This window comes from Amycolatopsis sp. NPDC051371 (genome assembly GCF_040682155.1).
Taxonomy (GTDB): domain Bacteria; phylum Actinomycetota; class Actinomycetes; order Mycobacteriales; family Pseudonocardiaceae; genus Amycolatopsis.
The window spans coordinates 5577-48421 of the sequence record NZ_JBFBAG010000070.1; the positions used below are offsets into that span (position 1 = coordinate 5577).

The following is a 42845-nucleotide window of genomic DNA, read 5'->3' on the forward strand; positions in this document are numbered from 1 at the left end:
GTGTGGTTGTTGAGATGTTAGAACACTGTTTCTCACTCACGACCGGCCGCGGCAGACCGTTCAGGCCAGGTCCGGGCCCTTCGAACGCAGGCCGTCGACCGTGGTCATCGCTTCCCGCAGCTCGCCCAGCCAGCTGTCCGCGTGCTCGCCCACCAGCCGCACCGCCCAGGCCAGCGCGTCCGAGCGGGAACGCGCCACTCCCGCGTCCACCAGCGTGTCCAGCACCAGCCGCTCCGGCTGGCGCAGCCGGGTCATCACCGGGGCCGAATGCGTCGTGAACAGCGCCGTCGTGCCGCCCAGCCGCGCGCCCCACGACACCTTGCGCTGGTAGCGGTGCTCCGCCTGGCGCGCGATCTCGATGCGCTCGTCGCGCGTCTCCTCGCGGTGGCGGCTGATCCGGCCCTCTTCGGCCGCCGCGCGGGCCGCGTCGTCCGCGTGCTCCTCCGTCAACGCCGGCAGCTCGCCCACCACGATGATCTCTTCGCGATCGACCGTGACCTCCGGTGCTCCGGTGAACCAGCCGTCGGGCAGGCGCCCGCCGAACCAGGCCGCCGCGTCGCCCGCCGAGGGCACTTCGGCCTGCTGCCAGCCTCCGCTGCCCTTCCAGCCCCCGCTGCCCTTCCAGCCTCGCCCCATGACTCCACCTCCGCAATTACATGATTACAACGCTACTGACGCTACGCCGAATACAGGTGAGAGAGCAGGGCGTTCACCCAGGGCGAATCAGAGCTGAGCGGACAACGCCTCGGCCGTCGTCACCGGCCGGTCGCAGACGTACCCCCGGCAGACGTAAGCCGCCGGCGACCCGTCGACCAGCGGACGGTCCGCCAACAGCGGGACGCCCGGCGCGTCCGGCTCGCCGGCCAGCACGATGCCGCCGCCGTGCACGCCCCGCGCCGCGGCCAGGCGCAACGCCGGATCCGCGCCGACCACCGCGACCTGCACCGGACCGGCCTGCAGCGCCTCCGCGACCGACAGCCAGTGCCCGGCGAACCGCGGCACCCGCCCGGCCAGCACGCCGACCCGCCGCAGGGCCTGCTCGGCGGCCTCGCGGTACCGCGCCGAATCGGCGTGGCCGGCCAGCGCCGACGCCGTCAGCAGCGCCCCGGCCAGCGCCGAAGCTCCCGCGGGGCTCGCGTTGTCGCCGGGGTCGGCCGGGCGCTGGACCAGCGCCTCGGCGTCGTCGGCGGTGTCGAAGTACGCACCCGGGACGTCCGGGGACGCGAAGTGCGCCAACGCCAGGTCGAGCAGCCGGGTCGCTTCGGTCAGCCACTTCGCGGAGCCGGTCGCCTGGTGCAGCGCCAGGAACCCGTCGGCGACGCAGGCGTAGTCCTCCAGCACGCCGGCGGACTCCCCGACGACGCCGTCGCGTGAACTGCGCCGCAACCGGCCGTCGACGACGTGCACGCGCAGCAGCAACTCGGCCGCGCCCACGGCCCACCCGATCCACTGTGGACGGTCCAGCGCGACCCCGGCCTCGGCCAGCGCCGTGATCGCGAGGCCGTTCCAGGACGCGATCACCTTGTCGTCCCGGCCGGGCTGCGGCCGCTTCGCCCGCGCCTCCAGGAGCCGGACGCGCATCGGTTCCGGCAGGTCACCGAACAGCCGCAACGTCGACGCGCCCTCCTCGAACGTCCCCTCCTCGGTGACGCCGAACAACGAAGCCGCGGAGTCGTCGCCGAGCACCTCACGCAGCTGCGACGGCGTCCAGACGTACGTCAGGCCTTCGACGCCGTTGGTGTCCGCGTCCAGCGAAGACGCGAAGCCACCCTCGGGCGTCCGCAGCTCCGAAGCGAGGAACTCCGCGGTCCCGGAGGCGACGCGCAACGCCGTCGCCGAGCCGGTGCGCCGCCACAGGTGGGCGTAGAACCGCAGGAGCAAAGCGTTGTCGTACAACATCTTTTCGAAGTGCGGCACGATCCACTCGGCGTCGACGGAGTACCGCGCGAAGCCGCCGGCGAGCTGGTCGTACAGGCCGCCACGAGCCATCGCCTCGGCCGTCTTGTCCACAAGGGACAGTGCGTCGGCCGAGCCGGTCCGCTCGTGGTGCCGCAGCAGGAACTCCAGCACCATCGACGGCGGGAACTTCGGCGCGCGGCCGAACCCGCCGTTGACGGGGTCCGCCTCCTGCCGCAGCTTTTCGACGGCACCGGCGAGCACGGCCTCGTCCACCACGGACTCCTGCAGCGGGCCGGTCTGCTCGGCGATGTGCGCGACGATCTGCTTGGCGCCGTCGAGCAGCTCGTCCGGCCGCTCCCGCCACGCCTCGGCGACGGCCGAGAGGAGCTGCCGGAACGACGGCATGCCCGGCCGCGGCGACGGCGGGTAGTAGGTGCCGCAGTGGAACGGCTCGCCGTCCGGGGTGAGGAAGCACGTCATCGGCCAGCCGCCCTGGCCGGTCATGGCCTGCGTGGCGGCCATGTACACGGCGTCGATGTCCGGCCGCTCCTCGCGGTCCACCTTGATGTTGACGAAGTGCGCGTTCATCACCGCTGCCGTCTCGGCGTCTTCGAACGACTCATGCGCCATGACGTGACACCAGTGGCACGCCGCGTAGCCCACGGAAAGCAGGATGGGCACGTTCCGCCGCCGCGCCTCGGCGAGCGCATCCGCCCCCCACTGCCACCAGTCGACCGGGTTGTCCGCGTGCTGGAGCAGGTACGGGCTGGTCGCATCGGCGAGGCGGTTCATGACTTCAGGGTCGCACCCGGGAAAACGGGGCGCGCGGTCACCGGGCCCTCGGCCACAATGACGCGGTGCTGCTGACGATCACGACGACCCGTACTCCCGCGACCGACCTGGGCTTCCTCCTGCACAAACACCCGGAGAAGGCCCAGTCGGTCGCGCTGTCGGCCGGGACCGCGCACGTCTTCTACCCGGAGGCGTCGCCGGAGCGGTGCACCGTCGCGCTGTTCGCCGAGATCGACCCGATCGAGCTCGTCCGCGGGGGCGGGACTTCGCTGACGCAGTACGTCAACGACCGGCCCTACGCCGGGGGCTCGTACCTCGCGGTCGCGCTGCGGGCGGCGTTCACGACGGCGCTCGCGGGCCGCTGCGCCGTGCGTCCGGAACTCGTCGACGAGCCCTTCGCCTTGGAGATCCGCGTGCCGTCGCTGTCCGCGCGCGGCGGCGCCGAAGTGGTGCACAAGCTGTTCGAGCCGCTCGGCTGGACCGTCACGGCGATACCGATCCCGCTCGACCCGCGATTCCCGGAGTGGGGCGACAGCCGCTATGTCGACTTGACGCTAACCGGCACCCACCGGGTGACCGACGCGCTGCGCCACCTCTACGTCCTGCTGCCCGCGCTCGACGGCGGCAAGCACTACTGGGTCGGCCAGGACGAGGCCGACAAGCTGCTGCGCGCCGGCGACGGCTGGCTCGCCGGGCACCCCGAGCGGACGCTCATCACGAACCGCTACCTCGACCGGCGCCGCCCGGTCGTGCGCTACGCGCTTTCGCGGCTGGCCGAGGCCGACGACGTCCCGGCGGAGGCCGAAGCGCTGGTCACCGAGCTGCCGGACAAGCCGGAGAGCCTCGCGTCGCAGCGTCACGGCAGCGTGCTCGCCGCGCTGCGGGCGGCCGGCGCGCGGCGCGTGCTCGACCTCGGCTGCGGGAGCGGCGCGCTGCTGCGCGTCCTCGAAAAGGACCGGTCGTTCACCGAGATCGTCGGCGTCGACGTCTCCGCCGGTGCGCTGGACGTCGCCGAGAAGCGGCTGAAGGACGGTTCCCGCGTCACGCTCCGGCAGTCCGCGCTCACCTACGCCGACCCGGCGCTGGCCGGGTACGACGCCGCCGTGCTCATGGAGGTCGTCGAACACGTCGACGAGGAGCGGCTCCCGGCCCTGGAACACGCGGTGTTCGGGGTCGCGGCGCCGCGCACGGTGCTCGTCACGACGCCCAACGCGGAGTACAACCGGCTGTTCGAGTTCCTGCCGATGGGGCATTTCCGGCACGCCGACCACCGGTTCGAATGGACGCGAGCCGAGTTCCGCGCCTGGGCGGACGGCGTCGCGACCCGGCGCGGCTACGACGTCCGGTACTTGCCGATCGGACCGGAGGACCAGGTATCAGGACCGCCGACCCAGCTGGCGGTCTTTTCGACCACCAAGGAGGTGGCCGCGTGAAGCTGACCGTTCCCGACATGTCCCTCGTGATAGCCCGCTAGTAGTACTTCGAAGATCGGCGGCTGAGCAGGGGCTTTCTGGCTGACAAGCCAGCGGACCCCCATCGCCGTGAGGCAGACGGGCACCCGCTCCACCTTTCCAGGTAGGAGCCTTCGATGCCCGAGCAGACCGCGGCCGCCGAGCCGCAGCACATCACCTCGTTCGACGACCCGCCGACGCCGGGTGACGAGTACCCGGCGCGCACCGTGTTCATCCGGGCGCACGCGCTGGTGGAAGGCCGCTGGCGTGACGTCGCCGTCATGCTGAGCACCTGGGCACCGGCCTACCGCAGCGGCCTGATCCAGAACTCGGTCGACGAGTGGGTGCCCGGCGTGATCTTCCCGCTGGAGATCGAGGCCGTCGACATCCTCGACGCGCCGGAGCTGCCGAGCGTCGCGCTCACCCACGCTGAGCGGCGAGCGTGGTGCGCCGCGCGGGACGAGGCATTGCAGCGCCAGATCGAAGCGGCAGAGTGATGCGCCGCTGGATTCGCCGCGCCCGGCGCTCGCTCCGTCGGCGCTTCTACCCCGCAGCGCTGCGCCGCGCGGATGAGCGGGTGGTGCTCGCCGCGCTCGACGCCATCGAAGCTGCGATGTGGCGCGAGCAAGCCGCCGAGTACCGGCGCCGGGCGATCGAAGCCATCTCGCTCGCCGAACCGCACGCCTGGCGCCCGAACTGCCCGTGCGTGGACTGCGACCCGGACGAGCAGTACGGCGGTGGCCGATGAAGCGCGCTGCGGCCATCGCCGCCGCCCTGCTGGCGCTCGTCACACTGCTGCCGCTGCGGGCAGTCGGAGCGCTGGCCGCCGGCCCTGCACCCTCGCCAAGCCGTCCCGCAGCCGCCGCGTGGACGCCGGTGCGCGATCTCGACGGCGCCGCCGGCGCACGTTGCGACACTGCGGAAGCAGCCGACGCCGCGCTGACCCGACTCGGCGAGTACCGCGTGGCTGTGGTCGTCGTGGGGCAGCCCGAAATAGACGCCGTCGTGCCGATGGGGTCGGCCGCGTACGCCGAACCGACGCCTGACGGTGATGGTCAGATCGTGCTGTCGAACCTGCCGGGCCAGGTTCCCTGCCGGTACGCATGGGCAACCGTCGCGCATGAGCTGGCGCACGTCTGGCAGTTCCGGTCCGGAGACACGGACTACACCCCCGAGGATGAGATCGTGGCCGACTGTGCGGGAGCGCTGACCGGATGGCCGGACTACGCGCCGTACCTCACCGCGAGGCATGCCCACGGTGGTCCGGTCGGCTGCTCGAGCGGCGAACTCGCCGAAGCTCGACAGCTGCGGCGGTGGGCACGGTGAGCGGCGTACGCACGTGGCGCCCACCTGATCCGGTGTGCTTGCTCGATATCCGTAACACGCGCGCCGGTCAGCGCGACCTGTGCCGAAACACCCCCGATACCGTTGGAGAATCGTCATGAAGCCCCGCACGTTCGTAGCCATCGCCGCCTTCGCAGTCGCTGTCGGCGCGCTGGTCCTGCTCGGGGTCACCGTGAACGCGACCGCAGCAGGCGGCCAGTCCGTCGCGTGCGGGAACGGATTCCACACCAACATGAGCCAGGCCGCACACGACTCGAACGTCAACGACCTGACGAACGCGATCGCGGCCGACCACGGCGCCAGCTGGCGGCTGTCCGACGGCACCGCCGGCTACCAGGCCGCGTGCGACAGCGCGTTGTCGACGCGGCGCGGCTTCGGATGGGGGCTGCTCGCGCTCGGCGCGGTCGTGTTCTTCGGCGCGCTGGTGGTGCAGCGCCCCGCGTCGTCCGGACGCCCGCCGACCGCGGCATAGCCGGTACCCTGGTGGTGCACCTCTTCGCGGAGGACGCCCCCGGGTAGCTCCCGGGGGCACGCGGAGAGGCCACTCCGCGAATGAGGGATGTTTCGTGCCCGACTCGAACGACCTCGGCCGCCGGGTCCGTGAACTTCGGTCCTGGCGAGGGCTGAGCATGCGAACGACCGCCGACCTTGCCGGCCTGTCCTATGGCTACCTCGGCAAACTGGAGCGTGGCGAGAAGCCTGTGAACAGCCGCCAGGTGCTCGAAGCGCTCGCCCTCGCGCTGCGGGTGGCACCTGACGAGCTGGCCGGTTCTGCCCCGGACGCAGCCGGCCATGTCCCTCCAGAGTCGCACGACGCGGCGAACGCACTCGCGAACCTCCTGAGCGACTGGTGGGTCGGTGAGGTTCCAGACGCCCCGGGCCGGCCACTGCCCGAAGTGCTGTCCGAGCTAATGGCCTTCCACGAGTCCCGTAACAGCACGGGGCCGTGGGGCGCGGGCGACTATCCGGCCCAAGTGGCGAAGCTGACGCCATTGATCCGCGACCTGCTAGCTGTCGCCGCCGACCCGGCCGCGGGGCGCGAGGCGCTCGCCCCGTTGCTCACGGCTTACCACGTGGCGGGCAGCATCGCGGCCCGTCTGCGGATCCCAGGCATGCCTTCCATGGCGGCCGACCGAATGCGCCAAGTGGCGGACAAACTCGACGATCCGGTGTGGCAAGCCGTGGCGTTGTGGGGCCGTGCGCACTTCATCTCTTCAACCAGCCGGCCGCGCCAGTATGAGCTCGCGGTGTCAGTCGCGGACTCGGCGCCGCCAGACCGGTTGGAAACCCGAGGCATGGCGAACTTGACCGCAGCGCTTGCTGCTGCTGCTCAAGGCCAGGAAGACGTGGCGGAAACACACCTGGCCGAGGCTGCTGCGATCGCCGACCGAATCGAGGCCGAGGTGTCTCCCTGGCCCGCAGGGATCATGCAGTTCGGGCGGACGAACACAGCCATCTTCCGCGTTTCGATCGGCGTTGAGCTGGGCCAGGGCGCGCGCGTCACCGAGATCGCTTCGGCGGTGCGCCCTGAAACCATTTCCAGCGGTCGGCAAGCGTCCTTCTGGACGGACTACGGCCGGGGTCTCATGGAGTCCCGCAAGCACCGCGACGCCGGGCTGACGGCGCTGCTCAAGGCCGAGAAGCTGGCGCCGGAACAGGTGCACCGCAACGTTTTCGTACGCGAGGCGGTGTCGGATGCCCTCGCGTCAGCTCGTCGTGACGCTGGCGGACGCGAGTTACGTGGTTTCGCCTGGCGCATGGGAGTTGCCCCAACCGGGTGATTCAACCCCGATGTGTCCTTGAGGGACACGAACGTCGCTGACCTGCTCTTAGCGTCGCTCGGGTGACGGCGCGTGATGGTGACCAACCCTCCCCCGACGAGGGCCGTGAAATTGGCCGGCGAACTCCAAACGCCCGGGCCGACAACGAACCCACCCGCTTCGCGCCGTTACGCCCCAACCAGTACGACGTGTTCTCCCGAGCGGCCGACGCCGGGAACGTGTGGGTCAGCGGCCTCGGCGTCGGCGCGGGTAGCGCGGACGTGAGCGTCGTAGATCCCGAGTGGTGCGGCGGCGCCGAACTCGCGCGGGCGTTGTTCTACGCCCACCTGGGGACCGGCGTGTACTCGGTCCTCAACGCCCGGTTGGTGCGCCGGTGACCGCGCTCGACGACCGGCCCTGCACCCCGGCTCCTCGGCCGATGGTCCGCCGGTGGGAGTGGCGCCTGTTCGACGCCGACGGGCGCGCGCATCTCTACCAGGTTGCCGAGCTCACACACCCGCGACTGGACCTGCTGCGGCCGTGGTGCCTGCTCGGCCCCGGCTACCCCCTCGAACACGACCGGCGCGAGCTCGGGCCGCGCGGTGTGCTCCCGCAGAGGGGCCAGGCATGTCCGGGGTGCGCAGCCTGCGAATGGGCATGCATCCCGCACCCACGGGCCGGCACTGAGCAGACCGGCAAGTTCGACGGCGACCTGTTCGAGGTGGTGACCCGCGATGCACGCGCGTGACCGCGACCGTTCCGACAGGCTGATGGACGCCGAGGCGATGGCCAAGGCCTACAGCGAGGGCGCCTCCATCGGCGCGATCGCCGAGGCCGCACAGCGGAGCTACTCATGGACGCGTCGGCTGCTTCTCGACGCGGGCGTCGAGCTGCGCGCCCGGTCCGTGCGGCCGTGCCCCATCGCACCCGAACAGCTCGCCGAGGAGTACGCCGCGGGCGCGAGCATCCTCACCCTCGCCGAACGGCACGATCTGTACTTCAAGCGGATTCGGGAACTGCTGCTCGACCACGGCGTGACGCTGCGTCCCTCGACGAGGGTGGACCGCGATGGACGCGCGTGACCGGACGCTGCTCGCCGGGCTTGCCAAGGTGAACACCGAGATCGGCACGGTGACACTGCAGCTGCTCACCCTCCAACCCGACGACACGGAGTACGCCGCCGGGCTCCGAGCCCTCGGCCGTGATCTGGTGCGGATCGGCGCCGAGCTTGCCGCCCGCGCGGGCGAACTCGATGGCCGGACGGCCGATCCCACCGAACTGCTCACGACGGCTGAACAACCTGACGTGCCGCCGTGAGCTCCCGGCCGGTGCGTCTGCCCCTCCCCTCGTGCGGCGCGCCGGCCGGGTTCCAGAGACGACGAAAAGCCCCACCCTCCGGCGTGGGAGGGTGGGGCTTCGTGGTGCTTCAGCGCTTGCGTGTCGTCTTCGCCTGGTCCGGCCCGCCGTCGTAGGCAGCCACGATTGCGGCCTCGGCGGGCATGTCCAGCGGGTCGGGCGGGTTGGCGCGGAAGTGCTCGACGATCCCAGCTTCGGCGGGCATGTCCGACGGCTTCTGCTCGCTCCACTCGGTGCTCATGCGCCACCGCCCAGCAGCGAGGCCGCGTGATCGGTGACCGCCTGGGCGATCCGCTGCGCGTCCTCGTCGCTGATCGAGTTCAGCTCGGAGACGTCAAGCCCGGCCACGGCCGAGGCGAGTGCTGAGGTGAGGGCGGGGAGCAGCTTCGCGGCGATCTCGTCGGCGCTCGCGCCCTGACTGCGCGCGAGCAGCGTGGTGACGCCGGCCCGGGTGACGGTGGCGTGGTCGTCGTCGTAGCGCAGCAGTGCCGAGAAGGGGACGAAGCGGCGCACGCCGGGCGTGATCGGTTCCACCTCGATCTGGTTGCTCATCAGCGCGTTCACGACCGCGCTGGCGTACTCGTTGGGATCGGGCATGTCGTCCTCCTGGTCATCGTCCACGCCGGGCCAGTGGTCCGCGACCACGGAGACGTCGACGCCTTGGTAGTCGAGTCGGTACTGAGCGGCGATCGCGCCGGCCGGGATCGTGGCCACGTTCGTCGCGGTGGCGATCCAGTAGAGCGGTGGCGCCACGCCCTGGTCGATGAACGCTTGCTTGACCAGCGGCCACGTCGAGCGATTGCAGTAGATCGTCGGGTAGGCGAACCCGGACCGGCGCCGCATCGCCGCCCAGCCGGGCGCCTGCGCGGGCGTGGCGTCACCCGGCTCGACGTCGAGCACGTGCCCGGCGTTGGTGCTGGCCTTCTTGACGATGGTCACGCGCTTGGCGTTCGGGAAGAGCGCCCAGTCCGAAGCCGACCACGGTTCGAGTTTGATCTTGTCGATGTAGCCGGCCACCAGCGCGGGCGACCTGTCGTGGTTCAGGATGTTGCGGGCGGTCACCGCGTCGTACATCGTGCGCATCAGGGCACCTCCGGCAGGTAGAGCGGTGGCGGGTCGGGGATCGCACCGCCGAGACGGCGCAACTGGTCCACCACCTGCTCGTCCCAGCGGTGGTGCACGCGCAGCACGTCATCGTGGCGGCGCTGCGTCGCCCGGACCTCGCGCAGCTCAGTACGGACTTCCTTCAGGTCCTCACCGAGGTCGCGGTTGGACTCGGCCGCGGTCTGCACGAGCACGGCCGCGGAGTCCGCGTTGACCTTCCGCGCGTCGGCCTTGCTCTTGATCAGGTCGTACGCGGCCTTGCCGACACCGCCCCCGCCGAGCACGATGCCGACCCACGTGCCGATGTCGCTCATGCCAAGGCCACCTTCCGGGCGCGCGAGATCTGCACCGCCCGCCACGCAGCGGCGGCCGACATCGCGAGCAGCAGCAGGCAGAACGCCAGCGCCCGCACGCCGGTGGTACCGAAGCCCCACACCGCGTACGCCAGCCCGACGCCGGCGAGCCCGGTCAGCCCGGCCCGCTCCCAGAGCACGCCCTTGACGGTGGCTGCGCGAATGATGCCGGTCAGCGCGACCGAGCACGTCACCAGCCCGACGGCGAGGAACACGTGGCCGAACGGGACCGGGTAGCCGCGCAGCGTCGTCGTGGCCACGGTGTCGAACGCGGCCAGACCGGCGCAGCAGTACAGGCCGAACGCCGCGACGATCAGCGTCTCGAACGGGTTGCGCGTGCTCGTGATCATCAGGGCACCTCCGCATCACGTGTGGAGTCCGGCACGTTGACCACTTCGCTTATGGGCTGACCGGACTCGGCATCATGGGTGGTCAAGGAAACCGGCACCGGCGGAAGGCTTTCACGGGGCATTACTGCACCTTTCTCACCAGAAATTGACGCTGTTGACCACGCCCTGCGCGGCACCGGTGGCGTAATTCATGGTCGGGTAAATCGTCCCGGTTCCTGACGTGACCTGAACCGAGACATCGACGAACAGCGTCCGACCGATCTCGGCCGACGGGAGCTGGACCGCTTGCGCGGGCCCGTTGACGTACTGTGTCCCCGACCCGGATACCGTGGCGTAGCTCGAATACGAGCTATAGCCCGTTCCCGGGTCGTAGATGTGCACACGCCCGCGGCCGGCCAGGGACCCGGACGACGCTACGGACTTCAAAGCCATACTGAACTGAAATCCCGGGTTGATGACCGGGATAAACCCGTACTGCACCACGGTTTCCGATGTACTCGCCGACCCCATGGCGGGCGGATCCCAGTACTGAAACGATACGTGGTTGATCGGCGTTGCCAACCCGTATCCCGCGAGATCGTCAGTGAAGAACGTGACGTGCCCGGCACGGTCCCAGATCGCCCACTGTGCGATCCCGGAGGCGCCAGGCTTCACGGTCAGCACCGGGCTGGGGGTGCCGTCGCCGTACTGGATCTCCAGATCCGTGACGTCGGCGTTGTTCGGGTCCTGATAGATCTTCAGCGATTTGCCCGCCTGGAACGGCACCGCCGACCGGCGAGTCAGCTCGTCCACTCGTTGCTGCAGCTCCCGCAGCTGGTTGACCAGGAAGTCCTGGGACTCAGGGCGTTCGATCGGCGGGTTCGCGACCATTCAGGACCCCCTCACCGCTTGCAGCTGATGTAGCACCTTGTCCCGCTCCGGCCCGTTCGAGACGCCGAGGATGCGGTACGAGTACTTGCCGTTACGCAGCCAGTGGTGGTTCTTCACGCTGTAGTCGGCGAAGTGCCCCGGCAGGTATGAGCCCAGCCGAGGATCCGCGTCGGCGCGCACGGTGGCCTGCCACTGCTCCGGCTGCGAGCTGTACAGCGCCACGTCCGCGCTCGCCCAGCTGTCCAGCGTGGTCTGTTCGGAAGCCGAGGTGTGGCCGGAGTCGACCATGTCCAGCAGCGGCCACCCCGCCGTGGTCAACGAGGTGTCGGTGGCGTAGCCGTAGAGCTGGCTGGCCTCGTTGCCGGAGCCCTTGACGAACGCGGTGTTCGCCTGGCCCGACCCATCCCCCGCAATCGTGAGCTTCACCAGGTTCGAGCGGTAGTCGAACAGCAGCGGGACGCCGGGCTGCACCAGGTACGGGTTCCCGACCAGCATCCGGTGCCGGATGTAGCGGAGCCCGCCGATCACCGTCAGGTACGGCTGGAACAGCACATCCGGGCCGCCGTCGACCTGCGTCAGCTCCTGCAGCCGCTGGCCGGCGAACGCCATCTCATAACCGCGGTAGGTCCGGGTGTTCGTGCCCACGGGAAAGAGGTCCGGGAAGTCCAGCGGTAGCGCCGAGCCTGGCCGGTACACCATCGCGGTGGCGTGATAAGCGATGTTGATCGCGATGTTCGGCAGGCTGTCGTTGATCGTCAGGTCTGCCGAACTGTCGGTGATCCGCGCAGCGGCAGGGTTCCAGGTCCGCGCGTGTAGGACGCGCCGGTTCAGCAGCTCCCAGAACCCTTTCCCGGACACGGTGTGCACCGGGCTGTCGTCGTCAGGCGCGTACGGCACGATCGGCCCGGCCTGGCACACCGTGTCGCTCGGCACGCCGCGGCCTCGCACGATCGCGACGGAGAACCGCCACGGCACGCACCACTCCCGGACACTCGCCGCGCGCGCCTGCCCATGCAGCGGAACGGTGATCTTCCAGCCACCCACGTCGTTGATCCGCGACGACCACTCCGGCTCCGACGCCAGATCCAGCTCGAAGAGCACGCGCCCGGTCACGGTGTCGTAGGCCAGCGCGGTGTAGGCGCGCTCGTCGGTGGCCACGCCTACACCCCTGCGTCTTCCACGACGATCGAGTAGGTGTGGTCTGCGCCGCCCGCGATACCGCCCTGCCCGGCATCCGCCTTTGCCGTCAGCGACGCGGCGAAGGTGCCCGACGACGGCGCTTGCCAGAGGTCGGTGAGGGTGCTGGGCAGCGTTACGAACAACGCGGAACCGGTGTTCGGGTGCTTGGCGCGCACGATCGTGCCCGCGGTCGCTGTCGCGGTGCCGCCGGCGATCACGCGGATGTTCTGGACCATGTTCGTGCCGACGGTGCCGGACTTCTGGTAGTACTCGAGGTCAGCCGTGAACTTGTACCAGCGGCCGGACACCGCGGTGAATGTGCACGACACCACGATGCCCTCGTTCGTGCCGACGTTCTGGTCCGTGGAGCTGGCCCCGCGCCCGACTCGGCCACGCGCGACCTTGTCGGTGGTACCGACGTTGGTCACGATCTGCCGCCACGTGCCCGTGCTGTCGCGGACTTCCCAGATGTCGGTCGCCGGGTTGTACCGGGTGTCCGCGACGTTGCCGGCGGTGTCGCTGTCGCCCTCCAGCAGGGCGCGCGTGGCGCCGATGACGCCGACCGAGCGACGCAGCCGGGTCAGCGTGATCACGCCGCCGGTGGACACCTGTGCTCGTGCGAGCGGGATCCCGATTCCGCCGCCGGTGGTGGGGAAGCTGGTGTAGACGCCGAGCCCGTTGACTGTGATCGGGTCGACTGGCACCGCGCCCGGCGTGCCGGTGATGACTTCGAGACGGCACGGGTTTCCGTCCGGCGAGGTGTCGCCCTGCGTCGAGTCGTACCAGCGCATCACGACGATGTCGTTGCGCGGGTTAGTGACCGGCGCCGGGTCGCAGGTGACCGAGCCCGCCGCGGCCAGCCAGCCCTCGTACGGGCCCTGCCCGGAGCGGTGTGCCATCGCCGAGCCGGGCGCGACGCCCATCGTCAGCCCGGACGTCACCGTCACGAGCAGATCGGTGAACCGGGTGTTGGCCGCGTCCCACGTCGTCGGGATGACACCGGAGCGGACGCCGTTCATCGGCGTGGCGTCGTTGTTCTGGTAGACGGCCTGAAGCAGGGCACGGCCCTGCCGGGCGTTGTTGCGCGTCTGCGCGGTCCAAAAGCCGGTCGCTGCCGCGTTGGTGGGCATCGGGCCCCCTCTCAGTTGTAGGCGTACTGCCAGGTAGCGGTGACGGCTCCCGCGCCGGTGCCGGAGAACTGGACGGTCACCTGGCCACCGGGCGGAATTTCGATCCATTGCGCCGAGGCGAGGAACCCGAAGCGGTCAACGCCGTTGAGCGCTACGGATCGGGTGAACGGACTGGTGTCGATCACCAACGTCTGTCCTGTGTCGACGGTGCCGGTGTAGGCGATCAGGTCGCCGGTCGCCGGGTTGGTGAACGCCGGGTTGGTGAGCGGCCCGGCGACGGTGAATACCGGCCAGCTCGGCGCGGTGCCGAGGTTGGCCAGCGACAGCACGCCGCCGTTACCGCTGCTGCCCCAGTCCAGACCACCTGGTGAGCCCGCCAGGTAGTCCAGGCCGCCCGGTGAGCCCGCCGCGAAATCCAGCCCGTCCGTGGACGCGCCACCGACAACAGCCGGTCCAGCCGTCTGCACCGCGGTATCGAGCCAGCGCGGATCGGCGGCGTAGAGCGGCAGCTGCCAGTCGAATCCCTGGGCGTCGGCCCACGGCTCGATCTTCACCGCCGATGAGTCCAGCTCGACCAGCAGCTGCCGCGTCGAGGTCCCGTCCGCCTTGACGAGTGCAGCCAGGCTGCCGTCGGGGAACACACCCAGCAGCCGGTCTCGCGCGGCCGCCGCGCCGGCGAAGTCCGGGGCCTGGCACCAGCCCTGCAGGGTGTCGGAGCGGGCCGCCAGATATGAGCGCGCGCGGTACGCGCCCATTCCGAACGGCCGCTCCGTGGTGTGCAGCTTCCGGCCGGCGCCGCCGTGCAGCGTCTGCCCGGTCACCACCCACCGGCAGCCGTAGTCGTCGTCCACATTGGCCGACCAGCCGCCGACCGAGTACGTCGGCAGTATCACCGAGGTAGGCACATCAGGCTCCCCTCATGGCCCAGCCGAGCTCGCCCGACACGGCCGCCGCGACGGCATAGGGCTCCATCGCCGCGGTATGCACGGTGATGTTGTTGACGACCCCGCCCCCGCCGGCCATCGCCGGAGTTCGCCCCATCCGCGCGTTCGTCTCGTCCAGCAACCGCTGAGAGCGCGAGGAACTCGGGTCGAGTGGGATATAGGACTCAGGGACCCGCAGGTTGTCCCCGACGACGCGCCACGAATTCGGCGGCACGATCTGCGCCATCGACGACATCGGGGTCAGTCCCTCGAACCCGCCGCCGGCGAAGAACTTGAGGATGTTCCCCTTGGCGTTGGGCTTGAGAATCCCGCCGTCGGCCAGCCCGAACGTCGATGCCCCGCGCCCGGTCGTGGACGGCGGAATGTAGACGCCCTGGATGTAGGCGGTCCGGGTGCGGGCCGCGTTGTTGAGCGACGCCTCGGCCGCGCCGACGTCGGCCCGCGCGTGCGTCTCCGCCCACGTGCCGTCAGCGTTCTGCTTCCATACCTGCACCGCTCCCGTTGCCGGGTTGATGTCGGCGTAGGTGTGCGTCACCGCGCCGGTAGCGTCGGTAGTCGCCTTCCATTGCCGCACCGTCCCGGTCGCCGGGTCCGTGCTCGTGTACGTCGTCGTGTTGCCAACCGTGGACGTGGTGACGTTCTTCCAGTTGGTCACCGCGTTGTCAGCCGGGCTGGTGTTGGCAAACACCGTTGCGGTGGCGTTGCTGTTGCCGACCTGATCGAGCAGCCGCTGCGCGGCGGCCTTGCCCGGTTCGGTGTCGGCGTACACCGCGAATTTGCCGTTGGGCATCTTCACGACGGTCATGCCCAGCTCGCCGAGCGCGCGGATCGCCGGGTCGGTCAGGGCATCCATCCGGATGCCCTTCTCGTCCGGCACCGCGGCGAGCCTGGTCTGGATGTCGGTAAGCTGCTTCTGCGTCTCGGTGTCGCCTTCGAGGCCCAGCTGCGTCACGACCTTGTCCGGCAACATGCCGTAGTGGTCGAGAATCTTCCCGATCTGCGTGTCGTTAAGACCGAGCTGCCGCAGCTGCTTCTCGAACTCGCCCCGCATCGCCGCCAGCTTCGGCGTGATCTCCGCCGCCGGCGTACCCGCGTCCTTCAGGGACTGGGCGTAACTGGCGAAGTCGGTCACGCCCTTCTGGACGGTGTCCTGCAGTTTCGACCCGGCCTCGGTGACCGTGTTGATCGAGCCCGACGCGTCCACCAGGTCCTTGGCGTGGCTCTTGATGTCGAGGCTCTTGAACGCATCGGAGATGCCGCGCAGGTCGTTGTTCCACGCCTGCAGTGCTTCCTCGACGCTGGGTGTCTGCCCGGCCAGCCGCAGCATCACCTCGACGATCGCCTGACCCTTGGCCGCCACGTCGCCACCGGCGGTGTTCAGCGCGCCGAACGCCGTGGTCAGGTCCGCCGTAGCCGCCTTCGCCGCGTACATCGCCGGCGTGGTGCCACGCGCCGCGATGGACTCGACCTTGCGCAACCCGGCTTCCAACTCGGCCGCCCGCTTCGCGCCCTCGGACGACGCACCGGCCTGGTTGTTGATGGCCGCGACGTTCTGGAGGGTCGTGACCAGCTCGGCCTTCTGCGCGTCGGTCAGGTCCAGCGACGCCATGCGGGTAGCAGTCATCGCGTCCACCGCGCCCTGGGCGGTCCCGTTCCCCTTCAGGAACGCATCCGCCTGACGCAGCACCATGTCCGTGACGTCGCCGCCGTGCTGGTTCGCCTGGATAAGTCCGACGAGGTAGCTGTGAAAGCCGTCGTTGACCTGCTTGAGCGCGTCCGCCTGACCGAGGCCGGCCGCCGACACCGTCGCCATCGACACGCCGAGACGGTCGTTGGAGTAGAAGGCGTTCTTGTCGGACAACGCCTTGAGCGCCGTCTGGCGGACGTTCTCCCCGATGACGCCGTTGTCGCGCCGGTACGCCTCGGTCATGTCGTTGACCGCCTGCGTGTGTCGTGCGGCCTGCGCGGCGGCCTCGGCCTGCTTCTGCCCGAGCACTCCGAGGATCAGCCCGAACACGCCCACGGCCGCCGTCACCGGAGTCACCCCGGCGACAAGGCTGCCAAGGCCGGTCACGAACTTGCCCCGGAACCCGTCGGCTGCCTTGATGTCCTGGCCTACGCCCTTGAACCCGGCGCCCACGTCGATGCCGAACCGCTGCGCGATCATCCCGGCCGCGGTGAGCGACCCGGCGAACTGCCCCACCTGCGGCGGCAGCATCGAGATCAGCGACAGCAGCAGCCGCAGCATCGTCACCGTGCCGGTGCCCGTGCCGGTGAAGCCGGACAGGAACCCGATCGCCGCCGAGCCTTCCGACGTCATGTCGTTCAAGCCACCGGTGACCTCGTCAACGATCACGTGCAGCATCGACAGCGGGCCGGAGCTCCCGGCGGCCAGGTTCGCGAACAGCGCCCCCAGCCGGGCCTCGAGCAGCGCCACCGTCGAGCCGAAGATGACGAAGCCCTGGCGAGCACCCTCACTGCCACGTGAGGCGTTGGTGAAGAACAGGTCCAGCCCGGTGCCCGCCTGCGATGCCAGGCTGTGCAGCCCCTTCAGCGCGGGCTCGGACGCCTCCACGGCGGTGACCACGCCCGGCATCGCGTTCTCAGCGAAGTCGGTGGCCGCGCCGGTCAGCTCCCGCACAGCCGGCGCGGATGCAGCGACACCGGCGCGAATCTGCGGTACCAGCCGATCCCAGGCCTGCCCGGCCGAGTCGACGGCTGTGACCGTCTCGTTCTCCAGCACGCCCGACAGCCCGCGCAGGTCCGCACTAGCGCGGTTGGACAGATCCTGGACCTTCGCCTGCACCTGGCTTGAGGACAGCGCCGCGTAGACGCCGAGCGCCGCGAACGCGCCGGCCACCAGCGCGAGCGACGCCGTGGTGCCGGCCGCGCCGACGGCGGCCGCCGCGGGCAGCCCGATCGACAGCCCGGTGAACTTGAGCGCGTCGAACTTCGCGTTGGCGCGCTTCGCCGAGCGGCCCAGTTCGTCCTCGGCGCTCTGGCCTGCTTTGCGCGCCGAGTCGCGCGTGGACTTCTCGTCGACCTCCGGCCTGATAACCGGCTTGGTTTCGCGCTCGATCTTCTCTTTGACCAGGCGGGTATTCTTCGGATCCTTCAGCGCGGTATCGAGCGTGACCGGCTTTTCGCCCTCGATCTTCGCCCGGATCCTCTTCTCGCCGCCGGAGGTCTCGTCCTTCAGGTGGACCTCGACGTAGGCGCCGGCCAGCTTGAAATCGCCACCAGGTGCGGTCACCGCGTGCCCCCTCCCCCGGCTTAGCCGAAGTCGAAGACCCCGGCCTGGTTCACGCCCAGCGGCCCGTACTCACGGGTCTGGTTCAGCGCCTTCAGCTCGTTTGCGGTGTGCGCACGGATCGGGGCGGGCTCGGCGGCCTGACCCGGCTGCGTCGGCGCGGGGACCGGAGCGGGCTCCGACGGTTGCTCGACGGCGCGGCGCATCGCGTGCCTTACGGCGCCGTCGTAGAGCGCAAGCCGGACCATGCGCGGCAGGAACACCGCGGCGGGCAGCTGGTCTAGCTCGTCGACCCTGTGGAACACCGACATGTCCGACAGCACGTCATCGAGGTGGTCAAAGAACCACCCCACGGCCGAAAGCCGTTCGTGCCAGGCGTCGGTCAGGCTTTTGGGCCCAGCACCCCGTCCGGCAGAATCCGGTCCACCAGGGCGTTCAGGATCTTCTCCCACGCCGACGGCGTGACGGTCTCGCACTCCTGCAGCGCTTCCCACGCTTCGTCGGTGAGCAGCTTCTCCGCGGCGAACGCCAGTGCCTCGGCCTCGCCCTGCTCAGTGGCGATCTTGTACGCCTTCATCGACCACGACGGCGGGACCTGTTTCGGGATCGTGTAGGTCGTGCCGCCGATCGTGAACAGCGGTTCGCGGTCGGCGATCAGCTCGTCGACCTCGGCCTGTGCGGCGGCGTCGTCGAGCACGATCCCGAGATCGGCAGGCTTCGTGGTTGCACGCCTGCGGGGCGCAGCCTTACGGGTGGACGTCTTGCGGGGCGCGGATGCGGCCATGATGCGGTCCTCCTGACAGGACGAGGGGAAAGTGGGGCAGCCCCGCTCCGCACGCCGTCAGGTGCGCGCGGAACGGGGCTGCGTCGGGGGTGGGGTCAGGCGACTTCGTCGATGATCCGGAACGGACTGATCGACTCCGAGACGAAGTAAGCCTGGAACTCCGCCGCGAGCGCCTGCTGGTTTGCCTTCTCCCAGTTCAGCGCCGTGTCACCCGAGGGCAGCGCCTTGCGCAGGATCGCCCGACGCTTGAGCGACCGCGAACCATCGGTCACGTCCGGGCCGAGGCCGTCGATCAGCAGCGTGCGGTAGGGCGCCCGGTTCGCCGTCTGCCCGGCGTTGAGGTCGGACACCGCGTAATTCGCGCCGGTGGGGCCGGTGGTCATGTTCCACGCGTAGGCCAGGTTCGCCTTCGTCATCTCGGCGAAGTTCACCGTGGCCATGATGTCGCGATCGGTCAGTCGCGCGCCGAGCTTGTCGACCAGCTGATCGCCGGTCAGCGGCGTCCAGGTCGGCTTGATGTTCGTGCTGGTGCCGCCGAGCGTGATGCCGACGTCGTACCAGGCGGACGCCGCCGGGGCGATGTTCACGTCGGCCAGCGCGGGCTCGTAGCTCAGCGACGGGTCGAACGCGTTCTTGTAGATGTACAGCCGGGCCGGACCCATGACGAGGTTGCCGGGCACCAGACCGCTCGTGTCAGCCATAAGGCACTCCACTGTGGACAGGGACCGGGTGGCCCCGCTGGGTTGGTGTCGGTCCCCTCACGGGGTGCTCTTGTCGACCGGGACCCAATGCAGCATCAGGTCCAGGGCGTACACGGCGTAGTCGCCGAAGTCGCCGTACGCCCGCCTCGGCTTGCCGAGGACGTAAGCCGTCTTCACGACGGCGTTCTCACTGCAGCCGGACAGCGGCACGAACCACGGCTCCCGCCGGTAGGTGCCTGCCTGCACGGTGGTGACGAGGTTTCGCGCCTTGTTCCACGGTGGCGCGTCCGTGCCGGGCGTGGTCGCCCAGCCGCGGATGTCCATCACCGGCGATTGCAGCCGATACTCAGGTACCGTGTCGCCGCCGGCCACCGCGACCGTGAGGAAACCGGCCGCCGCCCAGCTGTTCGCGTCGCGCGGCAGCTGCTCGCCGACCATCTCCGCGGCGAACCCGATCGTGCGCAGCCACGCCAGCGTCACCGCCTCGTCCGAGGCGTAGATGAACGGCGACGTCATCACGCACCCCGCCTGCGGTAGAGCGCCGCACGAAGGAAACTCTGCGGCGGCACTACCTCGCCGGTGAACACCGTCTCACCATCCGCACCGCGGTAGGCCACGCGGTGACCTTCCTCGACATACAGCGCGTAGTTCAGGTCTGACCCGATCCGCGCGGTGTCGCCGTGGATCTCGCTCGACAGCGACTCACGCAGGTGGCCGGTGTCGACCGGGACGAGCCGCTTCGCGTCCTCGAGGACGTCGCCGACAAGGCGGCCGAACAACTCGCGGACGTCGGCGGCGATCTGCTCCCGCCAGTCTGCGGTCTCGCGGTAATCCGCCACGGCTCACCCCCCGTCCTCGCCGATCCGCTTGAGCTCCAGCCGGACATCCGGCACCCGGCCCGGGGCGCGGGGCCGGGTCACGTTCTGCACGAGGTACAGCACGTTGTTCCGGTCGTCGCGGATCCGGTCGCCGGTGCGGATGTCCGTGGTGCAGGGCACGGTGCCGGTGACCACGCGCACCACGCGCGGGGTCTGCGTGGCCGGGTCCCAGGTTCGGGAGTCCCGTTCGTCGACCGCGAGCAGCACGCCGGTGGCTGCCGGGGTGAGGTTGTTCGGTACCGGGTCGCCGAAGTCCGACGGCGTGGTGCCGCGGTAGATCGACCCCCGGCACGTCGCGAGCGCCCACATCAGACCGGCCGCCAGACACCCGGGTCGCCGTCCTCGCCCATTGGCTCACGCAGACGCGGGGTCTCCCCCGGTGCGCGGACGTGCAGCGAGCCGGAACCGAGCCACGACACCCGCCGCAGCGCCTGCGCTGCGTGCGGGCCCAGCGTGAGCCAGCTGTCGTTGCCCTCCTGCGAGCCCTGACCGGACCCGGTGCCCTTGACGTCCAGCCGCACGAACTCGTCCGGCTGGTCTTTCTGCCACGCCGCCTGGTAGGCGGTCGCGAGCTTGAGCCAGTACCGGTCTCGGGACCCGATCCGCTCGGCGTCCTCGAAGAGCCTGCCGCTCTCGATGTCGATCACGGCCTGCGCCCGCGGCATCGCGTCGTCGGTGACCGTCTCGCCCGTGTAGGTGAGCACGTCGGCCGCGCTCGCCCAGGTGTCCGGCATGGCGCCTCCCTTCCGGGCAGGGGCCGCGCAGCAGCTCGCCGCGCGGCCCCGTCACGGGCTCGGTCAGTTCTTGACCAGCATCGAGAACGCGCCCGGCGCACCCACCGCGAACGCCTTGCGAGCACGGAAGTACAGCAGGTTCTCGTCCGTGTCGACGCCGATGCCGGTCTCGGTGTCCTGGAAGTTCACCGCGAGCTCGCCCTGAGTGCGGTCACCGACCTGCAGGAACTGCCGGTTGCCGAACACGATGAACGGGTTGCCAGTCGGGGTAGCCGAGCCGGTCGCGGACGTCTTCGCACCCATCGACCACTGCAGCTCGTAGCCGAACAGCCGCGGCGTGCCGCCCTGGCCGCCGCCGGCGGTGCCGTTGGACGACTCGTTCAGGATCGGAGCGCCCTGGCCGTCCTTGATGCCGCGGAGCACCTGCTTGAAGCTCGGGTGCGCGATCACCACCGTCTCGGCCTCGTCGAAGTAGTCCCCCACCTCGTAGAGACCCAGCGACGCCGACAGGTTGTCGTACGTGATGCCGCCGGTGCCGGCGAGTGTCAGGTTCGCGTTGCCGGTGTAGCCGGTCACCGTGTCGTTCTGGGTCAGCAGGTAGTACAGGCTGTCGAAGCCCCACCCGCTCGTGCCCTTCGCCGCGGTGATGCCCAGGGTGACGTTGTCGAACAGCTTGCCGAACGAGGTGCCGGCGTCGCCCGACTTGGCGTCCACGATGGACGCCAGCGAGTCCTCCATGTCCTCTGCCGCCACCACGACCTTGCCACCGAACTTGTCGGTGTTCAGCAGCACCGAGTCGTTCGGCGAGCTGTCCGCCGGGGCGCTGGTGGACTTCGCCCACCGGCCGATCACGACGCCGCCCGAGCGCGGGGTGTACTTCGTGTTGCTGGACATCGGGACGTGGTTGCCCCAGCGCAGCACGGCCGAGGACTGCTCGACCTTCTGGATGACGTCGGGGTTGGTCTCGATCGGGATCCAGCCCGCCCCGGTGAAAGTGACAGCCATGACGGCTCTCCGTTTCTGTTGGGATAGAGGGGAAAGGCCGCGACTTTCTGGTCACGGACGCGGCCGGACGCCCTCACGGGCTGCTCTTGGTGCCAGGGGTGGCGAGCTGAGTCAGCCGCCATAGCGGGCGGCGATGATCTCGCCCGCGGTCTTCGTGGTCTCGGCGGCCTGCTTGCCACCGGGGGTGAGCTTGCCGGGGCGCGGCTTGTCGCCTTCGCCTTCGGTCTTGAAGAACTCGGGGTACTCGGCCTTCACGCGCTTCACCTCGGCGTCGAGCCCGGTGATCCCGCCCTTGTCGTCGATGTCCAGTTTCGAAACATCGAGCAGGCCGGCCAAGGCGGCCACGCGGTCCGTCTTGGCATCGGCTTCGAGCAGGGCCGACTTCGCCGACGCCTTGATCGCAGTCGGTTTGTAGAGCGCCGTCGCGGCCTCCAGTGCCTCCCGCTTCGCCTTGTCGGCGTCGGTCTCGTTCTTCTGCTCCAGTTCCTTGAGCTTGACGCGGCGGCCCGCAGACTCAGCGTTCACACGCGCGAGCTCGGCCAGCTTCGCCTCGTACTCGGCCTTCGTCGGCGGCTTCCACTCCTCCGTGGTCTCCGTGCCCGGACCGGGCTTGGTTTCCTCGGTGGTGGTCTCCGTCGTGGTTTCCTCCGCCATCACGGCGTCCTTCCTCGATGCGCCCGCCAGCGGGCTACCTGGTGAACTGACCGCGCTTCACGGCCCGTTCGGCCCGCGTCTTGACCGACGCGGGAACCCGCCACCCCGAGGGCGCGGGAGAGTTCTTGCCGGACCCGATCCGGGCCAGCAACCGGTCAGCCGCCTGCAGCCGGACGTTTTCCGACTCGGTCGGCAGCGCGTCGCCGCGGAGCACCGAGCGCTCGGCCTCGCGCCGCAACGCTGCAGGTAGGTCGAACGCCGCCGATGCCGCAGCAGCCGCGGCCGCCTTCCGAGCGGCGGCCACCGCGACGTGATCGCCCTTCGCCTGGGCGTCCTTGATGGCCTCGGCCCAGTCGTGCGTGACCGCGAGCGCCGCGGCCTCGTCGTGACCGAGCCACAGCGACAGCCGGCAACGGCACCGAGGGTGTCGGGGTGGGCGGCTCAGCTCGACGAGCACCAGCTTCCCGGCGGCGTTGTACGCCTTCGGCTGGTACGCCTTGGCGCCGAAGGTGTGCCGCCAGTCGAAGTGACCACCCGGCACGATCAGCCGACCGGACTGCGCCAGGCAGGACACGCAGGCGTCCCGCTCCGCCACCCACACCAGCCGGGCGTCCAGCCGCTGCGCCACGACGCTCATGGCCGCGTTCAGCTCGCCGTTCGCGGTGTCTCGGGCAGCGGCTTCGATGATCGCCGCCGCCTGGCTCATCGCCGCGATGCGCCGCTGGACGTCGGCGAGCGTGCCGGACTCCACGGTCCGGACCAGCGTCGCCGCCTCGGCCAGCTTCGCGCGGGCTGCTTTCACCGCCTGCTCGATCGCCGTCACGGTGGCGGGCTCGAGCTCGAGCGAGATCGGACGCGGCCGCGCGCCCGCCTCGCGGTGAGCCTGCTCAGCACCGAGACGCCGCGCGCGGGTCGCGTAGTCGGTCAGCGCCGGGCCGGCGTCGACCGGGATGCCCGCGATGCGCGTGGCCAGCTTCGCCGTGAGCGCGGTAAATCGGCTCCCGGACGCCTGCGCCCGCGGCTTGCCGAACAGCCGCGCCCACGAGGACACCGCCCACGCGAACACCTGACGCGCCGCCTGGCGCAGCGGGCCGGCGGCCGCGGTGATGGCCGCCTGCTCGAGCTCGAGCGCCTGCGCGTCGTGTTCGGCGATCAGGGCGAGCGGGTCACGCGGTGCCATCGTCCGGGCCCGTCACGTCGCCGATCAGCTTCGTCACCACCCGCTGCACCGTCGCCTGATCCGTCAGCCCGGCCGCCACCGCCGATGCGAAGTTGCCGAGCGCGTCCCCGAGCTGGTTGAGCAGGGCCACCCGTTGTGGCAGCCCGCCGTCGCCGTCGTCCAGCCACTTCTCGACGTCCTTGGTGTCGTAGCCGATCTCCGTCAGCGATACGCCCACCGGCACGCCCACGTCCTGCTTCTGCTTGGCGTGGCCGAGCTTTGTGGACTCGTCGGTGGACTCGATCGGCGCCCAGCTGATCGTGACCGGCGCACCCTCGTGACCGAGGATCTTCAGGATGAAGCCGTAGAAGCCCCGCCACGTCGGGTCGAACGCGTCGCGCCGGTCGCCGGACTTGTCGTCCAACGGCTCATTCGCCGTCTTCAGCGACTCACCCGACGGGATCTGCCCGGTGCGGTCGAACATGTGCAGCGGAGTCGACGCCGCCACGGAGCCCTCGCGCAGGTACGCTGCCCGCCGGTCCAGGAACACGGCCGCGGTGGTCGGCTCCAGCTGCTTGACATCGTCGTAGCCTTCGAGGTCCCAGAGCGAGCCGGGCTCGCTGGACAGCTTCGACTTCCGGTCGTCGCCTGTGGACGAGATCGTGCGCTTGCCGTCTGCCGACACCGCGAAGTCGTCTTCGTCGAGCTCGTCCGGCGTCATCGCCTTCATACCCAGCTTGCGCAGGGCCACGCGCTGCGGCAGCGTGTTGAAGTCCACGCCGGCCATGTCGCTGATTTCCAGCTTCAGCAGCTTGTTCTGCGTGCCGTAGAAGCACCTGTGTTCCGGCGTGCCGTACTCGCCCGGCAGCCCGGTGCCGTGGAAGTGGAACACCGGGAACCCGTACGGGTTCTTCTCGACGGCATCGCGCCCGTCCTCGGCGTATGGCTGGAAGTCGCCCGCCTTGCTGGAACGCTGCCCCTTCGCGATGAAGTGCTCGATGCGGTCGCCGTAGAGCAGGTCCACCCGGACACGCTTCGCCCCGAGCGGCGTCTTCACTAGCCACTTCTGGATCGCCAGCCGCGGCGTCTCGGGCTCGTCCTCGTCGTAGATCACCCGCATTTCCCGCGGGCCGTGCACCGACACCCGGACCTTGCCCGGCACCGGCGCGCCCTCGGTGTCGAGCTTCGGCCACGCGGTCAGGTAACTGTCACCGAGCTGCAGCGCACGCCGCATCACTGCGGGCCGGACACGGCCCATGAGGTTGTCGGCGTCCACCGAGGCGATCAGCGCCGTGCGCTCGTCGGTGTCGCTGGTGATCGCGGTGACCTTGAGCTTGTTCGCCACGGCGTCGATGACGACGTCACCGAGCAGCGTCTGAAACGACACCCCGGCGTCCCGCAGCAGCGCGCGCACGCGGCGAGAGGTGAACACCTCGTCCACGGGGCCGTCGCTGTACGCCTTCGCCTTGCAATACGCGTCATCGGCGCCGTTCATCGCGGCCAGGGCGTCGTCGAGGTCGGTCATCACGCGGCCCCCTCTCGTGCGGTAGCCCGCTGCGGCGGGGCGTCGGACTTCAGGAACACCTCGACGCCGGTGCCGATCGCGTCCACGAGGTCGTCGTGCTCGGCCAGCGGGAACCGGATCATTTGCGCCTCGGCCTGGTGCAGCCGCTTCTCGTGAAGGACGCGGCCTCGCTGGTACTTCGCCAGCAGCGAGCCGGCTCGGACTTCCTTCGGGCGGCTCTGCGTCACGGTGCGCACCGGCACGGGCAGGTCGTGCAGGATCGCCAGCCAGGCGTCCCCGCCCTGGTTCGTTTCCACCACCACGCCGGCGATCTCCGGGAACGCCTCGAGGATCTGCAGGACGCGGGCGCGCAGCCGCTCGCCAGGCGGGATCTTGACCTGCCACGCCTCGCGCACCACGCACACGCGCTCCGGGCCCGGCGCCGACGCGCCGATCACCGCGAGCGCAGTGAAGTCGCTCTTGGCCCGCGTCGTCACCGCGGGGTCGATGGACAGCAACTGGTGCGTGATCGCCACATCGGCGCGGTAGGCGAAGTCCTCGCCGGACCAGAACGCCGAGTCCGCGGCCATCGGGTCGTTGCGGTACTGGCTCTGAAAGCTGCGCGTGTGCCGGACAGTGTTGATCCACTCCATCGCCCAGCGCTCCGGCCACAGGCTGCGCTCTGCGCCGTCCGGACCGGTCCGGATCACGTCCCAGTACCGCGGCACGAACCGCTCGTCATCGACCCACGATGGGTACTGCTCGCCGCGAGCCTTCGCCGTGATGTCGTCCACGATCGCGCCCGGCATCGCCACCGTGCCGGCCAGCGTGACCGACGCGCGGTTGTTCATCGGCAGGATGCCGCCGGTCATCGTCGCCAACCGGCTGGCCTTCTGCGCCGGTGAGTACTTGCCCTCGGTGCCCTCGATGTCGTCGAGGATCAGGTGATCCGGCCGCCGGGTGCCGACCTTCAGCCCGAGCACCTGCGAGTCGATGCCGCGCGCGGCGAATACGAAACCGCTGCGCGCCATGTACATCGACTGCGAGTCGGCGATCGTTGTGCCCTTGGCCCGGCGCGCCGGTGCGCACAGATTCGCGAAGTCCAATTGCAGCAAGGCGTTCTGCTCGGTCTCGCGCTTGAACGTGCCCAGGTGGTCTGTCGCCTGCGTCGCCGAGTTGGCGAACGCCGCGATGAACATCCGGTGCCCGTGCGCGGCCAGCCACAGCGGGATGACCGTGAACCACCAGGTGCTCTTGCCACAACCGCGGGGCGCCACGATGGCGTCCCGCAACGAACCGGGCTCACACGACGCGATCGGCCGGACGTAGCGCTTCGCCAGCTCGCACCAATCCAGGTGCGCCTCGCTGAACGAGATCTTGTCGCCGGTCTCGGTGCCCCGCAGGTGGTGGGGCAGATAGACCAGAGCGAACAGCAGCGGGTCCAGTCGCGTCAGGATCCGCCGGCCCTCGGGATCGGCCAGCAGCCGCTCGTCCAGCCCGGCCAGGAACGCGGTGAGGTCGAACATCCCGGGTGCCCTCCGCGTCCTGCCCGTGCGCGGGCCTGGGCCGAGGGCTCTGCCCGGCTCCGTCGAGCAGCCCCGGGTTCGGGTGGCCGGCTGTAACAGCGGCCGCCTTGCGGCCGACCTACGGGCACTGATCGAGAAAGGGTGGTCATGGCCATCGAGGTGCACACAAGCAGCAACCACCGCGAAACTCACGAAAACGCGGTCGAGTACTACGTTGGCGCATCAGACGGAGGGCACCTCTACCTGCGCTCTGCGCCGGACAGCGCCGGTGACCAGGACATCGTCGCGATCTACGCGCCGAGTATCTGGCGGTCCGCAAAGCTCGTCACCGAGTAACGACGAACGTCAGCACGGCCCACCGGTGCCGGCGTCCGGCTGCGGCAGCGGCTGCCAGCCGGCGCCCGGCTTCACGCTGTGCGGCTGCTTGCCGGCGTGCTCGATGGCGTCGGCGATCTCGTGCCAGCGTGCTCGCCTAGCGCCGACCTGATCGGCGGCCTCTTCGCGCGCAGCGCCGACGAGCACGCCCCGCTCCGCCTCGGTGAGGTCGCTGAACTTCGTGATCATCGTTGCTTCCTCCTTGCCGCAGCACCAATCACAGCCGGACACGTGCCAATCGCACGTCGGGCATGGCTCGTCCGCCGGGCCGCGCGGGCTGCTCGGCGGCGTGCCGTCCGACTGGCCGGCAAAGGGCTCCGTCGTGCTCATGCTGTGTAGGCGGCTTCCCAGCGGTGCACGTTCGCCTCGATCGTCCGGCCGGACGCCCACTCCCGGGCCTGCTTACCCAGCTGCACGCGCGCCTCGGTGTCGGCGGCGAGATCCGCGAGCGCGGCCGTCCAGTCCTTCGCGGTGGCCGCCAGCTGGCACGGCGCCCCGCCCGCCGCTGAGCGTCCGTACGGACCGGCAGCGGACACGATGGCCGGGATGCCGAGCGCGGACATCTCCACGAGCGCCAGATCCGACTTCGCGTCGTTGAACGGCGACGGCCGCAGCGGGATCACCGCCACATCGAAGTCCACCGCCCGCAGGAAGTCGCCGACGGCCTGGTGCCATCCGGTCCACCGGGTGCGGCCGTGGTTGCCGGCCACGCGGGCTGTGTAGTTCGCGCCCATGCAGTGCAGCTCGACACGGTTGCGGTTGCGCGGGTGCTGGAGGAACTGCCGCAGCGGCTTGGCGAGCTCGCCAAAGTCGCGGTTGTGCGACAGGCCACCACGCCATCCGACGGTCACCAGGTCGTTCACCACCGGGTGCTCGTGCTCGAGCAGCCAGCCCGGCACCTGGTTGGGCAGCACGTGGATCGCCGCGGTGGGGTTGATCTCGCGCGCCTGCTCGGCCAGCCGGTCCGTGGTCACCGTGATCACGTCGGCCACGGCCATGTTCTCGCGGTAGCGACGCACCGTCTCGGCGTCGTAGAACTGCGCGGCGTGCCGGTTGCTCGGGTCCACATCGGTCAGCAGGTCGTCGGTCTCGAACACGAGCTTCGTGTGGCCGGCGCGGGCGAGTTTCTGCCAGGTGGCCGACGCGCCCTCAAGGCAGATCCGCTGCCCCACGATCACGTCGCACTCGCCTCGGCGTGCGTCGTCGGGAACCACGCGGCCGTCGGCCATCACGTCGTGACCGCGCTTGGCGAGCTCGGCGCCGGGCAGCAGGCAGCGGTAGTAGCCGCAGCCGGCGTAGTCGCCCAGCCAATAGAAGATCTTCACGCGCCCGCCTCCCCCATCAGCTCCTGCTCGGCGGCCTGCTGCTGGGCCCGCGCCTCCGCGATGAGGCCGTCGAGCTCGGCTGGCCGCGCGGTCACGTTCGCGTTGACGATGGATTCCGTCGGGGCCTCGGCGCCGGTGAGCTTCGCCAGCTGGGCGTCGATCTTCAGCAACCGGTCGGCCGTCGACAGCTGCAGGCCGTAGTCCCGCACGATCTCGTTGTCGTGCTCGGGGTCGCGCACCACGCCGCCGTCCTTGCCTGCGGTCACCGGTGCGGGATTCACCTCGAGCAGCTCGCCGACCTTGAGCCGCAGCGCGTTCAGGCGCTCGATCAGCAGGGTGCGGTACTGCTCGGCCACCGGGCTGACGCGCTCGGCGGCTTCCAGCTCGATCAGGCTACGAACGCCCTCATGGCTGATTCGCGCGCCTTCGCCGGACATGATCGCCGCGATCTCGCGCAGGCTGTTCCCGGCCAGGCTGAGCTCGAAGGCGCGCACCTGGCGCTGCGCCTTGTCGGCGACGCGGCCTTTGCGCTGGTGGTTCCGGCCTGCGTTCGGCATCGCGTCACCTCCTGACGAGGTCCGGGAGCGCACGGCACGAGGTAGGGCGTGCCGTGCGCTCAACCGGAGAGGGATCCCGGAACCTCACGCCGCGATGGGGAGTCCGTGCGTGTCGGCGGGGCCGGGAGAATGACCGAAGCCCCCACCGCACCCGAACTGGGCGGCGAGGGCTTCGTACGGCGGGGCATAGCTCCGCCTCGGTTTGTGACGCTACGCGTTTCGACAGGTGCCTGTCAATCTGGTCGGCTCACGCGACCTCGAGAGCCGCCTGCCGATCGAGCAGCGCGAGGACATCGGCGAGTCGGTAGCGGCCGCGTTCGTCGGCGCTGACCTGGCCACGGTAGCGCCAATTCCGCACCCGCCCCGCGGTCACCGGCGTGCCCCACCCGCGCGTCTCCTGCTCGATCTCAGCGGCCGTAAGCCAGGTAGAGGTCACGTAGTCCCGGGCGGCATGTACGGCGTCCTCTCGGCGCAACCAGTCCCCACAGGCGGGGCACTCCGCGGCCACGCGGTCGAACTCGCACGAAACCGGCGCGCCGCAGGCGCACAGCCCGAGCGGTACGCGCGCCGGCCGTTCGATCCGCGCCATCACCATTTCCTCCAGCTCCACATACCGCGAACCGAACGACGCCAGGTACTCGTCCCGCAGCTCGAGCGCGTCGAGATCGATCGGCGGGACGCTGCTGAACCCGGACTTCGTGCCGATCGCGCCCGGGTGCCGGGTCACGGCCTGCTTGGCGATCACGTGGTCCAGAAGATCAACGATGACGGACATGGCGGCTCCCCTACCGAGACAACCTGAACGATCGTCCCAATAGTAACCCGCGTTCGTCGATAGCTGGTCCCGTCAGCCAGCCAATGTCAGTGGCTGTCGTTCCGCGGCTCGTGCCGGCCGGTCGAGCTGTGCATAACTCTGTGGATAAGTAGTGCGCACCGGCGGGTTCGGTCGCGGAAGCAGGGACTTGCGCGGGACTTGCAGCACGGTTCAGAGGTAAGTCCCGCGGTGCGTCCAGGCGGTTGACCTGCATGTTCGCAAGATCATCAGGGAGTCAGGGAGTTACGGGAGTTAAGGGCCGCCGCCACTTCGTGTGTGCGCGAGCGCGTGCATGCGGCGCGCGTACGTACGCGCGTAGTTCGGTTTAACTCCCGTAACTCCCTGACTCCCTGCAAACCGCTGGTCAGAGCGTTTTTCGTGATCTTGCAAGTCCCTGCTAAGTCCCTGCTAAGTCCCTGCACACCAGAGAGCCCGCCACCCTGAGCGTGGGTGGCGGGCTCTGAAGCGTGGCTAGATCACACGTCGCGTGCGCTCAGCCTCCACACCTTCTGATTCCGCGCGGACGTCGCGGCGCCCAGCAGGACCTCGCGCCTCTCGCCCACCCGCGCCGGTTTGTCCAGCACCCGCCGCAGGGCTATGCCCACGCTCTGCGCGTTCAGGAGACCGCCGTACCGCGGCTTCGGCACCGTGTCCGCAAGGTCGGCCAGCGCCTCCGTACGGGCCGGATCGCGGCCGCCCATCGCCAGCCCGGCGGCCGCCCCCTCCCCCTCCCGACACCTCGCGAGGACGTCCTTTGCGGTGAAATCGTCGGCGCCGAAGACACGCCACAGAGCCGAGACGAACTCGGCGTCCGGGTCCGTGTCCCGGTCGCGCATCACGTCCAGGTTGTCGAGAAATCCCGGGACGCCCGCGAGATCCAGCAGCCCCGCCACCTTGCGCGCCCACTCCGCGAACGTGCCGCGGATCGCCTTCGCGTCGCCCTCCGGCCGGCCTGCCTGCGTCCACCCGATCACCATCGTCCGCAGCAGGGCCAACACACCCGCCTGAAATTCCGGCAGCTGTACGGCGCTCGGCATGTCCGCCACGGCTCGCGGGGCCGCCTTCTGCGCCGTCGTCGGCGGGTCCAGCTCGGTGACGATGAACCGGGTAACCGAGTCGTCGCCGAGCGAGAGCCGGTTACCGTTCGCCACCACCTGCGCCGTGTTCGCGAACGACAGCGAGCGCGTCTTGCCCAGCTCTCGCCCCGAGATCACCGGGTCCGTGATCAGCGCGTCGAGCGGCGCGCCGCGCAAGCGTGTCCCGTTGGGGACGTTGTTCAGCGTGACCACCTTGGCGTCCGGGTGCGTCGCCACCGCACCGAGGATCGCCTTCCGGAACTCGTCATCGTCCCCGGTGTAGCGCACCTCCGCCGCGCCGTAGAGCCGGGCGATCACGTCGGTCAGTGTCGACTTGCCGCTGTCGGGCGCGCCCGCGGTGATCAGCAGCCCCGGCACCGGCAGGAAGCGCCCCGGGTTCTGCGCGAATGCCCGCCGCCCGACGGCAGTCACGGCCGCGGCCAGCCAGTTCGCGTAGTCGGCCTGGCCCTTCCATGTGAACGACTCGAACAGCCCCCAGAGCCTGCAGGCGGCGTCCTGCACCTGCGCGGCCGGAACCGGCGCATCGGTCAGCGCGGGGTGCAGCGCCACCTCGTCGGCCGGAACGTCGACGAGCAGCCCGGACGCCGGGTCGTAGCCGTTCACCGCGACGTCCCGGCCCGCCCAATCCACCGCGGGACGGCGCACGAGCTCCCGTAGCGTCCGCACGCCCGGCAACGCGGGGCTCTCGAGGTAGGGCTGCACCATCGCCGGCGACGGCACGGCACGCTTCCAATACGTCGTGCCGGGCTCACCGGTCGGCGAGTTCCAGCGGACGAAGTCCGGATCGCTGACCACCTGCGCCACGATCGCCGGGTCGAACAACGCTTCCTCGGACAGCTCGGCGAGCTTCACCGTCACCGCCCGCTCCAGCAGCAGCCGCGCGGCGAGGCCGGGCGTCACCTGCGTCAGCACGCGCTCGCTGGACAGGTGGCCGCCGGTGGGCTGGTAGGCGACGAGCCGGCCACCGAACACGAACAAGTCCCCGTTGATCCCGCTCGGGTGTGGGGACGACGTCGCAAAGAACTGCCGCACGCCGTCCTCTGTGGCCGACGCGCTGGTGACGTCGATCCACGGCGCGCCGTACGCGCGAGCGAACCGGTAGCTCCAACCCGGCACCTGCCGCAGATCCTCCGGCAGCCCAGCACGCTGACCGTCGAGCCATCCCGCGTACTCGGCCCCGATCCCCGCTACGGCTTCGCGAGCGGCTTCCCGCTCCGCCGCGCGCCTGGCCTCCTTGGCTTCCCTGGACTCCGCGGCGTGGGTGGCCTTGGACTGCTCGGCTGCGCGGCGCGCCGCCTCGATGTCCACCACGTTGTCGCTCGGCTGCTCGGTCACGCCGGCACCTCGTCTTTCGTGTAGTGCGTGATGACGGCGCCGAGCTGCGCGAGCACCGCGCGGCGCCCCTCGTCCTCGGTGCCCAGCGCCAGGCGGTGCCAGGCGATCGTGAGCGCGTCCAGCGCGAACTCACCAGCGATGTCCCCGGCCAGTGCCGAAGCCCACGCCGCCCGCGCCTCGGTGTCCCAGCCGTCGCGCCGGAACGCCTCCGAAATCCGCTCCAGCTGCGCCAGCCGCCCCTTCAGCTGAATCCGGTGCGTCGGGTGGCCGAGGCGCGTGCACTGCGCCAGAACGGCGCTCAGCGTCTCCGGCGAGGCCGCGACCACCGCCCGCGCGGCGTCCCGGCGGCGGAACGTCTCTTTCCAGTCGTCGTCCAGCTGCCACGGCTCGGCCTGGGCGGCCTCCAGCGACCACTCCAGCAGGCTGGGCAGGCTGTCCCAGCCCTCGATCGAGCCGGCCCAGTCGTCGTGCTGTTCCAGCCACACCACCACCTCGTCCCGGATGTCGTCATCCGTCACGCCGGTGGCGAAGAGGTAGCGCAGCAGTACGCCCAGGAAGCTGAGGGTGGCGGTGTGCAGCCCACTGCCCTGCGCCACGTCCAGCCACTCGGCGTGCGCCTGGGTCACCAGCTCGGCCGCGCGCCTGCGGTCGACGATCATGGGTGTCCCCGGCGTGCTGGTGTACTGCGCGCGGACCGCGGTGTTCGCCCCGGTCCGCGCGTGGGTGGGAGTGCTCTTGGACGCCTCGGTGACGGCGGTCGGCGGGGGCGGCAGCTGCGAGGGGTGTGGCAACTGCGCGATCGGCCACGTGGTCCGCCACTGCGTCGCCGAGCCATCCGGGAAGAACGTCCACGTAGGTGCGGCAACGCTCAGTCCGCCGACGCCCCGGGTGTCCACGCCGCCCGCCACCTTGCCCGCGGTGTTGCGCAGTCCGTCCGGATTGGACAGGTAGATGTGCCTACCACCCCGGCCGCCCCCGGCTTCGATCCACGCCCCCGCAGGGATCTCGGCCGCCGCGCCGAACGCTTCTTTGTAGCTGTCCTCGTCGTACATCAGCAGCCCTGACGGGCCGGTGATCAGTGCGAGACCGAACACGACGTCCGGACCGCCAGTACCGAACCAGCGCTGGACCTCTTCCAGCGTGTCCAGGGGCTTGTCGTTCTTCCACCGGATCAGGGGGATGATGCGCTTCGCGAGCTTCGGCCGCACCATTCCCGTTTCCCGATCCTTGGTCTCCGACCAGTAGTAGTCGACCTGCCTGAGCGGAGCGACGGACCAGCCGCGCGAGACGTAGGTCCAGGCATGCTCGAACAGCTGCGCGCGGTAGATCTGCTCCGGCGTCATCGGTTCACCGCTGCGTGGTGAGCCACTCGTGCCCGCGCCAGCAGCTCGGGCGTCACACCGGCCCGCGCCAGCAGCTCGGCGCGCCGGATCATCTCGACCAGCACACCCACCACGGCCTCGGCCACGTCCGCTACCGGATCACCGACCTCGATGATCCGGTAGGACCAGCCGACCCACGACCCGTATCGGGCCTGACGCGCGTACGCATCCGCGGCGTACTCGTAGGGCACGTAGCGCTCTTTCCGGCGCGTGCCCGGCATCGGCGTCTTACCCGACCGCAGCGGGGTGAGCGCGTCGTCCAGGAATTGCCAGTCGATCAGCGCGAACAGGTCCGGATCGTCCTGCATGACGAAGATCAGATCGATGCCGACCGAGCGCGAGTTGAGGTCAATCTGGATCGGCCACGTCACGCGCGGTTCCGGGGTGTTCACAGCCTTCCGGCGGAGGTGGCACCAAGCGTGCGGATACGGCGGCAGGAAGGGGCTGCTCTTGACTTGACGCAGCTGGTCCCAGACGGCCGGCGGCGTTACACTCATGGTGATTTCCTTCGCGGGAATGAGGGTCAGGGCCCGGCGTACTGGAGAGGCGCCGGGTTCTTCCATGTCCGGGAAGCCGGACAGCACGCCGGCGGGATGGTTCGGCGTGCTCATGCGGCACCCCCGTGCCCGCACCCGATGAACGCACGCGGGTGCTCTTCACAGTTGCGCCAGTCGCTCCAGCCCAGGCCGGATCCCACCGAGAAGTGCAGCAGCGAGATCTGCCCCGGCGTCCCGTGATCGGGGATCATGTTGGCCGAGCTGCCCCAGTCGACGTAGCCGCCGCCGTTCTGGCCCACCCAGGTCTCAGCCGCGTCCAGCGAGCCGAACGGGCCGTGCACCGTGGCGTCGCTGGCGCGCACCAGGTAGGTGCCCAGGTCGGACGACGGCGGGGTGCGGTAGCGCACCAGGTAGGTCTCGGACGTCCGGTACTGCGGGACGTGGCGGTAGCGGTTCGCCGAGTTGGCGATCTTGCCGGTCAGCTCGGCCGCTACAGGGGCGGTCAGCATGCGACACCGTCCACACGCGACTCGAGGGCCGGCGGGAGCAGGCGGCGCAGCTCGGCGCGAGCCTCAGGCGAAAGCGGGCCGGCCGCCGCGACGATGGCCGCCACCGCGGCGCGGTCCTCTTCAGATAGTTCGACCTCGGCAGCGGCCACGGGGCGCACGAACGCGGCAAGGTCGGCGACCGAGACCTTGATCAGCTTCCGCCCGATCCGGACGGCGGGCAGCGTGCCATCGGCAATGGCTGCCCGGATGGTGCGCTCGGAGAGACCGAGAACGGTAGCGGCCTCGGCGACCGTAACCAGGTCGGCGGGCAAGACGTCTAAGATGGGCACGGCATTCGCTCCAACGGAGGACGAGACGAAGCCCTGCTGTAGGGCTTCGATCCCGTCTCCCCGGAACCCACCCAGCACGTCAGGGCGTTCCGTTGGAGCGGCGGCGTCCCGGCGAGTCTGCTGCCAGGTGCATTCAGTTAGGTCGAGGTACTGGTGCGGTGGGGCTCTCACCGCGCGACGTGCCACGTTCGCTTCCCCGCGATCCCCGGGGACAAGAATGAAGTTACACGAGCTTCAGCGTCTTGCAATGACGCAAAGTGGGCGGTACCTGTTACCGCGCAACAAGAGTGTGCAAAGTGTGAAGCGGCTGAGCTGCGGATCTTTTCGCGGCAACGCCGAAGATCACGAGTCAATCACGCCGCGCACGGCCCGGTCCGGCACTCCTCCCCGCGGCAAAGGTGGATGCGGTCCCGCACGGGCGCCTTCCCGTTGCCGCGGCCGATCGGCAGGATGCGCAGCTGTCCCAGGTGCTCGGTGCGCAGCAGCACACGCAACGTCGCCCGGTGAGTGTCGAACGTGGCCGCCTTCCAGCGCGCCGCAACGTCCGGGCCCGGCTCGATCAGTCCCGCCAGCTCGGCCGGACGCAGCAGCTCAGCCTCACGCGCCCGCAACTTCTCGGCCCGCTGCTCGAACGCCGCTTCACCGCGAGCGGCGCTCGCAGGCTTGATCCGACCGGCGTCCCGCTCAGTCAGCAGCTCCTCAAGGTCCCGGGCGATCTCGGCCAGCTCGGCGGCGATCTGCTCGAGCTCGGCCGCGTGACCTTCCTGCGCCTGCCGGAAGGCGTCGTAGTTCCGCTCGTCCGCGAGGTAGGCCAGAGCGACCGCGGTCACCAGCTGGTCGAGCTCGGCCAGCGGCACCCGGGCGCAGCCACCAGCCGCCGAGCACGCGTAGGTCACGGGCGCGGCGTACCCAGGCCGGGACGGGTACCGGCGCCCCGCCCGCCGCCGGATCAACGACCCGCAGACGTGGCACACGCCGAGCCCGGAAAGTAGGTGCTTTGTACCGCCGGGCCGCGCGGTGAGCGCGGCGTTGTCCCGCAACCGCTTCTGGACGCGCCAGAACACCGCGGGGTCGACCAGCGCCGGCCAGGCGCCCGGCGCCCGCTCGGCCAGCGGGGACAACCGTCGGCTGCCCGGCTTCCGGCCCGGGTCGTGGATCCGCACGCCGATGTACGCCTCGTTCGTCAGCAGCGTCTTGAGCGCGTCGGGAGGGTAGGGCTTGCCGCGCCGGTCTGTGATGCCGCGCCGCTCCCAGTCCATCGCGATCGAGCGCTGCGTGTGGCCGCGGTCCACCCGGTCGAACAGCTCGGTGATCAGCGGGCCTTCCTCCGGGTGCGGTATCTGGGCCTCGAACTTCCTGGTGTGTTCGTTGTAGACGCGCTGATATCCCGTGAGCACGCGGCCGTGCGGCAGGCCGGCCCGCGCTGCCCCCGCGGTCCCGCGTCGCGTGCGGACACTGAGCAGCCCAGCCTCGAAAGCTGCGTCGGCCGCCGCATGCACCAGGTCCCGCCGGTCGTGCGGGTCCGCCGGGTCCATCAGCCGCCCGCGGACGTCGATCCAGAACCGCACGCCGCGCGCTTCGGCCAGCTCGATCAGGCGAAGCCACTCCGATTCCTTGCGGGACCCGCGCGAGTTCTCCCACATCATCAGGATCGACGCGCCGAAGGTGCCCGCCTCGAGGTCGGCAACCAGCCGTTCGAAGTCCTCGCGGTCCTTCGTCGCGAACCGCGACGCGCTGCCGAGATCGCGATAGCTCGGCCCCTGCAGCTCCCAGCCCATCCGTTCGGCGGAGCGGGCGTGGTCGGCGTGCTGGTCGTCCGGCGACTTCTCCCGGTCCGTGTGGGATACGCGCACCAAATCGCGTGCGATCACGAGGCCGGTAGCGGGAGAATGGGTCATGGCTGTAGAGTACCGCGTACCAGACATGTCCCTCGTCGTGCTCGTCGGCGCTTCCGGCTCCGGGAAGTCGACGTTCGCGCGCACGCACTTCGCGCCGACGCAGGTGCTCTCCAGCGACTTCTTCCGCGGGCTCGTCGCCGACGACGAAAACGACCAGTCGGCGTCGGCGGAGGCGTTCGACGCGCTGCACTACGTCGCGGCGAAACGGCTCGCGGCCGGGCGGATGACCGTCATCGACGCCACGAACGTCCAGCGCGCCTCGCGGGCGAGCCTGGTGAAGCTCGCGAAGGAGCACGATGTGCTGCCGACGGCGATCGTGCTCGACCTGCCGCTCGGCGTCTGCGTGGCGCGCAACGCTTCGCGCCCCGAGCGCGACTTCGGCGACCACGTCGTCCGGCGCCAGCGTGGCGAGCTCCAGCGGTCGCTGAAGTCGCTGGAGCGCGAGGGCTTCCGGCGCGTGCACGTGCTGCGGTCCGAGGCCGAGGTGGCCGAGGCGGAGATCGCCGTCGAGCCGCTGCGCAACGACAAGCGCGACCTGACCGGGCCGTTCGACGTGATCGGCGACGTCCACGGCTGCGCGGCCGAGCTCGAGGAGCTGCTGGCCGAGCTGGGGTACGTCGACGGCGTCCACCCGGCCGGGCGGACCGCGGTGTTCGTCGGCGACCTCGTCGACCGCGGCCCGGACACCCCGGGCGTGCTGCGGCGCGTGATGGGGATGGCGTCGTCCAGCGACGCGCTGGTCGTCTGCGGCAACCACGAGCAGAAGCTGGTGCGCGCGCTGCACGGGCGGAAGGTCAACGTCGCCCACGGGCTCGCGGAGTCGCTGGAGCAGCTCGAAGCCGAGACGGAGGAGTTCCGCCGGCGCGCGCACGAGTTCTGCGACGGGCTGATCGCGCACTACGTCCTCGACGGCGGCGACCTCGTCGTCGCGCACGCCGGGTTGCCCGAGCGCTACCACGGGCGCGCGTCCGGGCGGGTGCGGAGCATGGCGCTCTACGGCGACACGACCGGCGAGACCGACGAGTACGGCCTGCCGGTGCGGCTGCCGTGGGCGCGGGACTACCGCGGGTCGGCGATGGTCCTCTACGGGCACACGCCGACGCTGGAGCCGGAGTGGGTCAACAACACGATGTGCCTCGACACCGGGGCCGTCTTCGGCGGGAAGCTGACCGCGCTGCGCTACCCGGAGCGCGAAGTCGTCTCGGTGAAGGCGCACCAGGTCTGGTACGAGCCGTCGCGCCCGCTCGACGCTTCACGGCCGCTGGGCGGGCGTGAGCCGGCGGTGCTCGAGCTGGCCGACGTCACCGGCAAGCGGATCGTGCAGACCGCGCACCACGGCCGGGTCGGCGTCTCGGCGGAGCAGTCGGCGGCAGCGCTGGAGGTGATGAGCCGGTTCGCGGTCGACCCGCGGTGGCTCGCCTACCTGCCGCCGACGATGGCGCCGTGCTCGACGTCGTCGCGCGAGGACTACCTGGAGCACCCGGAGGAGGCGTTCAACGAGTACCGCGCGGCGGGCGTGGAGTCGGTGCTGTGCGAGGAGAAGCACATGGGCTCGCGGGCCGTGGTGCTGGTGTGCCGGAACGGCTCCGGTGCCCGGCGGTTCGGCATCGAAGGCGGCGGCGCCGTGTACACACGGACCGGGCGGCCCTTCTTCTCGGCAGAGCAGAACGCTGCGCTGCTCGACGACGTGCGGTCGGCGGCCGCCGGGTTGTTCGACGAGCTGAAGTCGGACTGGCTGCTGCTCGACGCCGAACTGCTGCCGTGGAGCGCGAAGGCGGGCGGCCTGATCGCGGACCAGTACGCGTCGGTCGGCGCGGCGGCCCAGGCGGTGCTGCCGGCGGCGGTCTCGGCTCTGACGACGGCGTCCGCGCGCGGCATCGACGTCTCGGACCTGTTGCAGCGCACGGCAACACGTTCGTCCACAGTGGATTTCTACCGGGACGCCTACCGGCGGTACTGCTGGCCGACGTCGGGGCTGGAGGGGGTGCGGCTGGCGCCGTTCCAGCTGCTGGCGTCGGAAGGGGCGGCCTACCACGACCGGCCGCACTCGTGGCATCTCTCGGCGTTGGAAGGTCTCACCGGGCCGCGCTTCCAGCGCACCCGGACGCTCTCGGTGGACCTGCTGGACGCCGAGTCGGTGGCCCAGGGGGTCGCGTGGTGGGAGGAGCTGACGGCCGCGGGCGGCGAGGGCATGGTGGTCAAGCCGTCGGCGAACCTCACCCGCGGCGCGCGCGGGCTGGTCCAGCCGGGCGTGAAGGTCCGCGGGCGCGAGTACCTGCGGATCATCTACGGGCCGGACTACACGCTGCCGTCGAACCTCGAGCGGCTGCGCAAGCGCGGGCTGAACCGGAAGCGCATGCTGGCGCTGCGCGAGTACGCGCTGGGGCTGGAGGCCCTGGAGCGCGTCGCGCGGGGCGAGCCGCTGTGGCGGGTGCACGAATGCGTGTTCGCGGTGCTCGCCCTGGAATCGGATCCGGTGGACCCGCGGCTGTAGTTAACTGTCGGCCTTGGTGGCCGAGGAGTCCTTCACCGGCTTCTCGGCCGCCTCGTCCTTCTTCTCGGCCTCGGCCGGCTCCTCCGCGGCGGATTCCTCGGCCGGCGGGTCGTCGAAGCTGGCCGGGACGCGCTTCAGGTGCTTCGTCATCGAGCGGACCAGGAACGCCACCGCGATGAGGAAGAGGATCAGCACCAGGAAGCCGACCGGGGAAGACTTGCCGAAGTCCTCCCCCTGCCCGCCGTTGTCGCCGTCACCCGGCTGCTGCGTCAGGACCAGGACCGACGCGGTCACCGGAAGCGCCACGCCGGCCGGCAGCGTCAGACTCATGTGTTCACCTTCTCCTCGATGCCGATGCCGGCGAACAGGTCGTCCTCCGGCAACGTGCTGTCGACCTGCGACTTGACCAGCTCGTACTCCTCGGTCGGCCAAGTCTCGCGCTGGATCTCCAATGGGACGAAGAACCAGCGGCTGTTCGGGTCGATCTGCGTCGCGTGCGCCTTCAGCGCCTCGTCCCGCACCTCGAAGTATTCACCGCACTCGACGCGGGTCGTCACCCGCTCCATCACATCGGCCCGCTCGGGGTCCCACTTGGCCAGCCACTCGGCGTACGGCGACTCGAGCCCGGCCTCCTTCAGCGCGGCGTCGAAGGCCACCATCCGGGCCTTCGAGAAGCCGTGCATGTAATACAGCTTCAGCGGCTGCCACGGCTCGCCCGCGTCGGGGAAGCGGCTCGGGTCCGGCGCCGCGTCCCACGCCGCCATCGACACCTCGTGCGTGCGGATGTGGTCGGGGTGCGGGTAGCCGCCGTTCTCGTCGTACGTCGTGATGACGTGCGGGCGGAACTCCCGGATCACGCGCACCAGCGCCTCGGTCGACTCCTCGAGCGGCACGACCGCGAACGAGCCCTCGGGCACCGGCGGCAGCGGGTCACCCTCGGGCAGGCCGGAGTCGACGAAGCCCAGCCAGCGCTGGCTCACGCCGAGGATCTTGGCCGCGCGGGCCATCTCCTCACGGCGGATCTCGTGCATGTTCGCCAGCACCTCGGGCCGGTCCATGGCCGGGTTGAGGATGCTGCCCGCCTCGCCCCCGGTGCACGTGACGACCAGCACCTCGTGGCCTTCGGCGGCGTAGCGCGCCATCGTGGCGGCGCCCTTGCTCGACTCGTCGTCCGGGTGCGCGTGCACGGCCATCATCCGCAGGCGCGGCTTGGCGGTCTTCGTCAACTGGTCCACCATGCTGCGAACGACTCCTTCTCTACCCGTATTCCGCGACCCACCTGCGGGCCGCCCACCCAGCGGGCGGATACTCGAAGCCGTACCCGCCCCACCATTGTCCCCACGGGTACGACAAGAACGAGCAGGAGGCCCCGCGTTGGCAGGCGGACCGGCGGAAACGGCAGCACCCGTGCTGCCCGAAGGCCGGTACGGCGCCACGCGGCCGAAGGCGCCCCGGCGCTGGCGGCGATGGCTCTTCCTGGCCGTCGCCCTGCTGGTCAGCGGCGTGATCGCGTGGGTCGCGTACATCAACCTCGGGTCCGCGCCGATCGACGCCGAGCGCGTCGCGTTCAGCGCGAAACCGGGCAACGCGATGGAAATCACCATCAACGTGACGCGGGACGACAACAACCGGGCGGGTGTGTGCGTCGTCCGCACCCGCGACAAGACCGGCGCCGAGAGCGGCCGCAAAGAGCTCTTGATCCCCGCCGGCGCGAAGTACAGCAGGATGAGCACGACGATCAAGAGCATCGGGGAACCGGTGACCGCCGACGTGTACGGCTGCTCGTACGACATACCAGACTACCTGTCAAGCCCATAGCGGCCAACGGGGTGAACCGCGCGCCCAACGCCCACGGCGCGCGGAATTAACGGGCGTTGACCAGTCACGCCGTGATAGTCTGACCCTTCAGCACGGCCCGCGACGGGCCGTGTTTTTCCTTTATCTCAGCCACGCGGGCACCTAGGCCCGTGTGGGCCGGCTTGAACACGCAAGCCTGGCAGGCCCGACGAGGAGATGGTGACCGTGAGCGACACCAAGGTGACCTGGCTGACCCAGGATGCCTACGACCGGCTCAAGCACGAGCTCGACGAAATGATCGAGAATCGTCCGGTCATCGCCGCGCGCATCAACGACAGCCGCGAAGAGGGCGACCTCAAGGAGAACGGCGGCTACCACGCCGCCCGTGAGGAACAGGGCCAGGCCGAGGCGCGCATCCGCCACCTGCAGGAGCTGCTGCGCTCGGCCAAGGTCGGCGAGAAGCCCGCGAACGACGGCACCGCCGGCCCCGGGAAGGTCCTCACCGTCCGCTACGAGGGCGACGACGAGGACGAGAAGTTCCTGCTCGCCACCCGCGAAGAGGGCGCCGAGGGCGACCTCGACGTGTACTCCCCGGAGTCGCCGCTGGGCAAGGCCCTGCTCGGCGCCAAGGAGGGCGAGTCGCGCGAGTACGAGCTCCCCAACGGCAAGCTGCAGAAGGTCACGCTCGTGAAAGCGGTTCCGTACACCGACACCAAGTAGACGCGGCTAGCGTGTCCTCCCAGGATCCAGGTTCTGGGAGGACGACGTCGTGAGCACCGAACCCATCTGCCAGGCCTGCGGCACGCAGTACGCCGTGGCCCGTGACGACTGCCCGATCTGCGAGGACGAACGCCAGTACGTCCCGGCGGCCGGGCAGCGGTGGACGAACCTTTCTTCCCTCCGCGCGAGCGGCACGTACACGCCGCGCGTCGAAGAGCAGGGCCGCGGCATCATCGGCGTCGGCTCGAACCCCGGCTTCGCGATCGGCGAACGTGCGCTGCTGGTGCAGGCGCGCTCGGGGAATTTCCTCTGGGACTGCGCGGCGTACCTCGACGACGCGCTGGTGGCGCAGGTCCGTGACCTGGGCGGAATCACCGGCATCGCGATCAGCCACCCGCACTACTACACGACGATGGTGGAGTGGGCGCACGCGTTCGACGTGCCGATCTACCTGCACGAAGGCGACCAGCAGTGGATCGGCAGGCCCGACCCGGCGGTGAAGCTGTGGTCCGGCACGACGCTGGACGTGGCTCCGGACCTGCGCCTGATCAACCTGGGTGTGCACTTCACCGGCGGCACGGTCCTGCACTGGCCGGACGGCGAGGAGGGCCGCGGCGCGCTGCTCTCCGGCGACATCGTGCAGGTGATCCCCGACCGCACGCATGTCGGTTTCATGTACAGCTACCCGAACCTGGTCCCGGAGCGCCCGCACATCGTCCGGCGCGCGGCGGAACTGCTGGCGGGGTACCGCTTCGAGGCGATCTACGGCGCTTGGTGGGACGCGATCGTGCGGAGCGACGGGTTCGAGGTGGTGCAGCGGTCGGCGAAGCGGTACCTGGCCCACGTGGCCGACGAAGGCTGAGTGAGCAGTCTGCCGCGGCTGGTCGTGAGTGAACCCGGCACCTCCCGGGGCGCGAACCGCGGGCCGGTCGGCGTGCGCGGGGTCATCCGGTCGGCGCGGTAGATCCGCCAGTCCTCGCGCTCGGGAC

50 protein-coding genes and 1 pseudogene are annotated in these 42845 nt (G+C 70.2%); 15 read left to right on the top strand and 36 right to left on the bottom strand.

The genetic code is table 11. The annotated features are described in order from the left end of the window. Nucleotides 1-60: 60 nt before the first annotated feature. Both AB0M59_RS48855 and AB0M59_RS48860 read right to left on the bottom strand, forming a co-directional pair. Nucleotides 61-636, bottom strand: a complete 576-nt coding sequence (locus tag AB0M59_RS48855; RefSeq protein ID WP_364629672.1) for a hypothetical protein — start codon at nt 634-636, stop codon at nt 61-63. Between the two features lie 87 nt (nt 637-723). Continuing rightward, the gene (locus tag AB0M59_RS48860) at nt 724-2691 is read right to left on the bottom strand and encodes a thioredoxin domain-containing protein (protein ID WP_364629675.1); all 1968 of its coding nucleotides are present in this window, start codon (nt 2689-2691) and stop codon (nt 724-726) included. Nucleotides 2692-2756: 65 nt separating this feature from the next. Between AB0M59_RS48860 and AB0M59_RS48865 the strand changes: the two genes are divergently transcribed. The 10 genes from AB0M59_RS48865 to AB0M59_RS48910 all read left to right on the top strand — a co-directional run bounded on the left by AB0M59_RS48865 (nt 2757) and on the right by AB0M59_RS48910 (nt 8563). Further along, nucleotides 2757-4124 (top strand): 3' terminal RNA ribose 2'-O-methyltransferase Hen1, encoded by a 1368-nt coding sequence (locus AB0M59_RS48865; protein ID WP_364629678.1) that lies wholly within the window; start codon nt 2757-2759, stop codon nt 4122-4124. A 155-nt stretch (nt 4125-4279) separates the two neighbouring features. Then, nucleotides 4280-4639, top strand: a complete 360-nt coding sequence (locus tag AB0M59_RS48870) for a hypothetical protein (RefSeq protein ID WP_364629681.1) — start codon at nt 4280-4282, stop codon at nt 4637-4639. Beyond that, the gene (locus AB0M59_RS48875) at nt 4639-4890 is read left to right on the top strand and encodes a hypothetical protein (RefSeq protein WP_364629684.1); all 252 of its coding nucleotides are present in this window, start codon (nt 4639-4641) and stop codon (nt 4888-4890) included. Before AB0M59_RS48870 ends, AB0M59_RS48875 begins: the two co-directional genes overlap by 1 nt. Continuing rightward, nucleotides 4887-5468 carry a hypothetical protein gene (locus AB0M59_RS48880; protein ID WP_364629687.1) on the top strand — a complete coding sequence of 194 codons (582 nt, stop codon included), beginning with the start codon at nt 4887-4889 and terminating at the stop codon, nt 5466-5468. The genes AB0M59_RS48875 and AB0M59_RS48880 overlap by 4 nt, the downstream gene beginning before the upstream one ends. Before the next feature lie 115 nt (nt 5469-5583). Further along, on the top strand, nt 5584-5958 hold the full coding sequence (locus tag AB0M59_RS48885; RefSeq protein ID WP_364629690.1) for a hypothetical protein: 375 nt from the start codon (nt 5584-5586) through the stop codon (nt 5956-5958). A gap of 94 nt (nt 5959-6052) precedes the next feature. After that, the gene (locus AB0M59_RS48890; RefSeq protein ID WP_364629693.1) at nt 6053-7267 is read left to right on the top strand and encodes a helix-turn-helix transcriptional regulator; all 1215 of its coding nucleotides are present in this window, start codon (nt 6053-6055) and stop codon (nt 7265-7267) included. Nucleotides 7268-7455: 188 nt separating this feature from the next. Next, a complete protein-coding gene (locus tag AB0M59_RS48895) occupies nt 7456-7644 on the top strand; it encodes a hypothetical protein (RefSeq protein WP_364629696.1) in 189 nt (62 codons plus the stop codon). Further along, nucleotides 7641-7994 carry a hypothetical protein gene (locus AB0M59_RS48900; protein ID WP_364629698.1) on the top strand — a complete coding sequence of 118 codons (354 nt, stop codon included), beginning with the start codon at nt 7641-7643 and terminating at the stop codon, nt 7992-7994. The genes AB0M59_RS48895 and AB0M59_RS48900 overlap by 4 nt, the downstream gene beginning before the upstream one ends. Then, nucleotides 7981-8328, top strand: a complete 348-nt coding sequence (locus AB0M59_RS48905; RefSeq protein WP_364629700.1) for a helix-turn-helix domain-containing protein — start codon at nt 7981-7983, stop codon at nt 8326-8328. Before AB0M59_RS48900 ends, AB0M59_RS48905 begins: the two co-directional genes overlap by 14 nt. Then, a complete protein-coding gene (locus AB0M59_RS48910) occupies nt 8315-8563 on the top strand; it encodes a hypothetical protein (RefSeq protein WP_364629702.1) in 249 nt (82 codons plus the stop codon). Before AB0M59_RS48905 ends, AB0M59_RS48910 begins: the two co-directional genes overlap by 14 nt. 109 nt (nt 8564-8672) lie before the next feature. Here AB0M59_RS48910 and AB0M59_RS48915 read toward each other — a convergent pair whose 3' ends face one another. The 21 genes from AB0M59_RS48915 to AB0M59_RS49015 form a co-directional block, all read right to left on the bottom strand. Continuing rightward, the gene (locus tag AB0M59_RS48915; RefSeq protein WP_364629705.1) at nt 8673-8843 is read right to left on the bottom strand and encodes a hypothetical protein; all 171 of its coding nucleotides are present in this window, start codon (nt 8841-8843) and stop codon (nt 8673-8675) included. Next, nucleotides 8840-9685 carry a hypothetical protein gene (locus AB0M59_RS48920; protein ID WP_364629708.1) on the bottom strand — a complete coding sequence of 282 codons (846 nt, stop codon included), beginning with the start codon at nt 9683-9685 and terminating at the stop codon, nt 8840-8842. The genes AB0M59_RS48915 and AB0M59_RS48920 overlap by 4 nt, the downstream gene beginning before the upstream one ends. Continuing rightward, a complete protein-coding gene (locus AB0M59_RS48925) occupies nt 9685-10020 on the bottom strand; it encodes a hypothetical protein (RefSeq protein ID WP_364629710.1) in 336 nt (111 codons plus the stop codon). The genes AB0M59_RS48920 and AB0M59_RS48925 overlap by 1 nt, the downstream gene beginning before the upstream one ends. Further along, nucleotides 10017-10409: a hypothetical protein gene (locus tag AB0M59_RS48930; RefSeq protein WP_364629713.1), complete on the bottom strand. Its 393-nt coding sequence runs from the start codon at nt 10407-10409 to the stop codon at nt 10017-10019. The genes AB0M59_RS48925 and AB0M59_RS48930 overlap by 4 nt, the downstream gene beginning before the upstream one ends. Nucleotides 10410-10544: 135 nt before the next feature. Further along, a complete protein-coding gene (locus AB0M59_RS48935; RefSeq protein ID WP_364629716.1) occupies nt 10545-11279 on the bottom strand; it encodes a hypothetical protein in 735 nt (244 codons plus the stop codon). Next, nucleotides 11280-12437, bottom strand: a complete 1158-nt coding sequence (locus tag AB0M59_RS48940; RefSeq protein WP_364629719.1) for a hypothetical protein — start codon at nt 12435-12437, stop codon at nt 11280-11282. Between the two features lie 2 nt (nt 12438-12439). Further along, complete coding sequence (locus AB0M59_RS48945; RefSeq protein WP_364629721.1) at nt 12440-13588, bottom strand: hypothetical protein; 1149 nt, start codon at nt 13586-13588, stop codon at nt 12440-12442. 11 nt (nt 13589-13599) lie between these two features. Further along, on the bottom strand, nt 13600-14493 hold the full coding sequence (locus AB0M59_RS48950; RefSeq protein WP_364629723.1) for a hypothetical protein: 894 nt from the start codon (nt 14491-14493) through the stop codon (nt 13600-13602). A 1-nt stretch (nt 14494) separates the two neighbouring features. Next, nucleotides 14495-17785, bottom strand: a complete 3291-nt coding sequence (locus AB0M59_RS48955; protein WP_364629726.1) for a hypothetical protein — start codon at nt 17783-17785, stop codon at nt 14495-14497. Between the two features lie 20 nt (nt 17786-17805). Beyond that, nucleotides 17806-18135 carry a hypothetical protein gene (locus tag AB0M59_RS48960; protein ID WP_364629729.1) on the bottom strand — a complete coding sequence of 110 codons (330 nt, stop codon included), beginning with the start codon at nt 18133-18135 and terminating at the stop codon, nt 17806-17808. Nucleotides 18136-18164: 29 nt separating this feature from the next. Then, nucleotides 18165-18566, bottom strand: a complete 402-nt coding sequence (locus AB0M59_RS48965; protein WP_364629732.1) for a hypothetical protein — start codon at nt 18564-18566, stop codon at nt 18165-18167. 95 nt (nt 18567-18661) lie between these two features. Next, complete coding sequence (locus AB0M59_RS48970) at nt 18662-19267, bottom strand: hypothetical protein (RefSeq protein ID WP_364629735.1); 606 nt, start codon at nt 19265-19267, stop codon at nt 18662-18664. Between the two features lie 57 nt (nt 19268-19324). After that, a complete protein-coding gene (locus AB0M59_RS48975) occupies nt 19325-19783 on the bottom strand; it encodes a hypothetical protein (protein ID WP_364629738.1) in 459 nt (152 codons plus the stop codon). After that, complete coding sequence (locus AB0M59_RS48980) at nt 19783-20106, bottom strand: HK97 gp10 family phage protein (RefSeq protein WP_364629741.1); 324 nt, start codon at nt 20104-20106, stop codon at nt 19783-19785. Before AB0M59_RS48980 ends, AB0M59_RS48975 begins: the two co-directional genes overlap by 1 nt. A gap of 3 nt (nt 20107-20109) precedes the next feature. Beyond that, nucleotides 20110-20454: a hypothetical protein gene (locus tag AB0M59_RS48985; RefSeq protein WP_364629744.1), complete on the bottom strand. Its 345-nt coding sequence runs from the start codon at nt 20452-20454 to the stop codon at nt 20110-20112. Further along, nucleotides 20454-20879 carry a hypothetical protein gene (locus AB0M59_RS48990; RefSeq protein WP_364629746.1) on the bottom strand — a complete coding sequence of 142 codons (426 nt, stop codon included), beginning with the start codon at nt 20877-20879 and terminating at the stop codon, nt 20454-20456. Before AB0M59_RS48990 ends, AB0M59_RS48985 begins: the two co-directional genes overlap by 1 nt. Before the next feature lie 63 nt (nt 20880-20942). After that, nucleotides 20943-21884 (bottom strand): phage major capsid protein, encoded by a 942-nt coding sequence (locus AB0M59_RS48995; protein WP_364629749.1) that lies wholly within the window; start codon nt 21882-21884, stop codon nt 20943-20945. Nucleotides 21885-21995: 111 nt separating this feature from the next. Next, nucleotides 21996-22538 (bottom strand): hypothetical protein, encoded by a 543-nt coding sequence (locus AB0M59_RS49000; protein WP_364629752.1) that lies wholly within the window; start codon nt 22536-22538, stop codon nt 21996-21998. A gap of 34 nt (nt 22539-22572) precedes the next feature. Continuing rightward, a complete protein-coding gene (locus tag AB0M59_RS49005) occupies nt 22573-23718 on the bottom strand; it encodes a hypothetical protein (protein ID WP_364629755.1) in 1146 nt (381 codons plus the stop codon). Further along, complete coding sequence (locus AB0M59_RS49010; RefSeq protein WP_364629758.1) at nt 23705-25222, bottom strand: hypothetical protein; 1518 nt, start codon at nt 25220-25222, stop codon at nt 23705-23707. The genes AB0M59_RS49005 and AB0M59_RS49010 overlap by 14 nt, the downstream gene beginning before the upstream one ends. Further along, nucleotides 25222-26727, bottom strand: coding sequence for a hypothetical protein (locus tag AB0M59_RS49015; protein WP_364629761.1), 1506 nt, complete (start codon nt 26725-26727; stop codon nt 25222-25224). The genes AB0M59_RS49010 and AB0M59_RS49015 overlap by 1 nt, the downstream gene beginning before the upstream one ends. A gap of 147 nt (nt 26728-26874) precedes the next feature. On the opposite strand from AB0M59_RS49015, the gene AB0M59_RS49020 reads away from it, so the two are divergent. Continuing rightward, complete coding sequence (locus tag AB0M59_RS49020) at nt 26875-27063, top strand: hypothetical protein (RefSeq protein ID WP_364629764.1); 189 nt, start codon at nt 26875-26877, stop codon at nt 27061-27063. A 9-nt stretch (nt 27064-27072) separates the two neighbouring features. Here AB0M59_RS49020 and AB0M59_RS49025 read toward each other — a convergent pair whose 3' ends face one another. The 10 genes from AB0M59_RS49025 to AB0M59_RS49070 form a co-directional block, all read right to left on the bottom strand. Next, on the bottom strand, nt 27073-27291 hold the full coding sequence (locus AB0M59_RS49025) for a hypothetical protein (RefSeq protein WP_364629767.1): 219 nt from the start codon (nt 27289-27291) through the stop codon (nt 27073-27075). A 137-nt stretch (nt 27292-27428) separates the two neighbouring features. Next, entirely contained in the window at nt 27429-28427 is a 999-nt protein-coding gene (locus tag AB0M59_RS49030; RefSeq protein WP_364629770.1) for a hypothetical protein, read from the bottom strand. Next, nucleotides 28424-28984, bottom strand: a complete 561-nt coding sequence (locus AB0M59_RS49035) for a hypothetical protein (protein WP_364629773.1) — start codon at nt 28982-28984, stop codon at nt 28424-28426. Before AB0M59_RS49035 ends, AB0M59_RS49030 begins: the two co-directional genes overlap by 4 nt. Nucleotides 28985-29231: 247 nt before the next feature. Then, on the bottom strand, nt 29232-29759 hold the full coding sequence (locus tag AB0M59_RS49040) for a hypothetical protein (RefSeq protein ID WP_364629775.1): 528 nt from the start codon (nt 29757-29759) through the stop codon (nt 29232-29234). A gap of 515 nt (nt 29760-30274) precedes the next feature. After that, nucleotides 30275-32230, bottom strand: coding sequence for a hypothetical protein (locus AB0M59_RS49045; protein ID WP_364629778.1), 1956 nt, complete (start codon nt 32228-32230; stop codon nt 30275-30277). Beyond that, the gene (locus tag AB0M59_RS49050) at nt 32227-33573 is read right to left on the bottom strand and encodes a bifunctional DNA primase/polymerase (protein ID WP_364629781.1); all 1347 of its coding nucleotides are present in this window, start codon (nt 33571-33573) and stop codon (nt 32227-32229) included. Before AB0M59_RS49050 ends, AB0M59_RS49045 begins: the two co-directional genes overlap by 4 nt. After that, nucleotides 33570-34223, bottom strand: coding sequence for a hypothetical protein (locus tag AB0M59_RS49055; RefSeq protein WP_364629784.1), 654 nt, complete (start codon nt 34221-34223; stop codon nt 33570-33572). The genes AB0M59_RS49050 and AB0M59_RS49055 overlap by 4 nt, the downstream gene beginning before the upstream one ends. Then, nucleotides 34220-34618: a hypothetical protein gene (locus tag AB0M59_RS49060; protein ID WP_364629787.1), complete on the bottom strand. Its 399-nt coding sequence runs from the start codon at nt 34616-34618 to the stop codon at nt 34220-34222. The genes AB0M59_RS49055 and AB0M59_RS49060 overlap by 4 nt, the downstream gene beginning before the upstream one ends. Beyond that, complete coding sequence (locus tag AB0M59_RS49065; RefSeq protein WP_364629789.1) at nt 34612-34929, bottom strand: helix-turn-helix domain-containing protein; 318 nt, start codon at nt 34927-34929, stop codon at nt 34612-34614. Before AB0M59_RS49065 ends, AB0M59_RS49060 begins: the two co-directional genes overlap by 7 nt. 371 nt (nt 34930-35300) lie before the next feature. Continuing rightward, nucleotides 35301-36845 (bottom strand): recombinase family protein, encoded by a 1545-nt coding sequence (locus AB0M59_RS49070; protein ID WP_364629792.1) that lies wholly within the window; start codon nt 36843-36845, stop codon nt 35301-35303. Here AB0M59_RS49070 and AB0M59_RS49075 point away from each other — a divergent pair. Then, nucleotides 36844-39339: a polynucleotide kinase-phosphatase gene (locus AB0M59_RS49075; protein WP_364629795.1), complete on the top strand. Its 2496-nt coding sequence runs from the start codon at nt 36844-36846 to the stop codon at nt 39337-39339. The two genes, AB0M59_RS49070 and AB0M59_RS49075, sit on opposite strands and share 2 nt — an antisense overlap. Here AB0M59_RS49075 and AB0M59_RS49080 read toward each other — a convergent pair whose 3' ends face one another. Next, the gene (locus AB0M59_RS49080) at nt 39340-39669 is read right to left on the bottom strand and encodes a hypothetical protein (RefSeq protein ID WP_364629798.1); all 330 of its coding nucleotides are present in this window, start codon (nt 39667-39669) and stop codon (nt 39340-39342) included. It abuts the gene before it with no gap. Continuing rightward, the gene (gene mca, locus AB0M59_RS49085) at nt 39666-40577 is read right to left on the bottom strand and encodes a mycothiol conjugate amidase Mca (protein WP_364629801.1); all 912 of its coding nucleotides are present in this window, start codon (nt 40575-40577) and stop codon (nt 39666-39668) included. Before mca ends, AB0M59_RS49080 begins: the two co-directional genes overlap by 4 nt. Nucleotides 40578-40713: 136 nt before the next feature. Here mca and AB0M59_RS49090 point away from each other — a divergent pair, with 136 nt between their 5' ends. The 3 genes from AB0M59_RS49090 to AB0M59_RS49100 all read left to right on the top strand — a co-directional run bounded on the left by AB0M59_RS49090 (nt 40714) and on the right by AB0M59_RS49100 (nt 42718). Further along, the gene (locus tag AB0M59_RS49090) at nt 40714-41157 is read left to right on the top strand and encodes a DUF4307 domain-containing protein (RefSeq protein WP_364629804.1); all 444 of its coding nucleotides are present in this window, start codon (nt 40714-40716) and stop codon (nt 41155-41157) included. 195 nt (nt 41158-41352) lie between these two features. Next, entirely contained in the window at nt 41353-41856 is a 504-nt protein-coding gene (greA, locus tag AB0M59_RS49095) for a transcription elongation factor GreA (protein WP_364629806.1), read from the top strand. A gap of 49 nt (nt 41857-41905) precedes the next feature. Continuing rightward, a complete protein-coding gene (locus AB0M59_RS49100; RefSeq protein ID WP_364629808.1) occupies nt 41906-42718 on the top strand; it encodes an MBL fold metallo-hydrolase in 813 nt (270 codons plus the stop codon). Nucleotides 42719-42750: 32 nt separating this feature from the next. On the opposite strand, the pseudogene AB0M59_RS49105 reads toward AB0M59_RS49100, so the two are convergent. Beyond that, nucleotides 42751-42845, bottom strand: a pseudogene (locus AB0M59_RS49105) (WYL domain-containing protein); the annotation flags it as partial.

Excerpts from the sequence above, each read along its gene's own strand:
- AB0M59_RS48855 (WP_364629672.1), bottom strand. The coding sequence starts at position 636 with ATGGGGCGAGGCTGGAAGGGCAGCGGGGGCTGGAAGGGCAGCGGAGGC.
- AB0M59_RS49080 (WP_364629798.1), bottom strand. The coding sequence starts at position 39,669 with ATGAGTCTGACGCTGCCGGCCGGCGTGGCGCTTCCGGTGACCGCGTCG.
- AB0M59_RS49075 (WP_364629795.1), top strand. The coding sequence starts at position 36,844 with ATGGCTGTAGAGTACCGCGTACCAGACATGTCCCTCGTCGTGCTCGTC.
- AB0M59_RS49015 (WP_364629761.1), bottom strand. The coding sequence starts at position 26,727 with ATGTTCGACCTCACCGCGTTCCTGGCCGGGCTGGACGAGCGGCTGCTG.
- AB0M59_RS48880 (WP_364629687.1), top strand. The coding sequence starts at position 4,887 with ATGAAGCGCGCTGCGGCCATCGCCGCCGCCCTGCTGGCGCTCGTCACA.
- AB0M59_RS48885 (WP_364629690.1), top strand. The coding sequence starts at position 5,584 with ATGAAGCCCCGCACGTTCGTAGCCATCGCCGCCTTCGCAGTCGCTGTC.
- AB0M59_RS49070 (WP_364629792.1), bottom strand. The coding sequence starts at position 36,845 with ATGACCCATTCTCCCGCTACCGGCCTCGTGATCGCACGCGATTTGGTG.
- AB0M59_RS48915 (WP_364629705.1), bottom strand. The coding sequence starts at position 8,843 with ATGAGCACCGAGTGGAGCGAGCAGAAGCCGTCGGACATGCCCGCCGAA.
- AB0M59_RS49040 (WP_364629775.1), bottom strand. The coding sequence starts at position 29,759 with ATGTCCGTCATCGTTGATCTTCTGGACCACGTGATCGCCAAGCAGGCC.
- AB0M59_RS48930 (WP_364629713.1), bottom strand. The coding sequence starts at position 10,409 with ATGATCACGAGCACGCGCAACCCGTTCGAGACGCTGATCGTCGCGGCG.
- AB0M59_RS49035 (WP_364629773.1), bottom strand. The coding sequence starts at position 28,984 with ATGCCGAACGCAGGCCGGAACCACCAGCGCAAAGGCCGCGTCGCCGAC.
- AB0M59_RS49020 (WP_364629764.1), top strand. The coding sequence starts at position 26,875 with ATGGCCATCGAGGTGCACACAAGCAGCAACCACCGCGAAACTCACGAA.
- AB0M59_RS48985 (WP_364629744.1), bottom strand. The coding sequence starts at position 20,454 with ATGTGGGCGCTCGCGACGTGCCGGGGGTCGATCTACCGCGGCACCACG.
- AB0M59_RS49000 (WP_364629752.1), bottom strand. The coding sequence starts at position 22,538 with ATGGCGGAGGAAACCACGACGGAGACCACCACCGAGGAAACCAAGCCC.
- AB0M59_RS48990 (WP_364629746.1), bottom strand. The coding sequence starts at position 20,879 with ATGCCGGACACCTGGGCGAGCGCGGCCGACGTGCTCACCTACACGGGC.
- AB0M59_RS49025 (WP_364629767.1), bottom strand. The coding sequence starts at position 27,291 with ATGATCACGAAGTTCAGCGACCTCACCGAGGCGGAGCGGGGCGTGCTC.
- mca (WP_364629801.1), bottom strand. The coding sequence starts at position 40,577 with ATGGTGGACCAGTTGACGAAGACCGCCAAGCCGCGCCTGCGGATGATG.
- AB0M59_RS48860 (WP_364629675.1), bottom strand. The coding sequence starts at position 2,691 with ATGAACCGCCTCGCCGATGCGACCAGCCCGTACCTGCTCCAGCACGCG.
- AB0M59_RS49010 (WP_364629758.1), bottom strand. The coding sequence starts at position 25,222 with ATGACCGACCTCGACGACGCCCTGGCCGCGATGAACGGCGCCGATGAC.
- AB0M59_RS49060 (WP_364629787.1), bottom strand. The coding sequence starts at position 34,618 with ATGCTGACCGCCCCTGTAGCGGCCGAGCTGACCGGCAAGATCGCCAAC.
- AB0M59_RS48875 (WP_364629684.1), top strand. The coding sequence starts at position 4,639 with ATGCGCCGCTGGATTCGCCGCGCCCGGCGCTCGCTCCGTCGGCGCTTC.
- AB0M59_RS48870 (WP_364629681.1), top strand. The coding sequence starts at position 4,280 with ATGCCCGAGCAGACCGCGGCCGCCGAGCCGCAGCACATCACCTCGTTC.
- AB0M59_RS48925 (WP_364629710.1), bottom strand. The coding sequence starts at position 10,020 with ATGAGCGACATCGGCACGTGGGTCGGCATCGTGCTCGGCGGGGGCGGT.
- AB0M59_RS48920 (WP_364629708.1), bottom strand. The coding sequence starts at position 9,685 with ATGCGCACGATGTACGACGCGGTGACCGCCCGCAACATCCTGAACCAC.
- greA (WP_364629806.1), top strand. The coding sequence starts at position 41,353 with ATGGTGACCGTGAGCGACACCAAGGTGACCTGGCTGACCCAGGATGCC.
- AB0M59_RS48945 (WP_364629721.1), bottom strand. The coding sequence starts at position 13,588 with ATGCCCACCAACGCGGCAGCGACCGGCTTTTGGACCGCGCAGACGCGC.
- AB0M59_RS49005 (WP_364629755.1), bottom strand. The coding sequence starts at position 23,718 with ATGGCACCGCGTGACCCGCTCGCCCTGATCGCCGAACACGACGCGCAG.
- AB0M59_RS48935 (WP_364629716.1), bottom strand. The coding sequence starts at position 11,279 with ATGGTCGCGAACCCGCCGATCGAACGCCCTGAGTCCCAGGACTTCCTG.
- AB0M59_RS48975 (WP_364629738.1), bottom strand. The coding sequence starts at position 19,783 with ATGACGTCGCCGTTCATCTACGCCTCGGACGAGGCGGTGACGCTGGCG.
- AB0M59_RS48905 (WP_364629700.1), top strand. The coding sequence starts at position 7,981 with ATGCACGCGCGTGACCGCGACCGTTCCGACAGGCTGATGGACGCCGAG.
- AB0M59_RS48995 (WP_364629749.1), bottom strand. The coding sequence starts at position 21,884 with ATGGCTGTCACTTTCACCGGGGCGGGCTGGATCCCGATCGAGACCAAC.
- AB0M59_RS49050 (WP_364629781.1), bottom strand. The coding sequence starts at position 33,573 with ATGACGCCGGAGCAGATCTACCGCGCGCAGCTGTTCGAGCATGCCTGG.
- AB0M59_RS49055 (WP_364629784.1), bottom strand. The coding sequence starts at position 34,223 with ATGAGCACGCCGAACCATCCCGCCGGCGTGCTGTCCGGCTTCCCGGAC.
- AB0M59_RS48965 (WP_364629732.1), bottom strand. The coding sequence starts at position 18,566 with ATGGCCGCATCCGCGCCCCGCAAGACGTCCACCCGTAAGGCTGCGCCC.
- AB0M59_RS48970 (WP_364629735.1), bottom strand. The coding sequence starts at position 19,267 with ATGGCTGACACGAGCGGTCTGGTGCCCGGCAACCTCGTCATGGGTCCG.
- AB0M59_RS48910 (WP_364629702.1), top strand. The coding sequence starts at position 8,315 with ATGGACGCGCGTGACCGGACGCTGCTCGCCGGGCTTGCCAAGGTGAAC.